The 55646-nt window shown below is 71.0% G+C and carries 52 protein-coding genes and 1 tRNA gene (1 of these 53 cut by a window edge); 29 read left to right on the top strand and 24 right to left on the bottom strand.

The window, feature by feature from the left end:
* On the top strand, nt 1–81 hold the 3' end of the coding sequence (locus ACIRPT_RS09160) for a hypothetical protein (protein WP_403824403.1). 1356 nt of this gene lie to the left of the window's left edge; 81 of the gene's 1437 nt are visible here — the last part of the coding sequence; its start codon lies beyond the left edge, outside the window; the stop codon is at nt 79–81.
* Between the two features lie 401 nt (nt 82–482).
* Here ACIRPT_RS09160 and ACIRPT_RS09155 read toward each other — a convergent pair.
* A tRNA-Val gene (locus tag ACIRPT_RS09155) sits at nt 483–554 on the bottom strand.
* Nucleotides 555–697: 143 nt separating this feature from the next.
* On the opposite strand from ACIRPT_RS09155, the gene ACIRPT_RS09150 reads away from it, so the two are divergent.
* The 7 genes from ACIRPT_RS09150 (at nt 698) to ACIRPT_RS09120 (ending at nt 7173) form a co-directional block, all read left to right on the top strand.
* Nucleotides 698–2077: a hypothetical protein gene (locus ACIRPT_RS09150; protein ID WP_403824400.1), complete on the top strand. Its 1380-nt coding sequence runs from the start codon at nt 698–700 to the stop codon at nt 2075–2077.
* Nucleotides 2078–2214: 137 nt separating this feature from the next.
* A complete protein-coding gene (locus ACIRPT_RS09145; RefSeq protein WP_403824397.1) occupies nt 2215–2937 on the top strand; it encodes a DUF4383 domain-containing protein in 723 nt (240 codons plus the stop codon).
* Between the two features lie 138 nt (nt 2938–3075).
* Nucleotides 3076–3780, top strand: a complete 705-nt coding sequence (locus ACIRPT_RS09140) for a FadR/GntR family transcriptional regulator (protein ID WP_403824394.1) — start codon at nt 3076–3078, stop codon at nt 3778–3780.
* A gap of 201 nt (nt 3781–3981) precedes the next feature.
* A complete protein-coding gene (dgoD, locus tag ACIRPT_RS09135) occupies nt 3982–5127 on the top strand; it encodes a galactonate dehydratase (protein WP_403824392.1) in 1146 nt (381 codons plus the stop codon).
* A 37-nt stretch (nt 5128–5164) separates the two neighbouring features.
* Nucleotides 5165–5785 (top strand): bifunctional 4-hydroxy-2-oxoglutarate aldolase/2-dehydro-3-deoxy-phosphogluconate aldolase, encoded by a 621-nt coding sequence (locus ACIRPT_RS09130; RefSeq protein WP_403824390.1) that lies wholly within the window; start codon nt 5165–5167, stop codon nt 5783–5785.
* Nucleotides 5782–6936 (top strand): sugar kinase, encoded by a 1155-nt coding sequence (locus ACIRPT_RS09125; RefSeq protein ID WP_403824387.1) that lies wholly within the window; start codon nt 5782–5784, stop codon nt 6934–6936. Before ACIRPT_RS09130 ends, ACIRPT_RS09125 begins: the two co-directional genes overlap by 4 nt.
* A gap of 24 nt (nt 6937–6960) precedes the next feature.
* On the top strand, nt 6961–7173 hold the full coding sequence (locus ACIRPT_RS09120) for a zinc ribbon domain-containing protein (RefSeq protein WP_403511908.1): 213 nt from the start codon (nt 6961–6963) through the stop codon (nt 7171–7173).
* Between the two features lie 24 nt (nt 7174–7197).
* On the opposite strand, the gene ACIRPT_RS09115 is transcribed toward ACIRPT_RS09120, so the two are convergent.
* The 3 genes from ACIRPT_RS09115 to ACIRPT_RS09105 all read right to left on the bottom strand — a co-directional run bounded on the left by ACIRPT_RS09115 (nt 7198) and on the right by ACIRPT_RS09105 (nt 9707).
* A complete protein-coding gene (locus ACIRPT_RS09115; RefSeq protein WP_403511911.1) occupies nt 7198–7857 on the bottom strand; it encodes an O-methyltransferase in 660 nt (219 codons plus the stop codon).
* A 69-nt stretch (nt 7858–7926) separates the two neighbouring features.
* Nucleotides 7927–8568 (bottom strand): LuxR C-terminal-related transcriptional regulator, encoded by a 642-nt coding sequence (locus tag ACIRPT_RS09110; RefSeq protein ID WP_403824650.1) that lies wholly within the window; start codon nt 8566–8568, stop codon nt 7927–7929.
* On the bottom strand, nt 8568–9707 hold the full coding sequence (locus tag ACIRPT_RS09105; protein WP_403824383.1) for a sensor histidine kinase: 1140 nt from the start codon (nt 9705–9707) through the stop codon (nt 8568–8570). Before ACIRPT_RS09105 ends, ACIRPT_RS09110 begins: the two co-directional genes overlap by 1 nt.
* Before the next feature lie 108 nt (nt 9708–9815).
* Between ACIRPT_RS09105 and ACIRPT_RS09100 the strand changes: the two genes are divergently transcribed.
* A complete protein-coding gene (locus tag ACIRPT_RS09100) occupies nt 9816–10454 on the top strand; it encodes a DedA family protein (protein ID WP_403824380.1) in 639 nt (212 codons plus the stop codon).
* Here the strand turns inward: ACIRPT_RS09100 and ACIRPT_RS09095 are convergent.
* Genes ACIRPT_RS09095 through ACIRPT_RS09085 form a run of 3 tightly spaced genes read right to left on the bottom strand, consistent with a single transcriptional unit; the run spans nt 10417 to nt 14957 of the window.
* Nucleotides 10417–11238: an HAD family hydrolase gene (locus tag ACIRPT_RS09095; protein ID WP_403824377.1), complete on the bottom strand. Its 822-nt coding sequence runs from the start codon at nt 11236–11238 to the stop codon at nt 10417–10419. The genes ACIRPT_RS09100 and ACIRPT_RS09095 overlap by 38 nt on opposite strands.
* Complete coding sequence (locus tag ACIRPT_RS09090; protein WP_403824375.1) at nt 11238–13769, bottom strand: phosphoribosyltransferase; 2532 nt, start codon at nt 13767–13769, stop codon at nt 11238–11240. The genes ACIRPT_RS09095 and ACIRPT_RS09090 overlap by 1 nt, the downstream gene beginning before the upstream one ends.
* Before the next feature lie 15 nt (nt 13770–13784).
* Nucleotides 13785–14957, bottom strand: a complete 1173-nt coding sequence (locus ACIRPT_RS09085; protein WP_403824372.1) for an HpcH/HpaI aldolase/citrate lyase family protein — start codon at nt 14955–14957, stop codon at nt 13785–13787.
* Nucleotides 14958–15174: 217 nt separating this feature from the next.
* Here ACIRPT_RS09085 and ACIRPT_RS09080 point away from each other — a divergent pair, with 217 nt between their 5' ends.
* Nucleotides 15175–16251, top strand: coding sequence for a TerD family protein (locus ACIRPT_RS09080; RefSeq protein ID WP_403824369.1), 1077 nt, complete (start codon nt 15175–15177; stop codon nt 16249–16251).
* Nucleotides 16252–16292: 41 nt separating this feature from the next.
* Here ACIRPT_RS09080 and ACIRPT_RS09075 read toward each other — a convergent pair whose 3' ends face one another.
* From ACIRPT_RS09075 to ACIRPT_RS09050, 6 genes are all read right to left on the bottom strand, one after another.
* Nucleotides 16293–17036, bottom strand: a complete 744-nt coding sequence (locus ACIRPT_RS09075; RefSeq protein ID WP_403824366.1) for a Tellurium resistance — start codon at nt 17034–17036, stop codon at nt 16293–16295.
* Nucleotides 17037–17135: 99 nt separating this feature from the next.
* Nucleotides 17136–18272 (bottom strand): DUF475 domain-containing protein, encoded by a 1137-nt coding sequence (locus ACIRPT_RS09070; RefSeq protein WP_403824364.1) that lies wholly within the window; start codon nt 18270–18272, stop codon nt 17136–17138.
* Nucleotides 18273–18325: 53 nt separating this feature from the next.
* Nucleotides 18326–18901, bottom strand: coding sequence for a TerD family protein (locus ACIRPT_RS09065; protein ID WP_403824361.1), 576 nt, complete (start codon nt 18899–18901; stop codon nt 18326–18328).
* Nucleotides 18902–19026: 125 nt separating this feature from the next.
* Nucleotides 19027–19602 (bottom strand): TerD family protein, encoded by a 576-nt coding sequence (locus tag ACIRPT_RS09060; protein ID WP_030068391.1) that lies wholly within the window; start codon nt 19600–19602, stop codon nt 19027–19029.
* Between the two features lie 170 nt (nt 19603–19772).
* Nucleotides 19773–20231 carry a peroxiredoxin gene (locus ACIRPT_RS09055; RefSeq protein ID WP_403511936.1) on the bottom strand — a complete coding sequence of 153 codons (459 nt, stop codon included), beginning with the start codon at nt 20229–20231 and terminating at the stop codon, nt 19773–19775.
* Between the two features lie 149 nt (nt 20232–20380).
* Nucleotides 20381–20821 (bottom strand): DUF3052 domain-containing protein, encoded by a 441-nt coding sequence (locus tag ACIRPT_RS09050; RefSeq protein ID WP_403511939.1) that lies wholly within the window; start codon nt 20819–20821, stop codon nt 20381–20383.
* Nucleotides 20822–21336: 515 nt separating this feature from the next.
* Here ACIRPT_RS09050 and aceE point away from each other — a divergent pair.
* A complete protein-coding gene (gene aceE / locus ACIRPT_RS09045) occupies nt 21337–24069 on the top strand; it encodes a pyruvate dehydrogenase (acetyl-transferring), homodimeric type (RefSeq protein WP_403824356.1) in 2733 nt (910 codons plus the stop codon).
* A gap of 77 nt (nt 24070–24146) precedes the next feature.
* Here aceE and ACIRPT_RS09040 read toward each other — a convergent pair whose 3' ends face one another.
* On the bottom strand, nt 24147–24563 hold the full coding sequence (locus ACIRPT_RS09040; RefSeq protein ID WP_403824353.1) for a peptidase inhibitor family I36 protein: 417 nt from the start codon (nt 24561–24563) through the stop codon (nt 24147–24149).
* Nucleotides 24564–25130: 567 nt separating this feature from the next.
* Nucleotides 25131–26732, bottom strand: a complete 1602-nt coding sequence (locus ACIRPT_RS09035; RefSeq protein WP_403824350.1) for an MFS transporter — start codon at nt 26730–26732, stop codon at nt 25131–25133.
* A 115-nt stretch (nt 26733–26847) separates the two neighbouring features.
* On the opposite strand from ACIRPT_RS09035, the gene ACIRPT_RS09030 reads away from it, so the two are divergent.
* The 6 genes from ACIRPT_RS09030 to ACIRPT_RS09005 all read left to right on the top strand — a co-directional run bounded on the left by ACIRPT_RS09030 (nt 26848) and on the right by ACIRPT_RS09005 (nt 33581).
* Nucleotides 26848–27507 (top strand): TetR/AcrR family transcriptional regulator, encoded by a 660-nt coding sequence (locus ACIRPT_RS09030; protein ID WP_403824347.1) that lies wholly within the window; start codon nt 26848–26850, stop codon nt 27505–27507.
* 295 nt (nt 27508–27802) lie between these two features.
* Nucleotides 27803–29017, top strand: a complete 1215-nt coding sequence (locus ACIRPT_RS09025) for an alpha/beta hydrolase (protein WP_403824344.1) — start codon at nt 27803–27805, stop codon at nt 29015–29017.
* 104 nt (nt 29018–29121) lie between these two features.
* Entirely contained in the window at nt 29122–30000 is an 879-nt protein-coding gene (locus tag ACIRPT_RS09020) for a DUF4429 domain-containing protein (RefSeq protein WP_403824342.1), read from the top strand.
* Nucleotides 30001–30151: 151 nt separating this feature from the next.
* Nucleotides 30152–31567 (top strand): sensor histidine kinase, encoded by a 1416-nt coding sequence (locus ACIRPT_RS09015; protein ID WP_403824339.1) that lies wholly within the window; start codon nt 30152–30154, stop codon nt 31565–31567.
* Nucleotides 31564–32244: a response regulator gene (locus ACIRPT_RS09010; protein WP_403511959.1), complete on the top strand. Its 681-nt coding sequence runs from the start codon at nt 31564–31566 to the stop codon at nt 32242–32244. The genes ACIRPT_RS09015 and ACIRPT_RS09010 overlap by 4 nt, the downstream gene beginning before the upstream one ends.
* 170 nt (nt 32245–32414) lie before the next feature.
* Nucleotides 32415–33581, top strand: a complete 1167-nt coding sequence (locus tag ACIRPT_RS09005) for an alpha/beta hydrolase (protein WP_403824336.1) — start codon at nt 32415–32417, stop codon at nt 33579–33581.
* Nucleotides 33582–33602: 21 nt separating this feature from the next.
* On the opposite strand, the gene ACIRPT_RS09000 is transcribed toward ACIRPT_RS09005, so the two are convergent.
* Both ACIRPT_RS09000 and ACIRPT_RS08995 read right to left on the bottom strand, forming a co-directional pair.
* Nucleotides 33603–34619: an aldo/keto reductase gene (locus ACIRPT_RS09000; RefSeq protein ID WP_403824647.1), complete on the bottom strand. Its 1017-nt coding sequence runs from the start codon at nt 34617–34619 to the stop codon at nt 33603–33605.
* A gap of 21 nt (nt 34620–34640) precedes the next feature.
* Nucleotides 34641–35174: a MerR family transcriptional regulator gene (locus tag ACIRPT_RS08995; RefSeq protein WP_403824333.1), complete on the bottom strand. Its 534-nt coding sequence runs from the start codon at nt 35172–35174 to the stop codon at nt 34641–34643.
* A 228-nt stretch (nt 35175–35402) separates the two neighbouring features.
* Here ACIRPT_RS08995 and ACIRPT_RS08990 point away from each other — a divergent pair, with 228 nt between their 5' ends.
* Nucleotides 35403–36215 (top strand): serine hydrolase domain-containing protein, encoded by an 813-nt coding sequence (locus ACIRPT_RS08990; protein ID WP_403511967.1) that lies wholly within the window; start codon nt 35403–35405, stop codon nt 36213–36215.
* Nucleotides 36216–36306: 91 nt separating this feature from the next.
* Nucleotides 36307–36762: a VOC family protein gene (locus ACIRPT_RS08985; protein WP_403824331.1), complete on the top strand. Its 456-nt coding sequence runs from the start codon at nt 36307–36309 to the stop codon at nt 36760–36762.
* Here ACIRPT_RS08985 and ACIRPT_RS08980 read toward each other — a convergent pair.
* The gene (locus tag ACIRPT_RS08980) at nt 36759–37436 is read right to left on the bottom strand and encodes a pirin family protein (RefSeq protein WP_403824328.1); all 678 of its coding nucleotides are present in this window, start codon (nt 37434–37436) and stop codon (nt 36759–36761) included. The two genes, ACIRPT_RS08985 and ACIRPT_RS08980, sit on opposite strands and share 4 nt — an antisense overlap.
* Before the next feature lie 58 nt (nt 37437–37494).
* On the opposite strand from ACIRPT_RS08980, the gene ACIRPT_RS08975 reads away from it, so the two are divergent.
* From ACIRPT_RS08975 to ACIRPT_RS08955, 5 genes are all read left to right on the top strand, one after another.
* Nucleotides 37495–38679, top strand: a complete 1185-nt coding sequence (locus ACIRPT_RS08975; RefSeq protein WP_403511975.1) for a PucR family transcriptional regulator — start codon at nt 37495–37497, stop codon at nt 38677–38679.
* An 89-nt stretch (nt 38680–38768) separates the two neighbouring features.
* Nucleotides 38769–39725 (top strand): ACP S-malonyltransferase, encoded by a 957-nt coding sequence (locus ACIRPT_RS08970; RefSeq protein ID WP_403824326.1) that lies wholly within the window; start codon nt 38769–38771, stop codon nt 39723–39725.
* Complete coding sequence (locus tag ACIRPT_RS08965; RefSeq protein WP_403511980.1) at nt 39722–40768, top strand: ketoacyl-ACP synthase III; 1047 nt, start codon at nt 39722–39724, stop codon at nt 40766–40768. The genes ACIRPT_RS08970 and ACIRPT_RS08965 overlap by 4 nt, the downstream gene beginning before the upstream one ends.
* Before the next feature lie 131 nt (nt 40769–40899).
* Nucleotides 40900–41148 (top strand): acyl carrier protein, encoded by a 249-nt coding sequence (locus ACIRPT_RS08960; protein ID WP_403511983.1) that lies wholly within the window; start codon nt 40900–40902, stop codon nt 41146–41148.
* 77 nt (nt 41149–41225) lie between these two features.
* Entirely contained in the window at nt 41226–42491 is a 1266-nt protein-coding gene (locus tag ACIRPT_RS08955; protein ID WP_403824322.1) for a beta-ketoacyl-[acyl-carrier-protein] synthase family protein, read from the top strand.
* A gap of 139 nt (nt 42492–42630) precedes the next feature.
* Here the strand turns inward: ACIRPT_RS08955 and ACIRPT_RS08950 are convergent, their stop codons facing one another.
* Both ACIRPT_RS08950 and ACIRPT_RS08945 read right to left on the bottom strand, forming a co-directional pair.
* Nucleotides 42631–43506, bottom strand: a complete 876-nt coding sequence (locus ACIRPT_RS08950) for an NAD(P)-dependent oxidoreductase (RefSeq protein WP_403824319.1) — start codon at nt 43504–43506, stop codon at nt 42631–42633.
* Nucleotides 43507–43628: 122 nt separating this feature from the next.
* Nucleotides 43629–44123, bottom strand: a complete 495-nt coding sequence (locus ACIRPT_RS08945) for a DUF3145 domain-containing protein (protein ID WP_403511990.1) — start codon at nt 44121–44123, stop codon at nt 43629–43631.
* Nucleotides 44124–44445: 322 nt separating this feature from the next.
* Between ACIRPT_RS08945 and ACIRPT_RS08940 the strand changes: the two genes are divergently transcribed.
* Nucleotides 44446–45363, top strand: coding sequence for an SGNH/GDSL hydrolase family protein (locus tag ACIRPT_RS08940; RefSeq protein WP_403824317.1), 918 nt, complete (start codon nt 44446–44448; stop codon nt 45361–45363).
* Between the two features lie 191 nt (nt 45364–45554).
* Complete coding sequence (locus ACIRPT_RS08935) at nt 45555–46265, top strand: DUF4097 family beta strand repeat-containing protein (protein ID WP_403824314.1); 711 nt, start codon at nt 45555–45557, stop codon at nt 46263–46265.
* 88 nt (nt 46266–46353) lie between these two features.
* On the opposite strand, the gene ACIRPT_RS08930 is transcribed toward ACIRPT_RS08935, so the two are convergent.
* A complete protein-coding gene (locus ACIRPT_RS08930) occupies nt 46354–48915 on the bottom strand; it encodes a glycoside hydrolase family 3 protein (RefSeq protein ID WP_403824311.1) in 2562 nt (853 codons plus the stop codon).
* A gap of 127 nt (nt 48916–49042) precedes the next feature.
* Here ACIRPT_RS08930 and ACIRPT_RS08925 point away from each other — a divergent pair, with 127 nt between their 5' ends.
* A complete protein-coding gene (locus tag ACIRPT_RS08925) occupies nt 49043–49675 on the top strand; it encodes a TetR/AcrR family transcriptional regulator (protein ID WP_403824308.1) in 633 nt (210 codons plus the stop codon).
* Here ACIRPT_RS08925 and ACIRPT_RS08920 read toward each other — a convergent pair.
* The gene (locus tag ACIRPT_RS08920; protein WP_403824305.1) at nt 49653–50534 is read right to left on the bottom strand and encodes an NAD(P)-dependent oxidoreductase; all 882 of its coding nucleotides are present in this window, start codon (nt 50532–50534) and stop codon (nt 49653–49655) included. The two genes, ACIRPT_RS08925 and ACIRPT_RS08920, sit on opposite strands and share 23 nt — an antisense overlap.
* 139 nt (nt 50535–50673) lie before the next feature.
* Here ACIRPT_RS08920 and ACIRPT_RS08915 point away from each other — a divergent pair, with 139 nt between their 5' ends.
* Nucleotides 50674–51768 (top strand): GlxA family transcriptional regulator, encoded by a 1095-nt coding sequence (locus tag ACIRPT_RS08915; protein ID WP_403824303.1) that lies wholly within the window; start codon nt 50674–50676, stop codon nt 51766–51768.
* Nucleotides 51769–51800: 32 nt separating this feature from the next.
* On the opposite strand, the gene ACIRPT_RS08910 is transcribed toward ACIRPT_RS08915, so the two are convergent.
* Entirely contained in the window at nt 51801–53159 is a 1359-nt protein-coding gene (locus tag ACIRPT_RS08910; protein WP_403824300.1) for a benzoate/H(+) symporter BenE family transporter, read from the bottom strand.
* A gap of 102 nt (nt 53160–53261) precedes the next feature.
* On the opposite strand from ACIRPT_RS08910, the gene ACIRPT_RS08905 reads away from it, so the two are divergent.
* Nucleotides 53262–54632 (top strand): nitrilase-related carbon-nitrogen hydrolase, encoded by a 1371-nt coding sequence (locus ACIRPT_RS08905; protein WP_403824297.1) that lies wholly within the window; start codon nt 53262–53264, stop codon nt 54630–54632.
* A 105-nt stretch (nt 54633–54737) separates the two neighbouring features.
* Here ACIRPT_RS08905 and ACIRPT_RS08900 read toward each other — a convergent pair whose 3' ends face one another.
* A complete protein-coding gene (locus ACIRPT_RS08900) occupies nt 54738–55583 on the bottom strand; it encodes an SDR family oxidoreductase (RefSeq protein WP_403824294.1) in 846 nt (281 codons plus the stop codon).
* Nucleotides 55584–55646: the final 63 nt, after the last annotated feature.

Here is a 55646-nt window from a genome sequence, read left to right as displayed (position 1 = left end):
ATTCCGCTCGGCCCGTTGAACCGCGAGTGGAAGCTCGCCGGCGGGAAGGGCACGGTGCGCACCGCCACGAAGCGGTCCTGAGCACCATCGACAGCCCACCGAAACCGCTCTCGCCGCGCCGGCGGAGCAGGCGGCAGACGACGGTGCGGCCGTAGAAGAACGCTGCCGGTGACCGTCCTGGCCGCAGTGCCGGATTGTCGACGATCCCGACCGGCTTCGGCCCAGCCGAAGCCGGTCCGGGTGGCAGGGTCCGTCGCACGCCCCAGCCTTGCCGGCCCCCTCCGGCGCCGGACGCCGAGGTCAGCCGAAGTCATACGGACCGGCCGCCGACACCCGTCCCCACCGCTTCGCGCCCCACTCCGCGTTCGAGCCCTGCTTCCTCGGGCCGAGTGCGCCCCCTGGCGCCTCCCCCACAACGCAAAAATGTCCTTCCGGATCACGATCAGGAAGGACATTTGATGCATTTGCGCTGGTCAGCGCAGTGGGCACAGACGGATTTGAACCGCCGACATCTGCTTTGTAAGAGCAGCGCTCTACCGCTGAGCTATGCGCCCTGGCCGAGCCGACAGAGTACCTTGCCGACGGGGCTGCACTGCAAACCCATGCTCGAACTGCGAACTTACCGGCCGGTGTGTTCGTTTCCGTGGAGTGGGAGAATGACAGTCGGTTCTGGGGCGAATCCGATCGGGAGAGGGATGTGACGGCGACACACACGCAGCCGCACGAGCAGCGAGCACGCCGTCGTCCGCGTGGGGGTCCCGTCAGGGACATGGTGGCGCTCATGCTCCTGCCGTTGCCGTTGCTGGTGGCGATGGCGCCGCAGTCGTTCGCGGGTGGGGGCACGCGCCGCTGGTTCGGGCGCGGGGAGAGTCAGCGGGCCGACGCGCAGGCCGCGAAGGATGCCGCGGCGGCGGCGTTCTATGAGCTGGACACCGCGCAGCGGGATCTGCGGATCTCGATAGAGACCATCACCGCGGTCGACAGTTCGCCGCCGGCCCGGAGGGCCGCGGAGGAGTACGAGGGGCTCGGCCGCCGGATCGATGAGGTGAGCCAGGGCTATATCACCGCCGTCGATTCCCATGATCTTGATCGTGACGACCTGGACGGTGCGGCGGCGGCGCGGGCGCGGGCTGATCTGACCCGTGCCAAGGACGAGCTCGACCGTGTCAAGGGCGAACTCGACCGCTTCGCGCAGGGGCTCGGGCCGCTGCTGCAGAGCGCCGAGACGCAGCTGGCCCGGCTGGCCCCGGCGGTGGAGCGGGCGCGGCAGACGCTGCTGGCGGCGAGCGGCGCCCTGGACGCGGTCCGGGCGCAGGGGCTGAAGGCCGACGATCTGGCGGCCCGGCTGGCGGCGCTCGCGCCGGAGCTGACCAAGCTCAACCAGGGCGCCGGACAGCACGGCGTACAGGACACGATCCGGCGTGCCGACGACGTACTGCGCAGGGCCGAGGACGTACGGACCGAGGCCGCGCGGCTGCCGGAGAAGGCGGCGGAGCTCGACAAGCGGCTGGTGTCGCTGCGGACGCGCGCGCAGGCGATCACGACGCGTGCCGAAAAGGTCGATCCGATCCTCAGCGAGCTGCGGCGGCGGTACAGCGCGGCGTGCTGGCAGGACCTGCAGCATGTGCCGGAGCAGGCCGCGCAGTCCGTGAAACAGGCCGAGGTCAAGCTGCGGGAGGCGCAGCAGGCCCGCGACGAGCAGCGCTGGGCGGACGCCACGAGCAGGCTGGGGACCGCACGGGCGCTGTTGGACGGCACCGACGAAGCGGTATCGGCGGCCGGTGACCGGCTGCAGCGGCTGGACGCGGTGTCGTTCGACCGGCAGAAGGAGGTCGAGCGGACCCGCTTCGCGATCCGGGACGCGCAGCGGCTGGCGATGTCCGGTCGCAGCACCCCCGATCCGCGGCATGCGGGGCCGCTGGACGACGCGGTGGCGCGGCTGGACCGGGCGGTTGCGGGCCTGGAGGGGCGGCATCCGGACTGGTGGCACTTCCTGACCGAGACCGAGGCCGTACGGCTGACGGCGGCCCGGGTGGTGCAGGAGATCCGGGACGCGCGCGGCACGGCCGGCGGCTGAGGCAGGGGAGGCGACCGGGGGTGGCCCCGGCGCCGGAGGCGATTCCGTGCCGAGGCGCGATGGCGTGAAGCGGCGCCTTGGCGGATGCTTAAGTGAGTACGGCCCAGGGCGGCACATCTGCGCGAAGGAGGCCGGACATGGCTACTGGGGCTACGGACCAGACCCTGCACGGGCCCGCGAACCCATTCCACCGGGTCAAGCGGCACCACACCCGGCTCGATGAGCATCTGCCCGTCGATCACCGGCTCAGCCAGGTCTACCGGATCGGTGCCGGGCTGATGGGCCTGGTGCTGATCGCCTTCGGCGTCCTCGGCCTGACGCACAACATCGGCTTCTTCGACACCGGCGGCGACACCGTCGCCGGGCTGAACACCAACGGTGCGCTGAGCGTGCTCTCGATCATCGTCGGCGCGATACTCGCCGTCGGCGCTGTCATCGGCGGGAACTTCGCCTCGACCCTCAACATCGTCTGGGGCGTCCTCTTCCTCCTCAGCGGATTCGTGAATCTGGCGCTGCTGCAGACCGGTGCGAACTTCCTCGCCTTCCAGATCCAGAACGTCATCTTCAGCTTCATCGTCGGGCTGATGCTGCTGGTCTTCGGGATGTACGGACGGGTGAGCGGCGGGCTGTCGAACGACAACCCGTACTGGCGCGCCCGTCACCCGGAGGAGGCGCAGGAATTCGACCGCGGGCAGTGGCATCCCGTATCCGGCATGACGGCCGGACGGCAGTCGTTCCGCGTTCGGGTGCAGGGCACCTTGCACGCCGGCCGCGGTTCGCTCGGCCCCGGCACCAGTACCAACAGCCGCAGGGCCCCGACCACCGGCAGCGACGCCGGAGCCGGCAGCAAGGGGTCGTGAGCCGGGGCGAGGAGACGTCAGGGCGTGCCGAGGTGGGGTCGTGACTCGGTACGCCCTGACGGCTGGCCTGACGTAGCGGGCGTAGCGGGACATGAGGGGAGGGACGCAGGGGGGCGGAGCAGAACAGGGAGCAGCAGGATGACGCAGCTGGGGAACGCCGCCCCGCAAGCGGGAGGCGGGGTTCACAAGGCGACCGTCGAAGCGCTCGCCAAACGGATCCTCGACGGCACGTATGGCGAGGGCGACGTCCTCTCCCTGGCGGATCTCATGGCGGAGCTGGACGTCACCCAGACCATGGCGCGCGAGGCGATCAAGGTGCTGGCCGCCAAGGGCCTGGTCGACGCCCGTCAGAAGGGCGACAGCCTGGTCCGCCCCCGCGAAGACTGGAATCTGCTGGACGGCGATGTGCTGCGCTGGAAGCTCGCGGCGGGCGCCTCCTCCGATTTCTTCGCCGACCTGCTCGAACTCCGCCGGTCCATCGAGCCCGCCGCTGCCGCGCTCGCCGCGGAGCGCCGTACCGATGACGATCTCGCGGCGCTCGAATCCGCGCTCGGCGCGATGGGCGCCGCCGACCGCGATCCGGCGCTGCTGGTGCACGCCGATGCGTCCTTCCACACGGCGATGCTGCTCGCGTCGAACAACCGCTTCTACGCCCAGCTGCACCGGGTGATCGTGCCCGTCCTCATCCAGCGCGGCCGGTCCGTGCACGACGGTAGCGGCGAATTCGAGCATCCGTATGCCGCACATGCCGCGGTCGTCGAGGCCGTACGCAACCGGGACGTCGACGGCGCCTATATGGCGACGCTCGAATTGCTCGACAAATCGGCCCGAGAACACCCGTAGCCGGCCGGCCTCTCCCCGCCCCTTCCGCGCGACAATCGCCGTGAACAGGGCCGTCGCCGCCACTACGGCTGTGGCGAGCACAGCGGCTGCGGCCCCGGCCATGGCCCCGGCCATGGCTCCGGCTTCGGCTTCGGCTTCGGCGATCACGGCCGTGGGCAGGACGACGCTCAGGAAGCCGACGCCGAAAGGACGGGCCGCTGCATGAAGATCAGCCGCATCGAGACGTTTCTCGCCCCGCCGCGCTGGATGTTCGTACGCGTGGAGACCGATGAGGGCGTGGTCGGCTGGGGCGAACCGGTGGTCGAAGGGCGGGCCGAACCGGTCCGGGCGGCGGTGGAGGTGTTGTCCGAGTACCTCCTGGGGCGGGACGCGTCGCGTATCGAGGACCACTGGCAGGTCATGACCAAGGGCGGTTTCTACCGCGGCGGGCCGGTCCTCTCGTCCGCCGTCGCCGGCCTGGACCAAGCGCTGTGGGACATCAAGGGGAAGCACTACGGCGTCCCCGTCCACCAGCTGCTCGGCGGTCCCGTACGGGAGAAGGTCCGCGCCTACGCCTGGATCGGCGGGGACGAGCCGGGCGCCGTCCGGGACGCGCTCACGGCGCAGATCGAGGGGGGCTTCACCGCCGTCAAGATGAACGGCTGCGGCCGGATGACCCCGGTGGCCACCCGCGCCGAGGTACGGGCGTGTCTGCTGCGCGCCGAGACCGCGCGCGAAGTGCTCGGCGACGAACGGGACTTCGGCCTCGACTTCCACGGGCGGGTCTCCCCCGCCAACGCCCGCAGGCTGCTTCCGCTGCTGGCCGAGTACGCGCCGATGTTCGTCGAGGAGCCCGTGCTCCCCGACCACATGCATGCCGTCCATGATCTCGTGAACACCTCCACCATCCCCATCGCACTCGGTGAACGTCTCTTCACCCGCCGTGAGTTCCTGGATCCGCTGCAAGCCGGCGTGTCGATCCTGCAGCCCGACATCTCGCACGCGGGAGGCATCTCCGAGCTGCGCCGGATCGCCGCGCTCGCCGAGGTGTACGGGGCGCAGCTCGCTCCGCACTGCCCGCTGGGCCCGGTCGCACTGGCCGCCAGCCTCCAAATCGCCTTCACCACACCGAACTTCCTCATCCAGGAGCAGTCCCTGGGCATCCACTACAACCAGGGCGCCGAGCTGCTGGATTACGTCGTGGATCCGCAGCCGTTCCGCTTCCATGACGGGATGCTGCTGCGCACCGACCGCCCGGGACTCGGCGTGGAGGTGGACGAGGCCGCCGTGCGTGCGGCCGATGCGAAGGGCCACGCCTGGCGGAATCCCGTCTGGCGTCATGAGGACGGCGCGTTCGCGGAATGGTGACCGGCCGGGCACGGGAGCGGGAGAGAGGCGGAAACGTATGGACCTGAGCACAGCGCTCCGGGCGGAGCGGCTGGTCGCCATCGTCCACGGCGGGGATGCGGAGGCGTCCTTCCGTACGGTCATGGCTTTGACGGAGGAAGGCATTCCGCTGGTCGAGATCTCGCTCAGCGGTCGCGACGCCCTCACCGTCATCCGGCGGGCGCGGGCCGCGCTCGGCGACGCGGCCTGGATCGGGGCGGGCACGGTTCTTTCCGCCGCCGACGCCCGCCGCGCCGCGGAGGCCGGGGCGAATCTGGTGGTGACGCCCGGCCTCGGAGCCGGCCTGGAGGAATCCGTACGGCAGGGGCTGCCGACACTCGCCGGGGTGCTGACGCCGTCCGCGGTGATCGCGGCCGATGCCCTGGGGGTCTCCGCGCGGCAACTCTTCCCGGCCTCCGTAGGCGGCCCCGACTATCTGGAGGCGCTTCGCGCGGCCTTCCCCGAGCTGCCGTTCGTGCCGGTCGGCGGGGTGGACGCGGCCGTGGCGGGGGCTTATTTCGCCGCCGGAGCGGTGGCGGTGGACGTCGGTCCGCCGCTGATCGGGGACGCGGCGGACGGCGGCGACCTGGACGCCCTGCGTCGCCGCGCGGCGGAGTTCACGGCAGCGTGCGCGCGATGACCGGGGAGGTACGACCGCAGGGACAGGGGCGCCCGAGCTGGGAGGCGCGGCGGGCGGCGCTGCTCAAGGGGCGGCGCCCCGGGCCGGACGTCCTCACCTTCGGCGAGACGATGGTCGCCCTGCGCGGCAGCGGCCCGCTGAAACTCGGCGGCACGATGGCCGTCTCCATCGCCGGGGCGGAGAGCAATGTCGCGATCGGCCTGTCGCGGCTGGGGCACCCGGTGCGCTGGGCGGGCGCGGTCGGCGACGACGAGGCCGGGCAGCTGGTGCTCCGTACGCTCCGGGCCGAGGGCGTCGAGGTGTCCACCGTCTCGACCGACCCGGACGCGCCGACCGGCCTGATCCTCTTCGAGCCCCGCCTCCCCGAAGTCACCCGGGTGCACTACTACCGCGCGGGATCGGCCGGCTCCCGCCTCCGGGAGGACGCGGTCGAGCGGGCCTTTGCCGCCGCCCCGCCCCGCGTCCTGCACCTGACGGGCATCACCCCCGCACTGAGCCAGACAGCCCTCTCCGCGGCTCGCCGTGCACTCCAACTCGCGTGGGAGACCGGCTCATTGGTCTGTCTCGATGTCAATTTCCGGGCTCGTTTGTGGACCGCGGAGGAGGCCTCCCAGGTCCTGCGCGAGTGGGTCCCGTCCGTGGACGTCTTGATCGCCTCCGACGATGAGCTGCCCCTGTGCCTGCCCGCGGGCGCGGCGGGCAGGGCCGCGGGCACGGCGGGTACGGCCGCGGACACAGCGGACACGGCCGCAGGCACGGCGGGTACGGCCGCAGGCACGGCGGACATGGGCTCCGGGCCGGGGTACGACCCGGCCGCCGCCATCGCGGCGCAGGCCAGGCTTCTGCTGGAGCTGGGCGTCGGCGAGGTGGTGGTCAAACTGGGCGCGGACGGGGCGACGGCCTTCACCGGCGACGGTTCACTCCACCGGCCCGCGCAGCCGGTCCGGGCTGTGGACGCCGTGGGCGCGGGCGATGCCTTCGTGGCGGGCTATCTCTCGGCGCTGCTGGACGGCGCTGACCTGGCCGGACGACTGACTCGCGCGGTCACCACCGGCGCCTTCGCGGTCGCCTCGCCCGGGGACTGGGAGGGCGCGCCGACCCGCTCGGAGCTGGGCATGCTGGGCGCACCGCCCGGTACGGTCGTGCGCTGAGCGCACCGCGGCTAACCTGTGGCCATGCCTCGTTACGAATACCGGTGCCGCCCGTGCGACACCACCTTCGAGCTGAACCGGCCGATGGCCGAGTCCTCCGCCCCGGCCGTCTGCCCCGACGGCCACGAGGACACCGTGAAGCTCCTGTCCACGGTCGCCGTCGGCGGCTCCGCGTCCGCCCCCGCCCCCAGTGGCGGCGGGGGCGGCGGCTGCTGTGGAGGCGGCTGCTGCGGCTAGGCCGGATCGCGCCGGGCCGGCCCACTACCGCCTGCGTGCCAACGTCACTCCGTCCGCCACGGTGAGCATCACCGCCTCCACGCGGTCATCGGCCTTCACATGGTCGTTGAACTCCCTGATCGCCAGAGCCGATCCGGTCACCTCCGGATCGGCGACCTGGCCGTGGAACAGGACGTTGTCCGCGACGATCAGGCCCCCAGGCCGCAGCCTGGGCACCACTTCCTCCCAGTAGGGGATGTAGCTGACCTTGTCCGCGTCGATGTAGACCAGGTCGATATGCGGCTCGGCCGGCATCGCCCGCAGGGTGTCCAGCGCGGGCGCGATCCGCAGCTGGATGCGGTCACCGACCCCGGCCGCCGCCCAGGCCTCGCGGCCGTAGGCCGTCCACTCCTCGGAGATGTCGCAGGCGATCAGCGTGCCGTCCGGGGGCAGCGCCTGGGCCATCGCCAGCGCCGAGAACCCGGTGAACGTCCCCACCTCGACGATGTGCCGGGCCCCGATCAGCCGTACCAGAAACGCGAGCAGCGGCCCCTGCTCCTGCGCCGACTGTATGCCCGCCACATCCGGGAACCGGCGGCGCGTCGTCTCCACCAGGCTCCGCTGCACGGGGTCCAACGGCGGATTGTTGGCAAGGACGTAGTCGTACAACTCGGGAGTGATCGGTGTGCTCTTGGACTTGGTCACTGGACTCCTTACGATCTCCGGCAGCGGTTCTATTTCCCGATCGGCCTCTCTCGCAACGTCTCCGGCTCCTCATGTGCCCAAGTAGCGCAGCACCGCCAGCACCCGCCGCGAGTAGCCCGATGTGCCGGTGAGGCCGAGCTTCTCGAAGATCGCATTGATGTGCTTCTCCACGGCGCTCTGCGAAATGTGCAGCCGGACGGCGATCGCCGCATTGGTGTGACCCTCCGCCATCTGCCCGAGCACCTCCCGCTCACGCACGGTGAGCGTGGCCAGCGGGTCCGTCAGGCTGCTGCGCGCCAGCAATTGCCGTACGACCTCCCGGTCGAACGCCGCCTGCCCGGCGGCCACCCGCTCCAAAGCGTCCAGGAACTCGTCGACGCGCACCACCCGGTCCTTCAGGAGGTAGCCCACGCCCTCGCTGTCGTCGGTGAGCAGCTCGGTCGCATAGCGGCGCTCGACGTACTGTGACAGCACCAGTACGCCGACCTCCGGCCAGCGCTCCCGGATGTGTACGGCTGCCCGCAGCCCCTCATCGGTGTGCGTAGGTGGCATGCGCACATCCACGACCACCGCATGCGGCTTCTCCTCCGCTCGCTCCAGAACGGCGATCAGCTGCTCGGCGTCGCCGACCGCGGCCGTTACCTGATGCCCCTCATCGGCGAGGAGGCGCACCAAACCCTCCCGCAGCAGGGTGGAATCGTCGGCAAGCATTACGCGCACGGCAGCTCCGCGGTGATGGTGGTGGGTCCGCCGGCCGGACTGTCCACCCGGAACCGGCCGTCGAGGGCCGCGACCCGGCGGGCCAGCCCGAACAGGCCACTGCCGGCGATATCCGCGCCGCCCAGTCCGTCGTCCTCGATACGTACCAGAACGGCGTCCTCACCAGGGGCGACGCGGACCGTTATCCGCCCGGCGTCCGAATGCTTGACCGCGTTGGTGACAGCTTCACAGATCACGAAGTAGGCGACGGTCGCCACATCGGACTCGGGTTCGACGACAAGGCGATAGTCGAGGCGTACGGGGATGGCCGAGCGCTCGGCGACGGTCTCCAGGGCTGCCCGCAGCCCCGCTTCGTCGAGCACCGTCGGGTAGACCCGCCACGCCACTTCACGCAGCTCGGTGAGAGCCAGGCTGCTCTCTTCGTGGGCCTGGTGCAGGAGTTGGTTCGCGCGCCGCTCGTCCTGGCTGCGCAGCGCACGGCCGAGCAGCATTCCCAGCGCCACCAGCCGCTGTTGCACACCGTCGTGCAGATCACGCTCGATACGACGACGTTCGTCATGCACCGCGGCGATGACGCCGGCGCGGGTGGCGGCCAGCTGCTCGATGCGGCGCTCCAACTCCTCCTGGCGGCTGGGGCCGAGGTGATACCGCGCCAGCTTGGTCTCCAGCCCGACGACGCCGCTTGCGCCCTGCAAGCTGAGGAAAAGAAGGAACAGGCCGCCGACGGTCGAGAGCAGAAGGTTTCCGGGGTAGCGGACTGCGCTGAACGGCAGGATGAAGATCCAGGCGGATCCGTATGCCGCCCCGAGCAGCGCGGTGCACATGACGAGAGCGCTCAGCAGGCCCACCATCCAGCGCAGCGCCAGATATTGCAGTGCGCGGTGGCCTGCGTACACATCCGCGGTGTCGACCAAGACATAGAGGCTGAGGCGTCGTCTGTTGGACTCGGTCAGAGCTCGCGCGCCTGCCGTCACAGGCTTGAGGACCGCGCGACGGCCACGCGGCCAGGCGAGTACGAGCAGGAGCGACAGCGCGGAGAGCACGACGAAGGGGAGCTCGGCCAGAGCCATTCCGGCACCGAGCACCAGTCCTGTCATCAGGCGCAATCCGCGCCGCGCGATTCCGAACATGATCGAAACGCTAGCGGCAGCCCGCACTGTGCACACTGCGGAAAACCGCAGTCTTTTGTGCGGTCTTCCGCAATGTGCCGCCGCTCGCGACTTCATAGCTTTGAAAACATGATCGAGAGCATCGGAAACACCGCACCCGGCTGGATCACGGACCTCATGGACGCGCTCGGCGCGCCCGGCGCGGGCCTGGCGATCGCCGCAGAGAATCTGTTCCCGCCGCTGCCGAGCGAGGTGATCCTGCCGCTGGCGGGCTTCGCCGCGAGCCGCGGCACGATGCAGCTGACATCCGCGCTCGCGTGGACGACCCTCGGCTCGGTGATCGGCGCTCTGGCGCTCTACAGCGCGGGCGCGCTGCTCGGGCGGGCGCGCATGGTCGCGATCGCGGTGAAGCTGCCACTGGTAAAGGTTTCCGATATCGAGAAGACGGAGCGCTGGTTCCGTCGGCACGGAACCAAGGCGGTGTTCTTCGGCCGGATGATTCCCCTCTTCCGCAGCCTGATCTCGATACCGGCCGGCATCGAGCGCATGCCGGTCCCGGTGTTTCTCGTCCTGACCACCCTCGGCAGCCTCATCTGGAACGCGGTCTTCGTCCTCGCGGGCCATGCGCTCGGCGAGAACTGGGAGGAGGTGACCGGTTATGTGGATGTCTACTCGAAGGTGGTGCTCGTGGCAGCGGCGCTGTCGGTGGCGGCCTGGGTCCTTGTTCGCGTCAGCAGGCGCGGCCCGGGGCTGCGGCGCCGCGGATGAAGGCCCGGACGATCTCCTCGCCCGCCGCGACACCGCGCTCTTCGAGCGCCGTGACATGAGGGGCCTGCCAGCCGGAGTCCGCCAGCTCGCCGTGTCCTGGCCGCCATCCGCGGTCCGCCACGAGCAGCAGATCCGCGTCGAGAAGGGAATCGCCGGCCGCGAGGATCTCGGACGCCCCGGTGCGGCGCGCCACCTCGGCGACGGCGGCGCTCTTGGTGAGCGGCTTCGGCACGGCGTAGATTTTGCGGCCTTGCAGCGACACGGTCCAGCCGCATTGCTCGGCCCAGCCGGCGAGGTCCTTCACCCAGGTGTCCGGCAGCAGAGGCCGTTCGACGACGAGGTAGGCGAAGAGATCCTCGGCGACGCGCTCCTTGAGCAGCCAGGCCGGGTCGGCGGTGCGGACGAGATGTGCGCGGACCTCTTCGAGGGGTGCGCACTGCGAGGCGAGACGCTCGGCGACGATGCGCTGCCAGTCGGGGTCCGACTCGCCCCGTACGAGAAGGTGGCCGCCGTTGGCACAGATGGCGAACTCGGGCGCCGGACCTGGCAGATGGATACGTCCGTACTGCTCGCGGGTGCGGGTGGTGGTCGGCACAAAGGTGGTGCCGGCGGCCAGTTCGGCGAGCAGCGTGGCCGCGGTCTCCGTCATATAGGAGAGGGGCTTGCGTTCGTAGGTCTCGACACACAAGAGGCGTGGGGCCTCGGCGTCGGGCATGGCCAGGCCCAGCGCGGCGGCCGAATAGATCAGGGTGCGGTCGAGGTCGCTGGCGACGATCGCGCTCATCAGGAGGCCACCGCCTTGCCGTCAGCACCCGTGGCCCCGCGAGTGAAGCGGGGATGGATCAACCCGACGCAGGTATAGGGCAGTTCGTCGACCTCTTCGACGGGCACGCCCCGTTGTTCCGCCAGGAGGCGCACGTGATCGAGATCGGCCCCGGCACCCCGCTGGGCAAGGATCTTCCAGGGGACGCGGCGCAGCAGGACGCGGGTGGTCTCGCCCACGCCGGGCTTGACGAGGTTGACGTCGTGGATGCCGTACTCCTCACTGATCCGCTCGACGGCCGCCCAGCCCTCCCAGGTGGGGGACCGGTCGGCGGCGGCCAGCTCCTTCACATCCGCGGCGACGGCCTCGGCGACCTCGTCGAACCGCGCGCTGACCGCGTCGAGGAACGCACCCGTCACATCGGTGCCGGCCAGCTCGCGGTAGAACTTCGCGCCGTGGAAGTCGTCGGGCCCGACGAGGTCGTCGCGCAGGACGGTCCGCGATATGAGCCCGGAGACGGTGGAGTTGAGGCAGGCGGACGGAATGAGGAAATCGTCACGGGTGCCGTAGGTTTCGACGCAGCCGCCGGGGTCGGCGAGCACGGCGATCCGGGGGTCGAAGCCGGGGAAGTCCTCCAGTGCCTGGGCGAGTTCGCGGGTGATGGCGCCCTTGCCGGTCCAGCCGTCCACGAAGACCACGTCCGCGGGGTCGTGACGGTCGGCCAGCCAGCGCAGTGCGGTGGTGTCGATCCCCCGGCCGCGCACAATGGAGACGGCGTAGTGCGGCAGGTCCAGGCCGTGGGCATGCAGCGCCCAGCGGCGCATCAGGACACCCACGGGCGTACCGGCCCGCGCCAACGACACCAGCACCGGTCGCGCCTGCGGGTCCTCCGGCCGGTGCTGGTCCCCCTGGTGCTTTCGGCGCTGGGGGAGCTCGGCGAGCACGGTCTCGGTGACGGCACCGACGGCCCGCGCGATACGGCCCGCCGAGGTCTCCAACGCACTGTGGAACAGCGCCTGGTACTGCTCGCTCGGCTGGTACTCGACCGGCAGCGACTCGGCGTAGTGGGCACCGCCGCTCTGGATCGCTTCCTCGCGTTCCTCGGTGGGCGCTTCCAGGGTGACGTCGGAGAGATCCTGCAGCAGCCAGCCGACCTCGTCGGGGGCGTACGAGGAGAAGGCGGGGCCGCGCAGCGGCTCGGGGAGGGGCATGGGGCCGGCCTGTTCTTGCGGGGTGTACGACGGGATGACGGCGAGCAGCAGCTGGTCGGTGTGGGGGGCGAGCCGGTCCAGGAGGCCGTCGGCGGCATGGAGTTCGGGGCCGTCTCCGTGGGAGTCGACGACGGCCACGATGGCGTCGAACCGGCGCGTGAGGTCGGCTCCGGGCGCGACGTTGTATGCGTAGCGTTCCCCCGGTCCGTCGGCCGGGCGGTCGTGGGCCGGGAAGGAGAGCCGGGTCCGTATCGCGTAGCCGGGGTCGTCCACGGCGAGCACGGGGGACCGAGTGGTGGTCGAGAAGTAGACCTCGGGGCCCTCGTCCGGCGCACGATGAGCGGGGGCGTGGGTGTCCAGGGCCTCGGCGAGCCGCAGCGGTGTGTACATCAGTTCCTCGTTGCCGAGGACGAGGATCCGGCGGGCGCCGGCCAGCCGCGTCGCGAGGCCGGCGGCCATGGCGGGCAGCCCGGCCTCCAGCCGCTCGCGGTGCGAGGGGGTGAAGCCGTGCCGGCCGCCGTCGGGCAGCCCGGCGGGCCAGTCGAGATCGACCCGTACGGGGTCGCTTCGACGGCCGCTCGCCGTCGCCGGGGAGCCGGCCGACGCCCCCGCGCTCTCGTGAGCGGCGACGAGTTCCTGGCCGCGCTCCAGCACGTCCGCCGGCAGGCCCACGCCACCCGCGGCCAGGGATATCAGGTCGACGCGGGCGCCCAGCTCAGCGGCGAACTTCTCCAGGTGCCTGCGGTCCGCGTCCGAGCGCATGTCCACCAGGGCGACCACCACGTACCGCTCGCGGGGAAAGCGCGAGTGCAGCGCCTTGATGGTGTTGAGGACGGTCCTGCCGGTGGAGAACTCGTCGTCGACGAGCACCAGCGGCCCGTCCCCGGCGAGGAGTTCGCGGTCCTCGGGGAGCAGCAGATGCGAGGTGGCGTGGCTGTGCTCTTCCTCGAAGCCACCCACCTGGTCGACGCCGCTCACGGGACGGCGGGTGGAGTGCAGATAGGGCGCGAGTGCCAGGCCGTCGGCCACGGAGTGCCCCAGGCCGGTGGCGGTCTCGGCGTAGCCCAGGACGACGGAGCGGGCGGCGGCCTCGTCACCCAGCAGCTCGCGTACCCGGCGGCCCAGCCCGTAGCCGGCGCCGTGGACCACACCGGGTCGCTGCGGTACGTGCTTGCCCAGCACGTTCGACACGAGCAGATGAGCCCGCTTGGGGTTGCGCCGCAGCGCAAGGCCCAACAGCTCCGCCAGCTCGTCCCCGCCGCTCAGCGAGACACCGAGCCGGTTGGCCACCCACTCTCCCGACCAGACCACGCGTTCCGTCTCCTCCATCGTTTCGTCCATGTCGTTCACCGGATTTCAGGTTCCCGGAAGGCTTGCCGTGAGCAGTTCCACGAACCCGATGCCCTCCCGGGCGACGCCGAATGCCTCGGCACGCAGCAAGGTGCGTTCGGCCCAGGCACGGTGCGGCTTCACCTCGTTCATCTTGTTCGTGTAGGCGGAGCGCAGGACCCCGCCGTCGCAGCGTTCGGGCCGCAGGATGTCCGCCGCGTCACTGAACTCCTCGTGGCTGACGACCGAGAGGGCGTGCACCGGTGCGACATGCGAGGGGTGGATGCAGGTCTTTCCCTGCAGCCCGTTCGCCCGGTCCAGTTCGATCTCGCGCAGCAGGCCGTCCATGTCGTGCTCGATCAGTGCCGTCCGCAGTTCCTCGGCCCGGCCGAGGAACGGGCTGCGGCGCAGCTGCGGCTTGAACATCCGCTCGTGCAGCCGGAAGTACTCCCACACCGGGCCGGTGACCGTGAAGCCGGTGCCGTCCGCCCGGCCCAGCACGTTCACCACGTCGGCGATTACGGAGGCGACGATGTGGACGTCATAAGCCGTCATGTCGGGGGCCCTGCGCAGCCCGTAGGCGGAGCAGAAGTCCGTGACGCCGAGCCGCAGGGCGAGCACGCGCTCGCGGTACTTGCCGACGGTCTCGGCAATGCCTTGGAGGGTCTCGGCGCGGCTTTCCAGATGCAGCAGCTGCGGGGATTCGAGCACCGGCATCGCGAACAGCCGCCGCCCGCAGGCCGACTCGGCGGCGGCCAGCGCCTCGAGGAAGCGCACTCCGCGCTCCGCGGTGAACTTCGGCAGGACGAAGCCGGACAGTCTGCGCACCGTCGGCCCTATCCGGCGCACCAGATCCGTTATCTGTCCGGGCTCCCGGACGCGGATGAACAGCAGCGGAAGGTCCGTGCCCGCCTCGGCCGCCTCGTCCAGAAGGCCGAACTGCCGCACGAGGTTCTCCTCGCCGGCCTCCACATCCCCGTCTCCTATGGAGTCCTCGAGGCACAGCACCATGGACATCACGCCCCGGCCGGCCTGTTTGACGATGTCCGCGGCGAGCCGCGGGCGGGTGGCGGGGCTGTAGAGCGTGGCACCCAGGGCGGCCGCGAGCGTACGCGTCGGAGAATCGGCGGTGAAGTCCACCGGCTCTTGGTGGAACAGTGCCTTCCGGATGTCGGGCGGAAGGTGCCCAAAGTGACGCATACAACTCCCCGTCTACAGGCGGGACCCGGCGCCCCCGCTGCGTCTCGCTGTCTGGATCCAGCCGGTAATCGTACGTGTGCGGGGGTGCCGTTAGTTCCCCCGCGCGTGAAAATCTCGTATCCCACGCGCGGCGTCCAGGTGACCGCGGGAGCGGGGCGACCACGCGTGGCAGGCCCCCGCGTTGTCCCGGCGACCTCCGGGAAGGCAGGATTGCGGCATGACGCACGCGATGCTGAAAGGGTCGAACGTACCCCTCGACGCCACGGCTGTCCGGGCCGTCCTGCGCTGGACCCCCGGCGCCGATGTCCCCGATGTCGACGCCTCGGCCCTGCTGGTGGGGCCCACGGGACGCGTGCGCTCCGACGAGGACTTCGTCTTCTACAACCAGCCCCGGCACCCCAGCGGCCTGGTCCGGCATCTGCCCAAGACCCGCCTCGCCGACGGCCTGGCCGACACCATCGAGGCGGACCTGGCCACCCTGGACCCGTCCGTGGACCGGGTGATGCTGACCGCATCGTCGGACGGCGGGCCATTCGGGCTCGTACCGGATCTGCGGGTGATGCTGTACGACGCGGCGGCGAGCGACGGCGACCCGCTCGTGGTCTTCGAAGTGGTGCCCGAGACGGGCGACGAGACGGCGCTGATCTGCGGGGAGCTCTACCGGCGCGGCGAGAGCTGGAAGTTCCGCGCGCTGGGGCAGGGCTACGCCAGCGGACTGGTGGGCCTGGCGACCGAATTCGGGATCTCGGTGGAGCAGAACGACGCCGCGGCCTCCGGTTCCACGGCGGCGCCGGCCTCGGAGGCTTCGGCCTCCGCGGCACCCGCGGCCGAACCCGCGGCAGACTCCGAACCGGCCGCCGAGCCCTCCGCCGAACCCACCCCCCGCACCCCCGGCCCGTCCGCCCCCGGCCCAACTGCCCCGGTGAGCCCGCCGCCCAGCGCCTGGCCCGAGGAGGCGACCGCCGCGGCTTCGGCTCCAGACCCCGATGCCGTCACCCAGCACATGCCGGAGCCCTATTCCGCGGCCCCGCCGCAGCCCACCGGCGGTTACGGCTACCCGCAGCACGTTCCGCCGCCGCCGGCGCAGCCCCCGGCCCAGCCCTCGTACGGCTACCCGGGTCCGCCACCGCAGCAGCCGCCCTACCAGCCCCAGCAGCAGCCGCCGTCCGCCTACGGCTATCCGCAGCCGCCCCAGCAGCCTGCGCCGACCTACGGCTATCCGCCGCAGCAGCCGTTCGTACCCGACCCGTCGTTCGTACTGCCGCCGCAGGGGCCGCAGTTCCAGCGCCGGTAGCACCGCGGCCCCGAGCGGCGGGCACCGTCACCGGCGGAGGGTCAGACCTTCGACTTGTACCCCCGCCCCCACTGGAGGCCCCAGCCGTACAGCCGGTCGAGCTCCGCCTGGAACCCGTAGACGTACTTCACCTCGCGGCGCACCGTCAGCTCGTCCTTGGTGTTCTCGAGCATGAATATGGCGCAGGAGCGGGCCTGTGGTGCCCGCTCGTCCAGGTTGACCTCCAGCCGGGGCCCGCTGCTCGGGTAGAGGGTCACGACCGCATGCGTACGGTCGAAGGCCGGCGTCCCGTCGTAGATGTAGACGAAGATCAGCATCCGCTTGATCTCGTCCCGGTGGTCCAGGTTGATGTACAGCGTCTCGCCGGACCCCGAACCGAACCGGTCGTCGCCGCTGAGCTGGACGAACGGCGGGGTGTTGAGTTCGCCGAGGAAGTTGCCGAGCGGCTGCACCACGCCCTTGGTGCCGTCCTTGAGCTCGTACATGCAGGCCAGGTCCAGATCGACATTGACCACGGCCGGCCCCTGCGCCTGCACGATTTCGGGTTTGAACAGCCGCCCCGGATGCCGCAGCAGGCTGGCCGTGCGCTGTCCTCCGGGCCCGCCGAAGTCCGACGTCCGCATCTGCCAGTGCAGATTGACCCGCAGATGCCCGCTGGCCGCCCCCTGCTTGCTCAGCGAGACGACCGGATTCCGCTTGGTCAGCTCGACGACGTACGACGCTCCGCCGCTGTCGAATTCGTACTTCGGCGCCCCACCGCGCCACCAGTTCCCCAGGAACGACACCTTGCCCACCCCATTGCTCGACCCCAATTGCCGCGGGGCGGCCCCGAGGTCCCTACCTCGTGGCCGCCCCGCAGAGAGCGTTCCTCAATCAGAGCCGCGTCACACTCCGGACGCGACTTCCGACTTGGCCCCCGCTTCGTCCCCCGGCCTGCCCTCACGCTTGTTCCGCAGCACGGACGAGGCGAAGGAGAGACCGATCAGTACGATGCCGATCAGGCCCGTGACGACCTCACTGATCTCGTACTGGATCGTCAGGAGCAGGATGATGGCCAGCGCGCCGATCGCGTAGTGCGCGCCGTGCTCGAGGTAGACGTAGTCGTCCAGAGTCCCCTTGCGGACGAGGAAGACCGTCAGCGAACGGATGTACATCGCGCCGATGCCCAGGCCCAGCGCCATCATGAAGATGTCGTTGGTGATGGCGAACGCACCGATGACGCCGTCGAAGGAGAAGGACGCGTCGATGACCTCGAGGTAGAGGAACATGAAGAACGCGGCCTTGCCGGCCAGGCCCACGGCCGAGCCGGTGCCCTTCGTCGCGGGCGCCGCGGCGGCCTCTTCGGCCTCCTCGTCGTCTTCGTCGTCCTCTTCCAGCTTCTCCTCGAAGTAGCCGGAGATTCCGCCGACGATGAGATAGGTGATGAGGCCCGCAACGCCGGACAGCAGCACCGTGGCGCTCTTGTCACCGGCGCCGTGCGCGGCGGCCGTGGCCACCGTCATCGAGGTCACCAGCAGGACGACCAGCGCGATGATGACGGACAGCATGTCGAGCTTGCCCATCTTGGCCATGGGCTTTTCGATCCATGACAGCCACTTGTAGTCGCGCTCCTCGAAGATGAAGTCGAGGAAGATCATCAACAGGAAGATCCCGCCGAAGGCCGCGATGGCCGGGTGGGCGCTGGTGACCAGTTCCTGGTAATGCGCCTTGTCGTTGATGGCGAGATTGACCGCCTCGATCGGCCCCAGTTTGGCGGTGATCGCGACGATGACGACCGGGAAGACCAGCCGCATGCCGAATACCGCTACCAGGATGCCGAAGGTCAGGAAGATCTTCTGCCAGAAGGCGTTCATCTTGCGCAGGATGCCTGCGTTGATGACGGCGTTGTCGAACGAGAGCGAGATCTCCAGGATGGACAGGATCCCGACGATCGCGAGGCCCTGCCACCCCCAGAGAATGCCCGCCAAGGCCAGGCCGAGCACCGTGATGGCGAACGACCAGCCGAAGGTTTTCAGGAGCACTGCCTACCCAATCCCTCGCTGTGTGGGGTCCCCCGCGCGCAGTGCGCGGCGCTTTACGAAACGTTGACCCCGAAGTCTAGAGCGATGCCTCGCAGGCCTGACGCGTACCCCTGGCCCACAGCCCTGAACTTCCATTCGCCGTTGTGGCGATATACCTCACCGAAGATCATCGCGGTCTCGCCTGCGGCGTCCTCACTGAGGTCATAACGGGCGAGTTCGCTGCCGTCGGCCTGATTGACGACGCGGATAAAGGCATTGCTGACCTGGCCGAAGCTCTGACCGCGCACTTCGGCCTCGTGAATCGAGACCGGAAAGATGATCTTGTCGACCTGTTCGGGCACACCGCCGAGGTCCACGAGGATCGATTCGTCGTCGCCCTCCCCGTCGCCGGTGAGGTTGTCACCGGTGTGCTCGACGGAGCCCTCGGGGCTCTTGAGGTTGTTGTAGAAAACGAAGTACTCGTCTCCCAGGACCCGGCCCGACTGGCACAGCAGAGCGCTGGCGTCGAGGTCGAACGGCGCTCCTGTCGTGGAGCGCGCGTCCCAGCCGAGGCCGACCATGATCTGTGCAAGATTCGGCGCGGCCTTGGACAGGGAGACGTTGCCCCCCTTGGCGAGCGTGACGCCCATATTTTGCTTCCTCCCCGGTGTCGGTGCGGGCCGCGGCGGCGCCCGGCCCGCCTCGCTTTCCAGCACGCGCGGCGCCGCACTCCCCGGACGGGGCGTACGGCGCCGGACGCGGCGGTTGTGTTGGCTCAGACGTTGACGCCGAAGTCCTGCGCGATGCCGCGCAGCCCCGAGGCGTAGCCCTGGCCGATGGCGCGGAACTTCCACTCCGCGCCGTTGCGGTACAGCTCGCCGAAGACCATCGCGGTCTCGGTCGAGGCGTCCTCGCTCAGGTCGTAGCGCGCCAGCTCATTGCCGTCGGCCTGGTTGACGACGCGGATGTAGGCGTTGCGGACCTGGCCGAAGCTCTGCTGGCGGGTCTCGGCGTCGTAGATCGACACCGGGAACACGATCTTGTGAACGTCGGCCGGCACCCCGGCGAGGTTCACCTTGATCGCCTCGTCGTCGCCCTCGCCCTCACCGGTGGTGTTGTCACCGGTGTGTTCGACCGAGCCGTCCGGGCTCTTCAGGTTGTTGAAGAACACGAAATTCTGGTCGTTGCCGACCTTGCCCTGGTCGTTCGTCAGCAGGGCGCTGGCGTCCAGGTCGAAGTCCGTACCGGTGGTGGTACGCGCGTCCCAGCCCAGACCGACGAGGACGGCGGTCAGATTGGGGGCTTCCTTCGTCAGCGAGACGTTGCCGCCCTTGCTGAGGCTGACTCCCACGAGTCCTCCCATAGATTCGAGGGGTACGTAAAGCTTTGCGCCCCCATCGTGCATGGCATCGGATCAACGAATTGATCCTAGTGACCGGTTCCCACCGATTACAGGTATCGCACTCGGATGCACACGGATGCCGGTCCCGCGGGCGCCCCCAGGCACCCCGGAGCCGCGGCTCAGAGGGCGTCGAGAGCCTTGATGTAGTCGTTCAGATCACGGGCGTCGGGCAGGCCGTTGACGACCGTCCAGCGCACCACGCCCTCCTTGTCGATGACGAAGGTGCCGCGCACCGCGCAGCCCTTGTCCTCGTCGAAGACGCCGTACGCCCGCGAGGCCTCGCCGTGCGGCCAGAAGTCCGACAGCAGCGGGTACTCCAGGCCCTCCTGCTCGGCGAAGACGCGCAGCGAGAACGGGGAGTCGTTGGAGACGGCCAGCAGCTGGACGTCGTCGTTGGCGAACTTCGGCAGCTCGTCACGGAGCGCGCACAGCTCTCCGGTGCACACGCCGGTGAAGGCGAAGGGGTAGAAGAGGAGAACGACGGCCTTCTCGCCGCGGAAGTCGGAGAGCTTGACCAGCTCGCCGTGCTGGTTCTTCAGCTCGAAATCCGGAGCCTTCGTGCCGACCTCGATCGCCATGGGGTTGCTTCCCTTCCGCTCACGCACAACTGGACGCGACCAACCCTACGCGCCGCGCGGAACGTCCCGAAAACCGCTCCTGAACAGCGCAGAGCCCCCTCCGGAACAGGCCGGAGAGGGCTCGGCACACAGTGCCCGGGTGCTGTGGATCAGCGCTTGCCGGACTTGGCCGCCTTGGGCGTGACCAGTCGGCTGCCGGTCCAGTCCTTGCCCGCGTTGATGCTCTTGGTCTGGGACAGACCCGCGGTCTGCGCGGCCTCATTGATATCGCTGGGTTCGACGTAGCCGTCCCGGCCGGTCTTGGGGGTCAGCAGCCAGATCTCGCCGCCCTCGTCGATCAGCCCGATGGCGTCCACCAGCGCGTCCGTGAGGTCGCCGTCGTCATCACGGAACCACAGCAGCACGACGTCAGCGACGTCGTCGTAGTCCTCGTCAACGAGTTCCTGGCCAATCACGGACTCAATGCCTTCGCGGAGCTCCTGCTCGACGTCGTCGTCGTAGCCGATCTCCTGGACCACCTGTCCGGGCTCGAACCCCAGCCTGGCGGCAGGGTTGGTCCGCTCCTCCGCGTGGTCCGCGGTCGCGCTCACGGATTGCCTCCTGTCATCTTTCGGAAAGTTTGGGGCCCCGCGCGTGCGCGGAGCTTTGGGCGTAGTCCACACGGGCCGGGCGGATCGCGCAAGTACCCGGCGGCCGAGACCGCCGAAACGGTGACGATTGGACGCGTCTCACCGCAACCACGACCCCATGGGGACAGCCCGAAGTGATTCACGCCACAGCGTTTTCCCGGGTTTATCGGGTAATCGCGCGTGACTGGTCCCTTCGGGGGGCGCCGGATGCGTACCGGATGCGGATTCGGGGACCGTACGGTCGTACGCAAAGGACTTTCGGGATGGGCGTATGGTTGCGATTTGGCCGACCTGCGAGTCGGTCCTTTCAGCGCCCATCTCTGAGCGGGTGGTTACCCGACAGTAGAGATGACGTATCCCAGTGACTCGGTACACGATGGAAGACGGCGCGACACAAGGCAGAGACAGCATTCGTCCGCGTGCGCAGCATCAATAGCGTGCAGAGCACGACACGAACCGAACACCGAAGGAACAGCGTGGCTTCCGGATCCGATCGAAACCCGATCATCATTGGCGGCCTTCCCAGCCAGGTCCCGGACTTCGATCCAGAAGAGACCCAGGAATGGCTCGACTCGCTCGACGCAGCCGTCGATGAGCGAGGCCGGGAACGTGCCCGCTACCTCATGCTCCGGCTGATCGAGCGGGCCCGCGAGAAGCGTGTGGCCGTGCCCGAGATGCGCAGCACGGACTACGTCAACACCATCGCGACCAAGGACGAGCCGTTCTTCCCGGGCAACGAGGAGATCGAGCGCAAGGTCCTGAACGCGACCCGGTGGAACGCGGCCGTCATGGTCTCCCGTGCCCAGCGCCCCGGGATCGGCGTCGGCGGCCACATCGCCACGTTCGCCTCCTCCGCCTCCCTCTACGACGTGGGCTTCAACCACTTCTTCCGGGGCAAGGACGACGGCAAGGGCGGCGACCAGATCTTCTTCCAGGGCCACGCCTCCCCCGGTGTGTATGCCCGCGCCTACCTGCTGGACCGGCTCACCGAGGCGCAGCTCGACGCCTTCCGCCAGGAGAAGTCCAAGGCTCCCTACGGCCTGTCCAGCTACCCGCACCCGCGGCTGATGCCGGACTTCTGGGAGTTCCCGACCGTCTCGATGGGCCTGGGCCCCCTCGGCGCGATCTACCAGGCCCGGATGAACCGCTACATGGAGGCGCGCGGCATCGCCGACACCTCCGACTCGCATGTCTGGGCCTACCTCGGTGACGGCGAGATGGACGAGCCCGAGTCGCTCGGCCAGCTGTCCATCGCCGCCCGCGAGGGCCTGGACAACCTGACCTTCGTCGTCAACTGCAACCTGCAGCGCCTGGACGGCCCGGTCCGCGGCAACGGCAAGATCATGCAGGAGCTGGAGTCGCAGTTCCGCGGCGCCGGCTGGAACGTCATCAAGCTCGTGTGGGACCGCAGCTGGGACCCGCTGCTCGCGCAGGACCGCGACGGCATCCTGGTCAACAAGCTCAACAGCACCCCGGACGGCCAGTTCCAGACGTACGCCACCGAGACCGGCGCTTACATCCGCGAGCACTTCTTCGGCGACGATCACCGCCTGCGCGCGATGGTCGAGAACATGACCGACGACCAGATCCTGCACCTGGGCCGCGGCGGTCACGACCACAAGAAGATCTTCGCGGCGTATGCGGCGGCCAAGGCCCACAAGGGCCAGCCGACGGTGATCCTCGCGCAGACCGTCAAGGGCTGGACGCTCGGCCCGAACTTCGAGGGTCGCAACGCGACCCACCAGATGAAGAAGCTGACGGTCGACGACCTCAAGGGCTTCCGCGACCGGCTGCACCTCCCGATCCCGGACAAGGACCTGGAGGACGGCCTGCCGCCGTACTACCACCCGGGCCCGAAGTCCGAAGAGATCCAGTACATGCACGACCGCCGCAGCGCGCTGGGCGGCTATGTGCCGACCCGCGTCGTGCGCGCCAAGCCGCTGCAGCTGCCGGACGACAAGGCGTACGCGACGGCCAAGAAGGGCTCCGGACAGCAGAAGATCGCCACGACCATGGCGTTCGTGCGGGTGCTGAAGGACCTGATGCGGGACAAGGAGATCGGCAAGCGCTTCGTGCCGATCGCGCCCGACGAGTACCGCACCTTCGGCATGGACGCGTTCTTCCCGTCGGCCAAGATCTACAACCCGCTGGGCCAGCAGTACGAGTCCGTGGACCGCGAACTGCTCCTTGCCTACAAGGAGTCGCCGACCGGCCAGATGCTGCACGACGGCATCACGGAGGCGGGCTGCACGGCCTCGCTGATCGCGGCGGGCTCGGCCTATGCCACGCACGGTGAGCCGCTGATCCCGGTCTACGTCTTCTACTCGATGTTCGGCTTCCAGCGGACCGGCGACCAGTTCTGGCAGATGGCCGACCAGCTCGCCCGCGGCTTCGTGCTCGGCGCGACCGCCGGCCGGACGACGCTGACCGGTGAGGGCCTCCAGCACGCCGACGGCCATTCCCAGCTGCTGGCGTCGACCAACCCGGCCTGTGTCGCCTACGACCCGGCCTACGGCTACGAGATCGCGCACATCGTCAAGGACGGTCTGCGGAGGATGTACGGGGAGAACTCCGAGGACATCTTCTACTACCTGACCGTCTACAACGAGCCGATCCAGCACCCGGCGGAGCCGGCCGACGTCGACGTCGACGGCATCCTGAAGGGTCTGCACCGCGTCGCGGCGGGCGCGAAGGGCGAGCACGCGGCCCAGATCCTCGCCTCGGGTGTCGCCGTGCCGTGGGCGGTCGAGGCCCAGCAGATCCTCGCGGACGAGTGGAACGTCAAGGCGGACGTCTGGTCGGCGACCTCCTGGAACGAGCTGCGCCGTGAGGCCGTCGAGGTCGAGGAGCACAACCTGCTGCACCCGGAGGAGGAGCAGCGCGTCCCGTACGTGACGCAGAAGCTCCAGGGTGCCGAGGGCCCGAAGGTCGCGGTCTCGGACTGGATGCGGTCCGTCCCGGACCAGATCGCGCGCTGGGTGCCCGGCACGTACCAGTCGCTGGGTGCCGACGGCTTCGGCTTCGCGGACACCCGTGGCGCGGCCCGTCGCTTCTTCCACATCGACACGCAGTCGATCGTCCTCGGCGTGCTCACCGAGCTCGCCAAGGAGGGCAAGATCGACCGGTCCCTGCTGAAGCAGGCGATCGACCGCTACCAGCTCCTGGACGTCACGGCCGCCGAGGCGGGCGAGGCGGGCGGCGACGCCTGACGCCCGGCTCACGGCGCGCAGCGCCCGTGCGACGCCCCCGACAGCGCCCCGCTGTCGGGGGCGTCGCGCTTCGTGCCTCACCGCTCCCAGATCTTGAACGCCCGCACCTGGTACGGGGACCGGGGCACCCAGCTGCCGCCGCCCGGGTAGGTGTCGAACTCGGCGGTCTCGGCGCATTCCGCGCTCTGGTACGTGGTGACCGGCCGGCCGGTGCGGTTGGCGAACGAGGCGGCGCCGCTTCCCCCGGGCAGCGGGACGCAGCTTTCGATGTCGGTGTCGGAGAGCTCGTAGGTCCGCCGCTTGCCACCGAAGTCGGCGCTCGGCCAGACGCACAGCCGGCCCGCGGCGCAGTCGCCCGAGGCGGGGGTGGTGCGGCCACCGGCGGCCGCATGCGCGGCCGGGGTCGCCAGGGCGGCGGACACGGCGAGCGCGGCGGTGAGTGCGGCGAGGCCGGTGACGATCGCGGTGGTGTGGGGCGTACGCGGACGCAGCATGGGTTTCTCCCCCGTGGAGTAGGGCCTAGGCGATGGCCTCCCGACGTGGGCGGGATTGCCCGCGGCGGCTTCTGGATCGAGCTTCGCGAGGGCGCCGCGCGGTTGCCAAGGCCGTGGCGGTGAGTCCATCCGGATCGGGGATGTGGATAACCGGACGGCGCGCAAAGCCGTTCCGTGGCTGCGGTGTTGACGACGGCCCGGTGGCGACAGGGGCGGCAAAACCGTTCCTCCCCGGGCCGGAGAGACGAGGGCGGGGCGCGATGCGGCGGGCGCCTATCCGGGGCGAGGGTGGGTTCCCCGGGCGGCCTCATCCGGATGAGTGATGCGGGGGTGGGGACGGGGCTCAAGCGTCCCTTGGAATGTGGCGGCCCGGTCCCGGCGGCGGTCCGCGGGGCCGGGTTGACGCGCGCGGCCGCCCGTACGCACGACGGCGCGCGGTCGGCCGAGGGAGTGCCTCGGCCGGCCGCGCGCCGGGTTCCGCCCGCTGGTCAGCGAGTCCGGAGGTCAACGAATCCGCAGATCAGCGGGTCCGTAGGTCAACGATCCGCAGGTCAGCGGCCCGCGGGGTCAGATGTGGCCGACGCCCGCGCCCGCCTCGGCGTTCGCGCCGCGCTTGGTGAGGGTGGCGACGGCGGCCGCGACGATCGCCACGCCGCAGGCGACCGTGAAGGCCAGCCCCATGCCGGAGACGAAGGTGTCATGCGCGACGGACGTGATCTTCTGCGCGATCTCCGGCGGGGTGCCCTTCTTTACCGGTGCGATGCCCGCGGAGACGGCGTCGTACAGCTGGGAGGACTGTGCGGGCGGGACCGGCGGGAGGCCGGCGGACTGCCAGTTGCCGGGGAGTTCGCTGTCGACGCGGGAGGCCATCACGGCGCCGAGCACGGCCGTGCCGAGGCTGCCGCCGACCTGCATCGCCGCCTGCTGAAGACCGCCGGCGACGCCGGAGAGCTCCAGCGGGGCGTTGCCGACGATGACCTCGGTGGCGCCGACCATGACGGGCGCGAGGCCGAGGCCGAGCAGCGCGAACCAGACGGACATCGGGCCGGTGCCGGTGGTGGTGTCCAGGCCGGACATGCCGTACATGGCCACGGCGGTGAGGACCATCCCGCCGACCAGCGGGATCCGCGGGCCGAACTTGGTGATCAGGGCGCCGGCCAGCGGCGAGCCGACGATCATCATGCCGGTGAGCGGCAGAAGGTGCAGACCGCTGTCGACGGGGGTCATGCCGTGCACGTTCTGGAGGTAGAACGTCACGAAGAAGAGGCCGCCCATGAAGGCGAAGGCCATCAGCACCATCAGGATCGTGCCGGCGGTCAGCGGCACCGAGCGGAACATCCGCAGCGGGATGAGCGGCTCGCGGACGCGCGTCTCCAGGACGGCGAAGAGGACGAAGAGGAGGATCGCGCCGGCCAGGAAGCCCAGCGTCTTCACATCGCCCCAGCCCCACTCGGCGGCCTTGATCAGCGGCCAGATGAGGCAGAACATCGCGCTGGAGAGCAGCACGATGCCCGGGATGTCGAAGGAGCGCGGGGCGTTCTGTGCGCGGTGGTCCTTGAGGACCACCAGGCCGAGGGCCAGGGCCAGGACGCCGACCGGGACGTTGATGAAGAAGACCGACTGCCAGTTGACGTGCTCGACCAGCAGGCCGCCGACGATCGGGCCGCCGGCCGTGGAAGCACCGATGACCATGCCCCAGATGCCGATGGCCATATTGAGCTTCTCGGCGGGGAAGGTCGCGCGCAGCAGCCCGAGCGCGGCGGGCATCAGCAGCGCGCCGAAGAGGCCTTGCAGCACGCGGAAGGTGATGACCAGCACCACCTCGTCGGCGAAGCCGATGGCGCCGGAGGCGGCGGCGAAGCCGAGGGTGCCGATGAGGAAGGTCTGCCGGTGGCCGAAGCGGTCACCGAGCTTGCCCGCCGTGATCAGCGAGACGGCCAGGGCGAGCATGTAGCCGTTGGTTATCCACTGCACGTCGGCGAACGACGCGCCCAGGTCACGCTTGATGGCGGGGTTGGCGATGGCGACGATGGTGCCGTCCAGGGCGACCATCATGACGCCGATGGCCACGGAGAAGAGGGTCAGCCACGGACGGCCTCGCAGCCCCTTCGGGGGCTCCGGTACGGGAAGTTCCGGCGCGGCGTCGGCAACCGGGGTCTGAGAACTCATACGACGAGGCTAATGTCAGCCGCTGACAGTTGACAAAGTAATTCATCAGTCGGTAACTGTCATCTAGCTCACAGATATCCTGATCAGCGAGAACACCGTGGAAAGGCGGCGCAGGATGGCGACCCAGACGCCGCAGGCGGCAACCCCGGGTGGCGGGCTGCGCGAACGCAAGAAGCAGCGCACCCGCGACGCGCTGATCCGTGCGGCACTGGAGCTGTTCACGGAGCAGGGGTACGAGGCGACGACGATCGATGAGATCGCGGAGACGGTGGACGTCTCCCAGCGCACCTACTTCCGGTACTTCGCCAACAAGGAAGAGGTCGTCTTCGCCGTCCAGGAGATGGTGGAGGCCCGTTTCCTCGCCGAGCTGCGCGAACGGCCCGCCACCGAGGCCCCGTTGACGGCGCTGCGCAGCGCCGTCATGGTCGCCTGGGACGAGATCGGCAGCGCGATCGCGTCGGTGGTGCCCGTGGAGCTGCACATGCGCTCGTACCGGATGATCGAGTCGACGCCCGCGCTGGTCGCCGCGCATCTGCGGCGCTCCTCCGACCTGGAGGAGCAGATAGCGCGGCTCATCGCCGCGCGCGAGGGGCTGGACGTGGACGCGGACCCCCGGCCCAGGGTGGTTGTCGCGGCGTTCTCCGGCGTGATGCGGGTGGCCGGGAAGGTCTGGGGCGAGGGGCAGGACTGCAGCGTGGAATCCATCCGCGAGTTGACGAAGTCCTACCTCGATCACATCGGGCCGGCCATCGACGACGACTGGCGGACCCGGTGACCCGCGACGACCGCCGGCGTCGCTGACGAACCCGTGGACGGCGCGCCGCGGCCGCAGAGCAACCGGCAAGAAATCTGGCGAGAATCCGCCGCAACAGCCCGGTGAGCTTCCTCACGCCCTGACGGCGACCAGGCGCCCCGCGAGACCGCTTCGCGACCCCATATGCCCAGGTCTGGACAGCCGAGCGCCGGATTGCACCATCCGTTGTCCACTTTGGTCGAAATACCCGCCGCGAAACGTGATATGGCTCACGGCCGCAGCGGGCACGCTCTCCCGTCTCCTAGGGTGGCTCGCGGTGAATTCCTTCTCGGGCTTCGGCCCCTCCTACGGTTTCCTGCAGTCCACCGCCTGGCGCGCCGCACTCGCCCTGGTGGTGGTGTTCGTGATGCTTGCCCTGACCGGCTGGACGGCCATCAGAGGCACCAAGGAGGACGCCAACCCGCTGGCCACCGCCAGATCCGCCTGGCAGCACGCCACCTTCCACGGGCGGCCGCTGCCGGACCCCACGGCCGCCCCGGCCACCGTCCGGGCCTTCTTCGCCAAGCTCGACCGCCCCGACCAGCGGCGGCTCGCGTCCCGGTACCCGCTCGTCGTCGGCAATATGGGCGGCGCGCCGGTGCAGCTGCGCTACCGCGCCAACCGGACGGCGATCGACCAGGCCCGCCGCATCGAGAAAAAGCGCATGGTCGACCGCCGGCTCACGCCCGTCGGCCGCCAGACGGCGGGCAGGCTGATGCACCGCCTCGAGTCGATGATGAGCCCCGCCCGGCAGATCCTGGCGTTCGATCCGGCCGGCGACGGGCGGGCGGCGGAGGTCTTCGGCAATCTCGCGACGGCCCGCCGGGTCTCCGTCGTGGTGCCCGGCGTGGACACCAACCTCTCGACGTTCGAGCGCACCGCGAAGGCGCTCACGGCGCCCGTCGGCATGGCGCAGTCCCTGTACAAGGCCGAGCGCACGGCCCGCCCGAGCGCCCGTACGGCGGTGATCGCCTGGGCCGACTACACCTCCCCCGGCGGACTGGGCGTGGAGGCCGCCACCGGGCAGCTCGCCGAGGCCGGCGCCGTCCGGCTGCGCGCGCTCACCGAATCGCTGCCCTCCACCGACTCCGTCTCGCTGTTCTGCCACAGCTACGGGTCCGTGGTGTGCGGCGTCGCCGCCCGGCAGCTGCCGTCCAACGTCGAGAACATCGCGGTGGCGGGCAGCCCCGGCATGCGGGCCGACAACCGCTCCGCGCTGGGCACCCGCGCCCGGGTCTGGGCGATGCGGGACGCCGACGACTGGATCCAGGACGTGCCGTACATGGAGGTCGGCGGGCTCGGCCACGGCGCCGACCCGGTCGAGCCGTCCTTCGGTTCGCGGGTCCTGTCCGCGCAGGGCGCCCAGGGGCACACGGGCTATTTCGCGCCCGGCACCCAGAGCCTGCGCAACTTCGCGCTCGTCGGCGTCGGCGCGCTCGACTCGGTGGACTGCGCGTCCAGCGACCCGGGCTGCCGCGCCGACCTGGCCTGAGGCACCGGACGCCGCAGTTCCGGTGGCCGGGAGGTCTTGACGCGCGTAGCGCAAGGTGTCCGGAAGGGGGACGAGCGGGCAACCGCCCGCATACGATGAGCCGCATGGGTGATGTGCTGGCCGGTTTTCACGCCGTCTGGGAGTTCGACACGGACTCCGTACTCATCCGCTTCGAACGGGGGATCCGCAGGCCGAAGCTGTTCCAGGCGCTCGGCGAGCGACGCATTCCGTACGAGGCGTTGAGGTCCGTCGAGCTGACCGCGGGCAGACGCGGCACGGTGGTGCTGCATGCCGTGCCACGGCACGGCGCCGACCCCCTGATGGAGGCGGCGGACGGACAACTCAAGGAGGACGCCGACCCGTACCGGCTGGTGCTGCCGGCCGAGCGCGAGACGCTCGCCGAGTACTACGCCGACGAGCTGCGCGCCGCGCTGCGGCCGGAGTCCAAGGAGCCCGCCGAGCGCCATATCGTGGCCGCGCCGGAGCCTCCCCTGCACTTCAAGGCCTATGACGGCAAGGCGTCCTTCGACGGCAGCGCGGTCGCCTTCCGCTGGTTCTGGACGGGCGCGTCGTCGGCCAAGTGGAAGCGCGGTGACCAGAGCTTCACGGTCGGCGAACTGACCGGGGTCGAATGGCGTTCGCCGGAGATCTTCAACGGCCATCTGCGGCTGCTGGAGCGCGGGGCGCGCGAGAAGGGGGCCGATGCCGCCGACCAGGATCCGGCGGCGGTCGTCTTCGGGCTGGGCTACGGTCCGGTCCATGAGTCGCTGCCGTTCGCGGCCGCGGTGCTGCAGGCGGTCCGGGCCGCGGATCCGGCCCCGGACACCCGGGAGCGCGAGCCGGTGCGCCGGGCCGGTGACGCCCGCCGGGACCCGGCCGATATCGCGGAGCGGATACGGCATCTCGGCGCGCTGCACGACTCGGGGCTGCTGACGGACGACGAGTTCAGCGCGAAGAAGGCCGAGCTGCTGGCGGAGCTCTAGCGGCCCCGGGAACGGGCCTGCGGCGGCGGACGCAACCCGCGCTGCGGGCCGGTGCCCGGGGCGCGTCATACCGTGGTACGGCTCGCAAGCCCCAACCATGGACCGTGGTATGACGCCCCGGCCGGAGCCGTCCGCTTACATTGACGGTGCGATGTTCAAGCGATCTTCCACCCCCGAACGCGAACCGGCCCCAGGCGCACGGCACGAGCCGCCCCACCACCGGGCCCTGCGCGCCGCCCGGCAGGCGCTGCATCTGCTCGCCGTCGCGCTCTTCACCCCGACCGACCCCGGCACCCCCCTGTTCGGCGCGGTCCAGCGCCCCTGGCTGCGCCGCGTTCCGTACGTCATCGCCTCCGGCTTCGCCGTCGCCCTTCTGACGTCGGGCATCAACGTCCTGGGCAACGACTACGGCCTGAGCGGCGGGCTGGCGGGCGGGCTGGCCACCGCGCAGGCCGTGCCGCTGCTGCTCGCGGTGACGCGGCCGCTCCAGGCCTGGTGGGTGATCTTCGCGGCGGACGTCATCTGCGCCCTGGCCCTCATCGGCGCCCACGACGTGGCGGCCCGCGCCTGGCCCTGGCCGCCCACGGCGATCGTCGGCTATCTCGTGCTGATGCTCGCGCTGTCGCTACGGGAGGGCCGGCGCACCCTCATCGCCGTATGGCTGACGACCGGAGCGGCCGGAATCCTCCTCGAGCTGATCACCCCGCGGCACAAGGTCGACACCTGGGTGCTGCTCTTCCTGCTCTCCGGCGTGATACTGCTGATCGGCGCCGCATTGCGGGAACGGGGCGACGCCCAGCGGAAGTTGCTGGAGCAGGAGACCATCAGCGAGGCCGAGCGCGCCCGCCGTACGCTGCTGGAGGAGCGCACCCGAATCGCCCGCGAGCTGCATGACGTCGTCGCCCATCACATGTCCGTGATCACGGTCCAGGCCGACAGTGCCCCCTACCGCATCAGCGGGATACCCACCCAGGCCCGGGAGGAGTTCGAGACGATCGCCGCGACCGCGCGGGAGTCGCTGGCGGAGATGCGCCGGCTGCTGGGTGTGCTGCGCAGCGAGGAGACCGAGCGCCACGGCGGGCCGGAGAAGGCCCCGCAGCCCGGAATCGGCCAGCTGCCGAAGCTGGTCGAGGCGACCGTACGGGCCGGTGTGCCGGTCGAACTGGTGCTGCCCGAGGAGCCGCTGGCGCCGGAGCCGGCGGTGGACCTGTCGGCGTACCGCATCGTGCAGGAGGCGCTGGCCAATGTGGTGCGGCATGCCCCGGGGGCGGGGACCCGGGTGTCGGTGACGGCCACGGCGGACGGCTCACGGCTGACCGTGCTGGTCGTCAACTCCGCGCCGCCGGCGCCGTCCGCCCCCCTGGAGTCCCACGGCACCGGGCATGGTCTGATCGGTATGCGGGAGCGGGTACGGCTGGTGGACGGCTCACTGGACACCGGGCCGCTGCCCGACGGCGGGTTCCGCGTCGCCGCACAGCTTCCGCTGGCGGGGGCCGCGCCGCCGCCCGCCGCCGCGTCCCCTCTCCCCGCCGCTCCCCTCTCCACGAAGGACTCCGACTCCGCATGACCACACGGGTGATCATCGTCGATGACCAGGCCATGGTGCGTGCGGGCTTCGCCGCACTGCTCTCGGCGCAGAGCGATATCGATGTGGTCGGCGATGCGCCGGACGGTGCGCAGGGGGTGGAGCTGAGCCGTCGGGTGCATCCCGACGTGGTGCTGATGGATGTGCGGATGCCCGAGATGGACGGTCTGGAGGCGGCGCGCCGGCTGCTCGATCCCCCGGTCGGCGTCACCCACCGTCCCAAGGTGCTGATGCTGACCACGTTCGATGTCGACGACTACGTCTACGAGGCGCTGCGCGCGGGTGCGTCCGGGTTTCTGCTCAAGGATGCGCCGCCGGCCGATCTGATCTCCGCGGTGCATGTCGTGGCGGCGGGTGAGGCGCTGCTCGCGCCCTCGGTGACGCGGCGGCTGATCGCCGACTTCGCGCTCCGCCGGCCGGCACCGCGCAAGGACCGTGCGTCGCTGCGGCTGAACGGCCTGACCCCGCGTGAGACGGAGGTCCTGGAGCTGATCGCCCGCGGCCTGTCCAACCAGGAGATCGCCGATGCCCTCGTTCTCGCCGAGCAGACCGTGAAAACCCATATCGGCCGGGTCCTGGCCAAGATGGAGCTGCGGGACCGTGCGCAGGCCGTGATCTTCGCCTATGAGTCGGGGCTGGTGACGCCAGGGGAACGGTGAGGGTGCGGCGGGTCCGCCCTCGTCCGTGCGTCGCGCCGCGTCGCGCCTGAGAACGCCGGTACCCCCTACTGCGGTATCACCCGGCAGTTGGCTCCGGGGTGTGACGTCGCGTCAGTCACCCTCTTCCTAGATTTCCCTCTGCCACACCACCGGAAGAGGGAGACGCCACCATGTCCGTGCTGCGAACCGCCGCGCTCCGCAGCAAGCGCACGCTCATCGCCGCCGGGCTCGCGCTGGCTGTCGCCGCCGGGACGGGCGGCTGGGCGGCCGGTTCCGCACAGACCGCCGTCACCGGCCCCGCGCCGGGCGCCGCCGCCTGGCGCGCGGATCACGCCCTGGGCCGGCCGCTGCCGGACCCGGCGACCGCCTCCCCCGCCGCCGTCGCCCGCTTCTTCGCCTCGCTGACCGGCCCCCAGCGGCATGCGCTCGCGGCCCGGCATCCGCTCACCGTCGGCAATCTCGACGGCGCGCCGATCGCCCTGCGCTACGAGGCCAACTCCCTTGCCCTGAAAGCGGAACGGGCCGAACAGCTCGCTCGTGCCACCGATCCGGACGGCACCCTCCAGGACCACCGGCAGGCCAGGAAGGCGGCCGCCCGCTGCGCCGAACTCCTCGCGCCCGGCCGCCATATCCTCGCCTTCGACCCCCGCGGCCGCGGCCAAGTGGCCGAGGTCCACGGGGAGCTGACCACCGCCGAGCGTGTCGCCGTCGTCGTGCCCGGCTCGGACATCGACCTGGGCTCCTTCGACCGTACGCGGGACCCGTACGGCACCCCGACCGGCATGGCGACGTCGCTGCGCAGGCAGATGGCCATCGAGGCGCCCGGGACCCGTACCGCCGTCATCGCCTGGGCCGGATACACCACCCCGGTCGGACTCGGTCCGGACGCCGCCACCGGGCGGCTGGCCGAGGCCGGGGCGCCGCGGCTGGCCCGTTTCCTGACCGGTGTCGCCGCCACCGGGATGCCGGCCCCCGCCGTGCTGTGCCACAGCTACGGCTCGGTGGTGTGCGGCCTCGCCGCACCGGAGGTGGGCCGCGGCGAGATCGCGGACCTGATCGTCTTCGCGTCGCCCGGGATGCGCCGGGACAGCGTGGCGGAGCTGGGCACTTCGGCCCGGGTGTGGGCGGCCCGGGACGCCTCCGACTGGATCGGCGACGTCCCGAACGTGGAGTTCCTGGGCCTGGGGCACGGCGAGGACCCCACCGACCCCGACTTCGGCGCCCGCCGGGTCCCCACCGGGCGGGCCGAGGGCCACACCGGCTACCTCGCCCCCGGTACCGGCTCGCTCCGCAACTTCGCCGCCATTGCGCTGGGCCGCTACGACGCGGTGCGCTGAGGCGGCGGCCCGGGCCTTGCCCTAGTCCCGCCCGGCCGAGGTGAACGTCATGTCCGCGTAGCGCTCGCCCGCCACCCGTCCCGCGATGGGCTCCAGCAGGGCGAGGTCCTGGTCGGTGAGCCGGATCCGGGTGGCGCCGGCGTTCTCCTCGATCCGGGTGCGCTTGCGGGTGCCGGGGATCGGCACGACTGCCAGGCCGCGCACGGAGGCCTGGTGCTGGAGCCAGGCCAGGGCGATCTGGCCGAGGGTGGCGTCGTGGGCCGCGGCAATCTCGCGGACCGGCTCCAGCAGCGCGGCGTTGGCGGCCGCGTTGTCGCCGGTGAAGCGGGGCTGCTGGCGGCGGAAGTCGCCGGCGGTCAGCTCCTTGTCGGCGTTGACGAAGGAGCCGGTCAGGAAGCCGCGGCCGAGCGGCGAGTACGGGACGAGGCCGACGCCGAGCTCGGCCGCCGCCTGGACGACGCCCTCCTCGATGTCGCGGCTGAACAGGGACCACTCGGACTGGACGGCGGCGATCGGGTGGACGGCCTGGGCGGCGCGCAGTTCGGAGGCGGTCACCTCGCTCAGGCCCAGGTGCTTGACCTTGCCCTCGGCCACCAGCTCGGCCATCGCGCCGACCGTCTCCTCGATGGGGACGTTCACATCGCGGCGGTGCATGTAATAAAGGTCGATCTCGTCGACGCCGAGGCGGCTCAGGCTGCCCTCCACGGACTGGCGGATGTACGGCCGGTCGTTGCGGATGGAGCGCTTGGTGGGGTCGGCCGGGTCGAGGGCTATGGCGAACTTGGTGGCCAGGACGATCTCGTCGCGGTGTGCCTGGACGAAGGGGGCGATGAACTTTTCGTTCTCCCCCATGCCGTACATATCGGCGGTGTCATAGAACGTGATGCCCAGATCCAGGGCGCGGTCCAGGGTGACGCGTGCCTCGTCGGCGTCCGTCGGGCCGTAGGCGGCGCTCATGCCCATGCAGCCGAGGCCCTGGACGCTGACCCGCGGGCCTCCGGTGCCCAGCTCCACAGTGTCGATCTTCGTGCCGGTCATGAAATCCCCAGTCATGAAAGCTCAGAACCTTTCGGACGCCCGGCGGGCGTCGGCATAAATGTCGATCTTGTAGTCGAGGACGGTCAGCGTGCTCTGGAGCTCGGCTATCCGCTGTCGTACGTCCTCGCGGTGCGCGGTCAGCAGCTCTTCGCGTTCGGGGAAGGTGCCGTCGCCTTCCCGTACCAGCTCGGCGTAGCGGACCATGTCGGCGACCGGCATACCGGTCAGCCGCAGCTTGGTCACCAGGTTCAGCCAGTCCAGGTCGCGGTTGGTGAAGCGGCGCTGCCCGGTGTGGGTGCGGTCGACGTGCGGCATCAGGCCTATCCGCTCGTACCAGCGCAGCGTGTGGGCGCTGAGGCCGGTGTGCTCGGCCACCTCGCTGATCGTGTACTGGTCGCGGCCGGCCGGCCGCGGGTGGGTGATCGTCGGCCCGCAGCCGCGCGACGTGGCCGGTCGCACGCCCGGGTGGCGCGCCTCCGTCCGGTCCCGGGCCTGCTCCCACAGATCGGTAGTGGCCGTTTCGTCCGTTATCGGTCCGCTCTGCGTGACCGTCATTGCCCCGTATCCCCATTTCCCCGGTCCGGTGTGGTGGCCCGACCGGCGTTGCGTCGGACGCCGCTGTCGCCGGACTGCCACCGATGACGCATTTCCGCGCCCCGGTCGCCGCCCGCGTCCTTCACCATCCCTAACGCTAGAGACCTTGAGTGCACTCCAGGCAAGTGCCGATCGCGATCAGACTTGACCGGGATTTGGGGGCGCGGGCGCACACCGTAGGCTCGGGGCATGCAGAGCCTGCGGATGACAGAGAACTGGCCGGTGCCCACCGCTGCGGCCGCCGTCGTACGAGCCGACGGCTCGGTGGCCGATTCCTGCGGGCCGCTGGAGCACCGGTTCCCGCTGGCGTCCGTCACCAAGCCGATCGCCGCGTACGCCGCGCTGCTGGCCGTCGAGGAGGGCGCCGTCGAGCTGGACGAGCCGGCCGGGCCCGCGGGGTCGACGGTGCGTCATCTGCTGGCGCACACCTCGGGCCTGGCCTTTGACGAGCAGCGGACGATGGCCGAGCCGGGGAACCGCCGACTGTACTCCAACACCGGGTTCGAGGTGCTGGGCGATCACATCGCCAAGGCCACCGACATCCCCTTCGCCGAGTACGTCCGCGAGGCGGTGCTCGAACCGCTCGGCATGACCGCGTCCGAGCTGGCCGGATCGCCCGCCAAGGACGGCATCTCGACGGTCGGGGATCTGATCCGTTTCGCGGCCGAGCTGCAGCGGCCGCGGCTGCTGGCACCGCAGACGCTGGCCGAGGCGACGTCGGTGGCCTTCCCTGGTCTGAGCGGTGTGCTGCCGGGCTACGGGCACCAGAAGCCCAACGACTGGGGGCTCGGGTTCGAGATCCGGGACGGGAAGTCGCCGCACTGGACCGGCACTTCGTCCTCGCCCCGCACTTTCGGCCACTTCGGGCAGTCCGGGACGTTCTTGTGGGTGGATCCGGACGCGGGCGCCGCCTGCATCGCGCTGAGCGACCGGGCCTTCGGGCCGTGGGCCGTCGAGGCCTGGCCGCTGCTGACCGATGCGGTGCTGGCCGAGCTCCGCTGACGGTACGTGCCCGCGATCGCGTCGATCACCTGCCGACCGATCGCGATACGCCACTATGTGCGGAAACGTCCCATTTAGCCGAGGGCCGCACATGAGCCGTGATGATTTTCCCTACCCAGAGACCGGGCTGCTCCTCACCCACTTCCTGACGGTGGCCGACGTAGCCCGGTCCCGCGCCTTCTACACCGACGTTCTGGGCGGTGAAGTGGTCCTCGCCGAGAACCCCTGCATCGTCAAGCTCGCCAATGGATGGATCATCATGAACCCCGGCGGCGGGCCGACGCCCGACAAGCCGGACGTCACCCTGCATCCGCCCACCGACCCGCACACGGTCAGCAGCTTCCTCAACATCCGCGTCGCCGACATCGCGGAATGCCACCGGCAGTGGAGCGCCAAGGGGGCCGAATTCCTCACCCCTCCCCTCGACCGCAAAGCCGAACTGCGCTGCTATCTGCGAGACCCCGACGGCTACCTCATCGAAGTAGGACAAGCCACCGGCATGCAGCAGGGCGTCTTCGCCGACCCACCCGCCGGCGACAACTCCTAGCCGTACACCGGCGCCGGCTCCGGCCGCATCTCCCAGATCAGGCACTCGGCGGCCGCAAGGCACCTCAGCTCCAGGCCCTCGCCGTCGGTGATCCGCGCCGCGTCCCCGGCCTCCAGCCGGTCGTCGCCGAGCTGCACGCGGCCGCGTACGACATGGACGTACGCCCGCGCGGCATCCGGGACGGCGGTGCGTTCGCCGTCGGCCAGGCGGCGCAGATGCAGCATGGCACCGGCCCGGGGAAGGGCGTAGGGGGTGCCGTCGGCGATGCCGCGGACCACCTCGTACCCGACGTCGCCGCCGAAGGAGAAGGGGGCCAGCCACATCTGGACGAAGCGCAGCGGGGCCGTGCCGTCGTTGCGCTCGATGTGCCGGACCCCGCTCGCGGAGCTGAGCCTCTGAAGGTCGCCGGGCCGTACGGTGGTCTCATGGCCGGCCGAGTCGCGGTGGGTCAGCTCGCCCTCGACGACCCAGGTCACGATCTCCGTGTCGCGGTGCGGATGCTCGTCGAAGCCGGCGCCGGGCGCCAGACGCTCCTCGTTGCAGGCGATCAGCGCGCCGAAACGGAGGTTGTCGGGGTCGAAATGCGGCCCGAAGGAGAACGCGTGGAACGTCTCGATACCGGCACCGGGGTCGCCGCCCCGATACCGTTCGCCGCCTGTACGCACCTCAATCATGGCGCCACCGTAGCCCCGCCGCGTCGGCTCCTCATCCCGATAGGGCAGGCTTGTCCCCGTGTCTGAACCCGCATCGCGCGACGCGCACCCGCACTCCGCGACCCTCCGCCGCCTGGAGAAGTCGTCCGGCAAACTGGCGGCGGCGGCCATCGCCCGTATGGATGCCACGCTGCCGTGGTACCGCGCGATGCCACCGGAAAACCGTTCCTGGATCGGCTTGGTGGCACAGGCCGGTATCGCCGCTTTCACCGAATGGTTCCGGCACCCGGAGACCCCTCAGGCGATCAGCACCGATGTCTTCGGGACGGCGCCGCGCGAGCTGACCCGGGCGATCACGCTGCGGCAGACCGTGGAGATGGTCCGCACGACGATCGAGGTCATGGAGTCCGCGATCGACGAGGTCGCGGCGCCGGGCGACGAGTCCATCCTGCGGGAGGCGCTGCTCGTCTATGCGCGGGAGATCGCCTTCGCCACGGCGCAGGTCTATGCGCAGGCCGCCGAGGCGCGGGGCGCGTGGGATGCCCGGCTGGAGTCGCTGGTCGTGAACGCGGTGCTCTCCGGGGAGGCGGACGAGGGGGCCGTCTCTCGGGCCGCGGCCCTTGGCTGGAATTCGCCGGAGCATGTGTGTGTGGTGCTCGGTACGGCGCCCGACGGGGACAGCGAGCTGACCGTCGAGGCGATCCGGCGGGCCGCGCGGCACGCCAAGCTCCAGGTGCTGACCGGGGTGCTGGGGTCGCGTCTGGTGGTGATCGCGGGCGGTTCGGACAATCCGCTCAAGGCGGCGAAGGCGCTGATCGGGCCGTATGCGGCGGGCCCCGTGGTGGCCGGTCCGGTGGTCTCCGACCTGCTGGCCGCGACCCGTTCCGCGCAGGCCGCGGCCGCCGGGCTACGGGCGTGCGCCGCCTGGCCGGACGCCCCGCGGCCGGTGCTCGCGGATGATCTGCTGCCGGAGCGCGCGATGGCCTCCGACCCGGTCGCGCGGCAGCAGCTGGTGGAGGAGATCTACAGACCGCTGGAAGAGGCGGGGTCGGCGCTGCTGGAGACGCTGAGCGTCTACCTGGAACAGGCGAGCAGCCTGGAGGGCGCGGCGCGGATGTTGTTCGTACACCCCAACACCGTGCGCTATCGGCTGCGACGTGTGACGGACGTCACCGGATGGTCGCCGTCCGATGTGCGCTCGGCGTTCACCCTGCGTATCGCGTTGATTCTGGGGCGCCTGGCTGACGGTGAGACGCAGCTCTAGACTTTTGTCCGACACCAACAATTCCCCCGATGGTTCTTCGTCCCTGTCCCCACGGGCGGGCGGGACCTCCCACAAGAGAGAGTGTGAGGGTGCTCGTACTCGTCGCTCCCGGCCAAGGCGCTCAGACGCCCGGCTTCCTGACCCCCTGGCTCGACCTCCCCGGTGTCGAAGACCGGCTCCGTGAGTGGTCGGCCGCCATCGACCTGGACCTGGTCCACTACGGCACAAAGGCAGACGCGGACGAGATCCGCGACACCGCGGTGGCGCAGCCGCTGCTGGTGGCCTCCGCTCTGGTCTCCGCCCGGCAGCTGTTCGCGACCGGCGAGGACGTCTCCCGCCAGGTCGGCGCCGCGGCCGGACACAGCGTCGGCGAGCTGGCCGCCGCCGCGCTGACCGGTGCCCTCTCCGACGCGACGGCGATGTCGCTGGTGCGCCGGCGCGGGCTGGCGATGGCCGATGCCGCCGCCACGACCGAGACCGGTATGGCGGCCCTCCTGGGCGGCGAAGAGGCCGTCGTCCTGCCGCATCTGGAGCAGCTGGGGCTGACCGCGGCGAACGTGAACGGCGCCGGCCAGATCGTCGCCGCGGGCACCGCCGAGCAGATCGCCGCGCTGGTCGAGAACAAGCCGGAGGGCACCCGTCGGGTCGTGCCGCTGAAGGTGGCCGGTGCGTTCCATACTCACCACATGTCGCCCGCCGTGTCGGCCCTGGAGGCCGCGGTCACCGAGCTTCCGGTCGCCGATCCGCACACCGTCTACGTCTCCAACAAGGACGGGAAGACGGTCGGTTCCGGCCAGGAGCTGGTGCAGCGTCTGGTGGGCCAGGTGGCCAACCCGGTGCGCTGGGACAAGTGCATGGAGACGTTCAAGGAGCTCGGTGTGACCGCGCTCATCGAGGCTGCCCCCGGCGGCACGCTGGTCGGGCTGGCCAAGCGCGCGCTGCCCGGTGTGGCGACCCTCGCGCTCAAGACCCCGGACGACCTCGACGCGGCCCGCACGCTGATCGCCGAGCACGCTTCTCCCGAACAAGGAGCCCCCGAAGCATGACCTCGAAGATCAAGCCCGCCAAGGGTGCCCCGTACGCGCGGATCATGGGCGTCGGCGGTTACCGCCCGACCCGTGTCGTGCCGAACGACGAGATCCTCAAGCACATCGACTCGTCGGACGAGTGGATCCGTTCGCGCTCGGGCATCGCCACCCGCCACTGGGCGGGCCCGGACGAGACCGTCGCGATGATGTCGGTGGAGGCCGCCGGCAAGGCGATCGCCGACGCGGGTGTGACCCCGGAGCAGATCGGTGCCGTGGTCGTCTCGACCGTCTCGCACTTCAAGCAGACCCCGGCGATCGCGACCGAGATCGCGCACCGCATCGGCGCGGGCAAGCCGGCCGCCTTCGACATCTCGGCGGGCTGTGCGGGCTTCGGCTACGGACTGACCCTGGCCAAGGGCATGGTGACCGACGGCTCCGCGGAGTACGTGCTGGTCATCGGCGTCGAGCGGCTCTCGGACCTGACCGATCTGGAGGACCGTGCGACGGCCTTCCTCTTCGGTGACGGCGCGGGCGCGGTGATCGTCGGCCCCGCCAAGGAGCCCGCGATCGGCCCGACCGTGTGGGGTTCGGAGGGCGACAAGTCCGAGACCATCAAGCAGACCCTCGCCTGGGACGCGTACCGGACCACTCCGGTGCCGGGCGGCGACGGGCCCGAGGAGCGCACCGCTCCCGAGGCAATCCGGTACCCCGCCATCACGCAGGAGGGCCAAGCGGTCTTCCGGTGGGCGGTGTTCGAGATGGCGAAGGTCGCCCAGCAGGCGCTGGACGCGGCCGGTGTCAGCCCGGACGACCTGGACGTCTTCATTCCGCACCAGGCCAATATGCGGATCATCGACTCGATGGTGAAGACTCTGAAGCTGCCGGAGAGCGTGACGGTCGCCCGCGATGTGGAGACCACCGGCAACACCTCGGCCGCCTCGATTCCGCTCGCCATGGAGCGGCTGCTGGCGACCGGTCAGGCCAAGAGCGGGGACACCGCGCTGGTCATCGGCTTCGGGGCGGGTCTCGTCTACGCCGCGACGGTCGTTACTCTCCCCTAGGCAAGATCTGCGCAGCACCCCACGAGTCCGTCGGTATCGGTCGCGTACGGGGCGTTGCACGGAGCTTCACCGCTTCACCGTAAATACCGCAGTAAAACCGCACATTCCCCTATGACCGAAGGAGCGCCATCATGGCTGCCACTCAGGAAGAGATCGTCGCCGGTCTCGCCGAGATCGTGAACGAGATCGCCGGGATCCCCGTCGAGGACGTCAAGGTGGACAAGTCCTTCACCGACGACCTGGACGTTGACTCGCTGTCCATGGTCGAGGTCGTCGTCGCCGCCGAAGAGCGCTTCGACGTGAAGATCCCGGACGACGACGTCAAGAACCTCAAGACCGTCGGCGACGCGACCGACTACATCCTCAAGCACCAGAGCTGATCCAGCTCCCGCGCATGTCGCCACCTGGCGGTGGCGCCGTTGATTCAGACCCCCCTACCCGTGGAGTAAGAATTCCCGTGAACGCGACCAATCGCACTGTGGTCGTCACCGGTATCGGCGCAACCACACCGCTGGGTGGCGACAGCGCTTCGACCTGGGAGGCCATGCTCGCCGGCCGCTCCGGTGTGCGCGTCCTCGAACAGGACTGGGCCGCCGACCTGCCGGTCCGTATCGCCGCGTCGGCCGCCGTCGACCCGGGCGAGGTCATCCCCAAGCCGCTGGCCCGCAAGCTGGACCGCTCGGCGCAGTTCGCGCTGATCGCGGCCCGCGAGGCCTGGGCGGACGCCGGTTTCACCGCGCGGGCCGGCGAGGACACCTCCGTCGACCCCGACCGGCTCGGCACCGTCATCGCCTCCGGCATCGGCGGCGTGACGACCCTGCTCGGCCAGTACGACGTGCTCAAGGAGAAGGGCGTCCGCCGCGTCTCCCCGCACACCGTGCCGATGCTGATGCCCAACAGCCCGTCCGCCAACGTCGGCCTGGACGTGAACGCCCGCGCGGGTGTGCACACCCCGGTCAGCGCCTGTGCGTCCGGTTCCGAGGCGATCGGCTACGCCATCGAGATGATCCGTACGGGCCGTGCCGACATCGTCGTCGCGGGCGGTACGGAAGCGGCGATCCACCCGCTGCCGATCGTCGCGTTCGGCAACATGATGGCGATGTCGAAGTCCAACGACGACCCGCAGGGCGCCTCCCGCCCCTATGACGCCGAGCGCAACGGCTTCGTCATGGGTGAGGGTGCCGGCGTGATCGTCCTGGAGTCGGCCGAGCACGCCGCCAAGCGCGGCGCCAAGGTCTACGCCGAGGCCGTCGGCCAGGGCATCTCCGCCGACAGCCACGACATCGTGCAGCCCGAGCCGTCCGGCAACGGCATCGCGCACGCGCTGCAGAACCTCATCGACTCCAATGACCTCGACCCGGCCGAGATCGTGCACATCAACGCGCACGCCACCTCGACCCCGCAGGGCGACCTGGCCGAGCTGAAGGCGCTGCGCAAGGTCTTCGGTGACGACTTCGACCACATGGCGATCTCCGCCACCAAGTCGATGACCGGTCACCTCCTGGGCGGCGCGGGCGGCGTCGAGACGGTGGCCTCGATCCTGGCGCTGTACCACCGGGTGGCCCCGCCGACGATCAACGTCGAGAACCTCGACCCGGACGCGGACGGCGACATCGTCCAGAACGAGGCCCGCAAGCTGCCGGCCGAGGGCCGGATCGCCGCGCTCAACGACTCGTTCGGCTTCGGCGGCCACAACGTGGTGCTCGCCTTCCGCACGGTCTGAGGCACCTGCTTCCGTACGGTTCGCAGCACGCGCTGAGGGCCCGCCCGGTGTATGTACCGGGCGGGCCCTTTCGTATGCCCTCTTCGTGCGCGCGTCCTCGGCAGGCTGCACGCTGCCGCTTCGTGCGCCGCCGCTCGGCTCAGTCGTCGAAGCTCGCGAAGTACGCGGCCGCGCCGTCCTTTTCGCCGTGGCCCAGCTCCTGGGCCCGGCGCAGCCGCTCGGCGACCGCCGCGGCCATGTCCATCCGTACGCCCGCCTCCTCGGCCGCCTCCGCGATCAGCCGGGCGTCCTTGCGCGCCGCGGAGACCGTGAAGCTCGCCGGGTAGTCGTCGGCCAGGATCAGCTGCGCCTTCATCCCCAGATACGGCGGGTCCAGCGGCCCCCCGGCGACCGCGGCCAGGAAGTCGCGCGGGTCCACGTCGAGCCCCTTGGCGAGCGCGAGCGCCTCACCCGCGCCGCCGATCAGGGTCAGCACCCAGCTGTTGACCACGATCTTGAGGCGGCTGGCGGCGCCGCCAGTGGCGTCGTCGCCGACCCACTGGGTGCCGCGCCCGACGATGCCGAAGATTTCCTCGGCCCGCTCCTGTACGTCGCGCGGTCCGGCCGCCAGGATCGTCAACTCGCCCTTCTCGGCGGGCGCTTTGGTGCCCAGGACCGGGGCGTCCACCAGGAGCAGACGGTGCTGTCGGGCGAAGTCCGCCAGTGGCGCGAACGCTTCGGTGCCCACGGTGCTCATCTGGAGCCAGAGGGCCCCGGCCGTCAGCTTCGGGGCGGCCTGGCGCAGCGCGTCGAGGACGGCGGGGCCGTCGAGGAGCATCGTGAGGATCACCTCGGCGCCGTCGACGGCCTGCGCCGGGGTGTCGGTGACGTGGACGCCGTCGGCGGCCAGGGGCTCGGCCCTGGCGCGGGTGCGGTTCCAGGCGCGGACGTCCAGCCCGGCGCGGGCGAGGTTGCGGGCCATCGCGGTGCCCATGATTCCGGTGCCGAGCACCGCTACTGAGGTCTTGTCAGCCATGCCGGGAACGCTACGGCTTGGAGTGCGCTCCAGAGCAAGATCGACGGCAACACGGCGGCCCGGCGGCCGTGCGCGCGCTCCTCAGACGACCTGGTGGAGGCAGCGCACGGGCGCCTTGCTCCTCAGACGACCTGGTGGAGCCAGCGCACCGGGGCGCCCTCGCCCGCGTACCGGAACGGCTCCAGTTCGTCGTCCCAGGGCTTGCCGAGCAGCTTGGAGACCTCGGCGGCGAGCTCGGTCTCGCCGCGCGCGGAGCGGGCGACCGCGGCGCGCAGCCGGTCCTCGGGGATGAGGATGTCGCCGTGCATTCCCGTGACGGCGTGGAAGATACCCAGGTCGGGGGTGGAGCTGTAGCGCTCGCCCTCGGCGGTGGCGCAGGGTTCGGCGGTCACCTCGAAGCGCAGCAGATGCCAGCCGCGCAGCGCGGAGGCCAGCTTGGAGGCCGTGCCGACTTCGCCCTGCCAGGAGAACTCGGCTCTCCATGTGCCCGGGGACGCCGGCTGACGGATCCAGTCGAGATTGACGCGCACGCCGAGGACGCCCGCCACGGCCCATTCGACGTGCGGGCACAGCGCGCGAGGAGCGGAGTGGACGTACAGAACTCCACGTGTCGTCACCGGGACCTCCAGTGCGGTTCGAGGTTCGCCTTCCCCAGCGGCCTCGTGCCCGTTCCGGTTGCGGCCGGGACAGCTGACATTCTGCCCCAGTGATCACTTCGGCACCAGCATGCGAGGTGACCTACAGTAAACACCATTAGCCGTAATTTGCCGCAAATGGGACAGGAAATGACGTGATGTAATTTATCTGTGCCGACTGCACATGCCACTTTGCGTCACCGCCCGGCAGGCACGGGGCAAAGCTATCGCGCGGTACCGGTAGAGGAGTGACGTACCGTCGGTACCCGAAGAGATATCACTCGCACGCCGGAGGGGACAGGGGATGACGCAGATCGATCGGCCCTTTCGCTCTCGGCGTCGCCGGTCCCCGGGCCCCGCTTCCCGCGCCGCGGCCGTCGCCGCCGCCCTGGTGATCGGGCTCGCCGGATGCAGCGAGGGTTCCGGCACACCGCACCACAGCCCCGGCACCAAGCGCCCGGCCGCCAAGGCGGGACCCGTATGGCGCACCGCCCCGGGGTCCATCGCGGCGCTCGGCGACTCCATCACCGTCGGCTTCGACGCCTGTACGGTCCTCTCCGACTGCCCGGAAGTCTCCTGGGCGACCGGCACCAACCCCAAAGTTGACAGCCTCGCCCGGCGGCTGGTGAAGAACCCCGCCACGCACAGCTGGAACTACGCCAGGACCGGCGCCCTGATGAGCGAGCTGCCCGACCAGATCGCCGCGGCCGCCGTCCACAAACCCGAGCTGGTCACGGTCCTGATCGGCGCCAACGACGCCTGCCGCAGCGACGTACGGGCGATGACCCGGGTCAAGGCCTTCCGCGCCGGCTTCGAGCGGTCGATGAAGACCCTGCGGCGCACCCTGCCGCACACCCAGGTGTATGTCGCCGCGGTGCCGGACCTGCTACGGCTGTGGTCGGAGGGGCGCAAGAACCAGCTCGGCAAGCAGGTGTGGAAGCTGGGGATCTGCGGGTCGATGCTGCGCGATCCGGACGATCTGACATGGCGGGCGGAGCGGCGGCGCGAGAAGGTGCGGCACCGCGTGATGGCCTACAACCGGGCGCTGGCGCAGGTGTGCCGCAAGGACGCGCTGTGCCGGTTCGACGGGGCGGTATTCGACTACCGCTTCACGGGGCGTCAGCTGAGCACCTGGGACTGGTTCCACCCGGGCCTGCGCGGGCAGCAGGAGCTGGCGGAACTGGCGTTCCGGACCATCACGCGGGAGAACTCCCGTACGTGAGCGGACGTCGGCATGCCTCGCCCCGGCCGCACCCGTAGGGGTTGCGGACCTCGTGCGGACGATATGACGACCGGAATCCCCTAGGGGGCGCGGCGATGTCGAGTCATCCCGGATGGTGACGCAGGCGGGTGGGCGGGACGGGACCATGAGTCGTGAAAGGTTCCGTTGACCGCTTTGGGGGAATTCTCGTCATGGCCCAGCTCCGCGCTTATCGTCTGGTCCTGTTCGGTGCCGTGGTGGCCGTGGGCGGATCGCTGACCAGCTGCTCGCTGGCCTTCGGCCCCACGGAGAAGGCGCAGCGTACGTACGCGGTGGACGGCAAGGTCACGGCGCTGTCGGCGACCACCCACGGCGGGGACATCGAGATCGTGCCGATAGCGGCCGGCGGGACGGTCAAGGTGACCGAGAAGTACGAGTACAACGACGAGAAGCCGAGCCCCTCGCATGCGGTCAAGGACGGCCGGCTCACGCTGAAGGCCGAGGAGTGCACGGGCTCCGGGCGGCAGTGCGTGGTGTCCTACCGGGTGCTCCTGCCGCGTAACGCCTCGGTCGATCTGCACACCAGCGGCGGGAACGTCACGGTACGCGGCACCTCCGGCACCATTTCCGCGCACACCAGCGGCGGGGACATCACCGTCGCCGACTCCACCGCGCGCAAGGCCACCGTGGAGACCAGCGGGGGGACCGTGGAGGTCACCCTGGCCACCGTGCCTGACGAGGTGTCGGCGAAGACCAGCGGTGGGGACGTCACCGTCCGCGTGCCGAAGGGTTCGTACGCGGTGGACGCCTCGACCAGCGGCGGTACGCGCACGGTCTCGGTCCCCACGGACGGCGGCTCCGCGCACAAAATATCGGCGAAGACCAGCGGCGGGGATGTGTCGGTGGAACGCGCGTCCTCCTGAGGCGCCACCGCCTGGGGCACGCCATCCGGTGGTGGCGTGCCCCGGCGGGCGCGGGCGGGCCGGGTCGCCGGCGGCGGTGGGTTCCCTGTCAGACAGCGGTGACCTCCGCGGTCAGCCGGCGGTCGGTGAGGCTGTGCGCGGCCTCGACGGTGTAATCGCCGCGGACGCGGTGCCAGCCTCCGGCCTCCTCGCTCCAGATCTCGAACGCACGGCCGGGCAGGGGGATCTCGACCTCCGCGCTTTCGCCGGGCCCGGCCTTGACGGTGGCGAATCCGGCGAGCCAGCGGGCCGGACGCTCGACGGAATCGGGAGCGGCAGCCGAATCGGGAGGGGTGGCGGCGTCGGGGGCGGGGTGATGGTCTGCGGTGTTCTTGGGTGCCAGATAGATCTGGACGACCTCGCGGCCGGTGCGCTGCCCCGTATTGCGGAGCCGGACGCGTACCGAGTCCGGGGTGGTGTCCAGCGACTCGTACTCCCAGTCGGTGTAGCCGAGGCCGTGCCCGAAGGCGTACGCGGGGGACGGGGCGGCGCGCCGCTGCCAGGCCCGGTGCCCGATGAACACGCCCTCGGAGTAGGAGAGCCGTCCGTCGTCCGGGGTGACGTCGGTGACGGGTGCGTCCTCGAGGCGGGCCGGCCAGGTGGTGGGGAGGCGGCCGCCGGGTTCGTGTGTGCCGAGGAGGACGTCGGCGAGTGCGGCGCCGGCCTCCTGGCCGGGGAACCACGTCAGGAGTACGGCCGGGACCTGCTCGCGCCAGGGGAGTTCCACCGGGGAGCCGGAGTTGACGACCACGACGGTGTACGGGTTGGCGGCGGCGACCCGGGCGACCAGCTCGTCCTGGCGGCCGGGGAGCCTGAGGTCCGTACGGTCGAAGCCCTCGGATTCGACCTCGTCCGTCGTCGCGACGACAACGACGGCGACATCGGCGGCGGCCGCCGCGCGGACCGCCTCCTCCAGCGCGGCATCCGGGTCGGGCTGTGGTGGCCGGTGCCCGAGGGTGAAGTTCAGGGCGGCCAGGTCCTCGCCGAGGCCGGCGCTGCGGGGGACGTGCCACAGGGTCACCGTGGCCCGCTCGCCCGCCGTCAGCGGTACGGCGATCCGCCGCTCCTGGGGGTTCAGGAAGTCCTCGAAGGGGTCGCCGCCGGCGGGCGCACAGTGCTCGTCGAAGACGACCGCGTCGTCGACCGTCAGGCGCAGGTCGCCGGTGCCGGAGACGGCGAGGGTGTGGCTGCCGGTCGTCTGCGGGGTGAAGCTGCCGGTCAGCTCGACGGCGTGGAGGTTGTGCGGGGTGACGCCGTCGGGGAAGCTGCCGATCGCATGCACCATACCGTCGAACTGCGGCGTATCGGCGAGGAGTTGACCGTCCGCGGCGAGATAGCGGGCGCGCAGCGTGAAGCCCTCGCGGGCCGACGGGATCCGGGTGTGGGGTTCGGCGCCGGGCGCGAAGGTGATCTCGACACCGTCGGGCAGCGCGGCGCGCAGGCCCGCCAGCGGGGAGACGATCTCCTCGGGGAAGACGGTGGCGGAGCCGCCGCCGAGGACGCGGGCGTCGCGGGCGGCCGCCCCGATGACGGCGACCGTGCGGAGCGCGGCGGCATCGAGGGGCAGCGCGGGCCGCACCCGGGCGGCCGCTCCGTCCGGCTGCGGCCCGTCCGCGGTTCCGCCCACCGGCTCGTTGCGCAGCAGCACGAAGGCGCGGCGGGCGATCTCGTGAGCCAGCGCCCGGCCGTCGATCCGCTCCGGGATCGCGTCCGGGCCGACGGCGGCCGGTACTCCCGCCAGGCATCCGGTACGGGCGGCCAGCCGCAGCACCCGGCGTACGGCGTCGTCCACCTCCGCCTCGGTCACCTCGCCCGCGCGGACGGCGTCGGCGAGGCGTGCGCCGTAGACCGTACGGGGCCCCGGCATCGCCACGTCCAGGCCGCCGCGCAGGGCGCGCACCGTGTGGCGGGCCGCGGTCCAGTCGGAGACGTTGAAGCCGTCGAAGCCCCATTCGCCGCGCAGGACGCCTTGTACGAGGGCGCGGTGTTCGGTCATGGTCGAGCCGTTGACCTGGTTGTAGGCCGTCATGATGCCCCAGGGGTGGGCGTTTTTGACGATGTGCTCGAAGGGCGCGAGGTAGAGCTCGCGCAGCGGGCGGGCGGCGATGCGGTTGTCGACCGTGTAGCGCGCGGTCTCGGCGTCGTTGCCGACGAAGTGCTTGACGGTCGTGCCGACGCCGCCCTCCTGGACGCCCCGCACATATCCGGCGCCGATCGCGCCGGTGAGCAGCGGGTCTTCCGAGTAGCACTCGAAGTGGCGGCCCCCCAGGGGCGAGCGGTGCAGATTGACGGTCGGCGCGAGGAGGACGTGGACGCCTTTGCGGCGGGCCTCCTGGGCGAGGAGGCGGCCGGCCCGGCGGGCCAGTTGGGGGTCCCAGGTGGCGGCCAGCGCGGTGGGGCTGGGCAGGGCGACGGAGGGGTCCTCGGCGCTCCAGTGGCGGCCCCGTACGCCGATCGGCCCGTCCGACATCACCAGCGACTTCAGGCCGATCCCCGGCACGGCGGGCAGCGTCCACATGTCCTGGCCTGACAGCAGCCGGGCCTTGGTGTCGAGGTCGAGCGCGGCCAGCGCCTCCTCCACTGCCGCGGTGTGGTCGAACGGGTCGGTCATGCGGCGCTCCCTGGGTGGACGTAAGGACCCTTGGCCGAATCCTTACCCCTTCGCCGTGCGGACGGTAGGTGAAGTCATCGTTCCGTTACTTTTCTGTGGGGGTGATCTCGGGGGATACCCTCTGCCGGTGACTGCACGAGACCAGGGCGCGCGGCGGAGCGGCGGGCGACAGGCGCAGCGCGCGGAGCGGCGCGAGGCGATCCTGGAGGCCGCCATGGAGCTCATCTCCGAGCGCGGCTACCGCCGCACCTCGCTCGCGGCCGTGGCCGAGCGCGCCGGGCTCACCCAGCAGGGGCTGCTGCATCACTTCCCCACCAAGGAACTCCTGCTGGTAGCCGTCCTGGAGGCGCGCGACCGCTGGGACCTGACCTCCTCGGCCGCGGCGGCCGCCGGCAACTGGCGCACCGGCGCCCTCGCCCAGCTCGTCGACTACAACGCCACCCGCCCCGGCATCGTCCAGACCTACACGGTCCTCTCCGCCGACAGCGTCACCGAGGAGCACCCGGCGCGCGCCTTCTTCGAGTCCCGGTTCCGCACCGTACGGGAGTCGATGGCGGCCGCGCTGCGCGCCGAGTTCGGGGAGACGCTGCCCGGCGGTCTGACGCCGGAGCGGGCGGCGCCGTTGCTGGTCGCCGTGATGGACGGGCTGCAGCTGCAGTGGCTGCTGGACCCGGACGAGGTGGACATGCCGGCGGCGTTCCGGGATTTTGTGGCGTTGCTCCAGGCGCCGGCACCCCCTACCGGGCCTGTGGACTCCTGAGGACCTCGATCACGCTCGCATAACTGTCGCGGCCGTGGCCCGCCTTCGCGGCGCGTTCCATGACGGACTTGAGGAGGTCCGGCAGGGCGTTGTCGATGCCGCGGGCCGCGGCGGCGTGGCGGAGGTGGTCGATCGCGGCGATCTGCACATCGACCGTGGCGTCGTCGCCCGGGTAGCGGCCGGCGTCCACCTGGGGTGCGTAGGTGGTGAAGAATCCGGCCACGGCGGTGAGCCAGCGGACCGCGATCCGGGTGAAGTCCGTGGCGGTGGCGTCTTCGGCGGTCACCAGGGCGGTGCCGTGCAGCCAGCCGGTCAGCGCGGACCACATCAGGCCGAGCAGGCCCGCGTCGTACAGGGAGGCCAGTCCCGGGTCGGCACCCATGTGCAGGGGGTCACCGAGGGCGGTCAGCGCCGGGCGGTGGTCGGCAACGACGTCCGGCGAGCCGCTGTAGAGGAACATCATCTCGGCGCTGCCGACGCCCGGCGGGGTGGTCATGATCGCGCCGTCCAGGTAGCGGGCGCCGTGCGCGGCCGCCCACTCGGCGGCCCGCCGGGCCTGCTCCGGGCTACCGGAGGTGAGGTTGACCAGTGTTCTGCCCGTGAGTTCGGCGGCCGCCGGGTCCAGGATCGTGTGCACGGCCTCGTAGTCGAGTACGCAGACGATGACGAGCGAGCCGGCCGCCAGCGCTTCGGCGGGGGTGGCGGCGAGCCGTGCGCCGCGCGCGGTGAGCGGGGCGGCCTTCTCGGGCGAGCGGTTCCACACCGTCGTCGGATGACCCCGGTCGAGCAGCGCGGCGGCCAGCGCCGAGCCCATCGAGCCCAGCCCGATGACGGTCACGGCCTCGCGTTCGGAATGCATGCATAACTCCTTTGACGTCCCGCCGAATTGCGGTTGATCGCGTAGGGATCACGTTCGCAGCGCCCGCCGCGGCGGGACAGTGACAGCGGTGCCGGGTGCCGCCAAATTCGTGCCACGGGGTCTGGCTTACGCTCGGCGTATGAATGCCGGATCCGTTGCCGTGGTCGTGCCCGAGGACATCGGGGTGCCGTCCTGGGACCTGTACGAACTGAGCATCCCGTGCACGGTGTTCGGCAAGCCGCAGCCCGACCTTGCCGACCCCTGGTACGAGCTGCGGCTGTGCCGGAGCGGGGCGCCGGACGGCCAACAGGACGCGGAGCGGGACGGCTTCGGGCTCGCGGTGCGCACGCCCTACGGCCTCGATGACCTCGCCGACGCGGACACGGTCATCGTCACGTCGGTGCCGGACGCCTGTGTCGAGGACGGCGTGCCGGTGCCGCCGGAGCTGGCGAAGGCGCTGCGCCGCGCCCATGAGGCGGGCGCCCGGATGGTGTCGCTGTGCACGGGCGCGTTCGCGCTGGCCGAGGCCGGGGTGCTGGACGGCCGCCGGGCCACCGCGCACTGGATGCACACCGCCCAGCTCGCCGAGCGCTACCCGAAGGTGCGGGTGGACGACTCGGTGCTCTACGTGGACGACGGCGATGTGCTCACCAGCGCCGGGCTGACCGCCGGGCTGGACCTGTGTCTGCATCTGGTGCGCCGCGACCTCGGCGCGCAGGTGGCCAATCAGCTGGCCCGCCGGATGGTGGTGCCCGCGCACCGGCCGGGCGGCCAGGCCCAGTTCATCGATTTCGCGGTGCCGTCCTCGGACGACGGCGGTCTGGGCCCCGTACTGGCCTGGGCGCTGGACCGGCTCGACCGGCCGCTGACGGTCCGGGATCTGGCCCGGCGGGCGGGGATGAGCCCGCGGACCTTCTACCGGCGGCTCCAGGCAGCCACCGGCACCACCCCGGTGCAGTGGCTGCTCCACCAGCGCATCGGCCGGGCGCAGGCCCTGCTGGAGTCCACCGGTCTGCCCCTCGAGCGGATCGGCGAACTGTGCGGGCTGGGCACGGGGAACAATTTCCGCCACCACTTCCGCAAGCGGGTCGGGGTGTCGCCGGCCGCGTACCGACGGGCGTTTCCCGGGACGCGGGCGGGGGCCATCGACGGGAGCCCGCGGACGACGGCGACGGCAGCGACGACGGCGGACGGAAACCCGCGGACGGAACGGGGCCGGAGCCCGGCCGGGTGAGCGGCCGGGGCGGGCGCCGCCGGAAGCCGGTGTCAGGCGGCGTCGGCCCTGCCCTTGCGCCACCCCCGCAGGGCGAGATGCGCGGCGACGCCGAAGACCAGTCCCCAGAAGGCCGAGCCGATGCCGAAGAGGCTGACGCCGGAGGCGGTGGCCAGGAAGGTGATCAGGGCGGCCTCGCGGTCCTTCTCCTCCTTCACGGCGCCGGTCAGGCCGCCGGCCAGGGCACCGAACAGCGCGACGCCGGCCAGCGCGGCCACCAACTCCTTGGGCAGGCCCGCGAAGAGGGCGACCAGGGTCGATCCGAAGGCGCCGATGAGGAGGTAGAACGCTCCGGAGGCGACGCCCGCCACATAGCGGCGTCCGGGGTCGCGGTGGGCTTCGGGGCCGGTGCAGATGGCGGCGGTGATGGCCGCGAGGTTGATCGCGTGGGAGCCGAACGGGGCGAGCGCGGTGGAGACCAGGCCGGTCGAGCCGATCAGCAGGCGGTCTTCGGGGCGGTAGCCGGAGGCGGTGAGTACGGCGATGCCGGGGGCGTTCTGGGAGGCGAGGGTCGCCAGGGTGAGCGGGACCGCGATGCCGATGAGGGAGGCGACGGAGAAGGCCGGGGTGGTGAAGTGCGGGCGGGCCAGCTCGATGTGGTCCAGGTGGACATGGAGGCGTGCGGTGGCGGCGGCGCAGGCCACGCCCGCGACCAGGGCCAGGAGCACGGCGTAGCGGGGCAGCCACCGCTTGCCCAGGAGGTAGGCCAGCAGCACGGCCCCGGCGATCAGCGGTGCGGTCCGGAGCGAGGCGAACACGCCCGTACCGAAGGAGAACAGGATGCCCGCGAGCATGGCGGAGACCACCGCCGGGGGTATCTGCCGCATCAGCCACCCGAAGACCCCGGTCAGCCCGACCAGCGTGATGACCACGCCGGTGACGAGGAACGCCCCGACGGCCTCCGGGTAGGAGTAGGCCCCCAGGCTGGTGACCAGCAGGGCGGCGCCCGGTGTCGACCAGGCGGTGATGACCGGCATCCGGGTCCGCAGGCTGAGGAGCAGGCAGGTCAGGCCGCTGCCGAGGGAGATCGCCCAGATCCATGAGGTGGTCCGGGCCGCGTCCAGGTGTCCGGCCGACGCGGCGGCGAGCACGATGACGAGGGGGCCGGAGTAGGAGACGACGACGGCGACGAATCCGGCCAGCACGGCGGAGAGGGAGAGGTCGCGCCAGAGGCGGGGACGGGAGGTGGCGGGGGCGGCGGTCGCCGTATTCTGCGCGCCGGTGGGGTTGTTGTCGGCGCGGGCCGGTGTGCCGGTGGCGGTGCCGGTCCCCGTCCCGCCGCCTGTGTCGGTGCCGGTGTCTGAGGCAGTCCCGGCGCCTGTGCCGGAGCCGGTGCCTGTGTCGGAGCTCAACGGAATTCCCCCGTACGGGTGATCGACTTGTGGTCGGCTCCAGTATCTGGATCCCCGCCGCTTCGGGGCACAGATCCCGTAAATCCGGGGCATCATGGCCGAATGATCATTGCCGCCGCACAGTTCGCGTCCGTACCGGGTGACATAGGTGCCAATGCCGCGCAGATGGCCGCGCTCATCACCGAGGCCGCCGGGCGCGGCGCCGGGCTGGTGGTCTTCGCCGAACTGGCGCTGACGCACTACGACCTGGCGGCGATAGCCGGCGATCCCGAGGCGATGGCGGTCACGCACGACGACGCCCGGCTGGCGCCCGTGCGGGAGGCCTGCCGGGCGTCGGGGGTGGCGGCCGTGGTGAACGCGCCGGGACGGGGTGCCGACGGATCCCCGCCCACCATCGCCTCGTTCGTCTACGGGCCCGACGGTGCGCTGCTCACCCGCTATGACAAGCGGCATCTGTTCGGGGCGGAGAAGGAGGTCTTCTCCCCGGGCACGGAGGACGGCCGCTTCTGGCTGGGCGGGGTGCGCTTCGCGCTGGCCACCTGTAACGACAACAATTTTCCCGAGGTTGCGGCGCGGGCCGTGGCGGACAACTGCCGGGTGTATCTGGCCAGTTCGTTCCACGGTACGGCGGAGCGGGTGGACCGGTACGCGGATCTGGCGCGGGAGACCGGGCTGCTGGTGCTGCTCGCCAACGGCGTGGGGGTCGGCAGCCCCGGTCCGGCCTGCGGGCGCAGCGGCACGTGGCTGCCCAGCGGTGAGCGGGTGGCGACGGCCGCGCCCGATGGCCCGTCGGAGCTGGTGCTGACCGATGCCCGCGAGGGGATCGTGCTGATGGCCGATCCGGCGATCGCCGCGGTCCCGGTGCGGGAGTGCGGCGAGGCCCTGGTGGACGTGCGGACCGCGGCGCCCGCGCTCCTGGTGGCCGACGGACGGTACGACGAGCGGGGCGCCTTCGCCCGTCTGCGCGAGGGCGTGGTGCGGCGGCTGCTGGCGGCGCAGGAGGCCCTGCCGGACGGGCTGCGGCTGGAGATCGTCGAGGGCTACCGGCCGCCGGGGCTCCAGCGCCGCTATTTCGAGGAGTACGCGGACGAACTGCGCGCCGTCCACCCCGGCTGGGACGCGGCGCGCACTCATCGGGCGGCCAGCCGGTATGTGTCCCCGCCGGAGATCGCGCCGCACAGCGCGGGCGGCGCGGTGGACCTGACCCTCGTCACGGCGGACGGCGGATATGTCGACATGGGGACACCGATCAATGCCTCCCCGGAGGAGAGCGGCGATGCCTGCTACACCGGCGCCCCGGACCTGACGCCCGCCGCCCGCGTCAACCGGCGGGTGCTGGGCGCCGCGCTGTCCGGTGCGGGCCTGGTCAACTATCCGACCGAGTGGTGGCACTGGTCCTACGGCGACCGCTACTGGGCGCTGACGACCGGTGCGGAGCACGCCCTGTACGGCCCCAGGGAGCCGGGCCGGTGAGGGAACCGGCGGCGGCCACCGGGCGAGCCGGGCGGCCTCCCTTGCTGCCGGTGCCCCTTGCGGCGGGCCGACAGGGTCGCACGGGGGCGACGGGCGCGGCGCCGACTACCGGAAGGCGCCGACGTGCCGCTCGATCCAGTCGGCGAAGGTGCGCGGCGCGCGGCCGAGGACCCGCTCGACGTCGGGGCTGACGGCCCGTTCGGCGGCGGTGGGCTCGCCGAGGATGTCGAGGGTGGTCTCGACCACGGGCGCGGGCATGAACTCCCGCATCTGCGCGCGGGCCTCGTCGCGGGTCTGCTCGATGAACCGGACGCTCTCGCCGAGCGCGTCGCCGATCGCCGCCGCCCGCTGCCGCGGTGTGCTGAGGGCGGGGCCGGTCAGCATGTAGGCCTGCCCGGCGTGACCGTCCTCGCGCAGGGCCGCGGCGGCGACATCGGCGATGTCGGCGGGGTCGATGCCGGGCAGGCCGATGTCACCGAACGGCGCGGCGACTGCCCGCCGTTCACGGACCGGCGCCGCCCAGGCGTATGCGTTGGAGTGGAAGCCGGCGGGACGCAGGATCGTCCAGTCCAGGCCCGACTGCCGCACGGCGTCCTCCAGGGACCGTCCCACCTCCCCGTGGGAGGACGACTGCGGCCGGGTGACGACGCCCTGGGAGGACAGCAGCACGATCCGCGTCACTCCGCCGGCCTTCGCGACGTCGAGGATGCCCCGGGCGCTGAACGGGTGCGCGCTGCCGCCGCCGTCGTGCAGGAACAGCGCGTCGGCGCCGTAGAGAACGGACCGAAGGCTCTCCGGTGCGGTCAGGTCCGCCCGCCGGTGCATGACGCCCTCCGGCACGTCCGCGTCCGAGATCCCCCGGGACACCGCCGTCACCCGCTCACCGGCTGCCGCGAGCGCCTGGACCAGCGGCCGGCCGACGTTTCCGGTCGGTCCCGTCACTACGATCATGAACAACTCCCGTGTCAGGTCATCGTGTTGCTCCTGCCCGAGCGGGCAGAACATCGCGGGGCG

Source organism: Streptomyces sp. NPDC101227, assembly GCF_044767545.1.
In the GTDB taxonomy this organism is placed as follows: Bacteria; Actinomycetota; Actinomycetes; order Streptomycetales; family Streptomycetaceae; genus Streptomyces.
This window is presented reverse-complemented; position numbering and strand designations above follow the sequence as displayed.

What these genes read in the sequence shown, in the direction of transcription:
- ACIRPT_RS09145 (WP_403824397.1), top strand. Translation starts at nt 2,215, where the DNA reads ATGGCTACTGGGGCTACGGACCAGACCCTGCACGGGCCCGCGAACCCA.
- ACIRPT_RS09140 (WP_403824394.1), top strand. Translation starts at nt 3,076, where the DNA reads ATGACGCAGCTGGGGAACGCCGCCCCGCAAGCGGGAGGCGGGGTTCAC.
- dgoD (WP_403824392.1), top strand. Translation starts at nt 3,982, where the DNA reads ATGAAGATCAGCCGCATCGAGACGTTTCTCGCCCCGCCGCGCTGGATG.
- ACIRPT_RS09130 (WP_403824390.1), top strand. Translation starts at nt 5,165, where the DNA reads ATGGACCTGAGCACAGCGCTCCGGGCGGAGCGGCTGGTCGCCATCGTC.
- ACIRPT_RS09125 (WP_403824387.1), top strand. Translation starts at nt 5,782, where the DNA reads ATGACCGGGGAGGTACGACCGCAGGGACAGGGGCGCCCGAGCTGGGAG.
- ACIRPT_RS09120 (WP_403511908.1), top strand. Translation starts at nt 6,961, where the DNA reads ATGCCTCGTTACGAATACCGGTGCCGCCCGTGCGACACCACCTTCGAG.
- ACIRPT_RS09110 (WP_403824650.1), bottom strand. Translation starts at nt 8,568, where the DNA reads ATGCTTGCCGACGATTCCACCCTGCTGCGGGAGGGTTTGGTGCGCCTC.
- ACIRPT_RS09105 (WP_403824383.1), bottom strand. Translation starts at nt 9,707, where the DNA reads ATGTTCGGAATCGCGCGGCGCGGATTGCGCCTGATGACAGGACTGGTG.
- ACIRPT_RS09100 (WP_403824380.1), top strand. Translation starts at nt 9,816, where the DNA reads ATGATCGAGAGCATCGGAAACACCGCACCCGGCTGGATCACGGACCTC.
- ACIRPT_RS09095 (WP_403824377.1), bottom strand. Translation starts at nt 11,238, where the DNA reads ATGAGCGCGATCGTCGCCAGCGACCTCGACCGCACCCTGATCTATTCG.
- ACIRPT_RS09090 (WP_403824375.1), bottom strand. Translation starts at nt 13,769, where the DNA reads ATGGACGAAACGATGGAGGAGACGGAACGCGTGGTCTGGTCGGGAGAG.
- ACIRPT_RS09085 (WP_403824372.1), bottom strand. Translation starts at nt 14,957, where the DNA reads ATGCGTCACTTTGGGCACCTTCCGCCCGACATCCGGAAGGCACTGTTC.
- ACIRPT_RS09080 (WP_403824369.1), top strand. Translation starts at nt 15,175, where the DNA reads ATGACGCACGCGATGCTGAAAGGGTCGAACGTACCCCTCGACGCCACG.
- ACIRPT_RS09065 (WP_403824361.1), bottom strand. Translation starts at nt 18,901, where the DNA reads ATGGGCGTCACGCTCGCCAAGGGGGGCAACGTCTCCCTGTCCAAGGCC.
- ACIRPT_RS09055 (WP_403511936.1), bottom strand. Translation starts at nt 20,231, where the DNA reads ATGGCGATCGAGGTCGGCACGAAGGCTCCGGATTTCGAGCTGAAGAAC.
- ACIRPT_RS09040 (WP_403824353.1), bottom strand. Translation starts at nt 24,563, where the DNA reads ATGCTGCGTCCGCGTACGCCCCACACCACCGCGATCGTCACCGGCCTC.
- ACIRPT_RS09035 (WP_403824350.1), bottom strand. Translation starts at nt 26,732, where the DNA reads ATGAGTTCTCAGACCCCGGTTGCCGACGCCGCGCCGGAACTTCCCGTA.
- ACIRPT_RS09030 (WP_403824347.1), top strand. Translation starts at nt 26,848, where the DNA reads ATGGCGACCCAGACGCCGCAGGCGGCAACCCCGGGTGGCGGGCTGCGC.
- ACIRPT_RS09020 (WP_403824342.1), top strand. Translation starts at nt 29,122, where the DNA reads ATGGGTGATGTGCTGGCCGGTTTTCACGCCGTCTGGGAGTTCGACACG.
- ACIRPT_RS09015 (WP_403824339.1), top strand. Translation starts at nt 30,152, where the DNA reads ATGTTCAAGCGATCTTCCACCCCCGAACGCGAACCGGCCCCAGGCGCA.
- ACIRPT_RS09010 (WP_403511959.1), top strand. Translation starts at nt 31,564, where the DNA reads ATGACCACACGGGTGATCATCGTCGATGACCAGGCCATGGTGCGTGCG.
- ACIRPT_RS09005 (WP_403824336.1), top strand. Translation starts at nt 32,415, where the DNA reads ATGTCCGTGCTGCGAACCGCCGCGCTCCGCAGCAAGCGCACGCTCATC.
- ACIRPT_RS09000 (WP_403824647.1), bottom strand. Translation starts at nt 34,619, where the DNA reads ATGACCGGCACGAAGATCGACACTGTGGAGCTGGGCACCGGAGGCCCG.
- ACIRPT_RS08995 (WP_403824333.1), bottom strand. Translation starts at nt 35,174, where the DNA reads ATGACGGTCACGCAGAGCGGACCGATAACGGACGAAACGGCCACTACC.
- ACIRPT_RS08990 (WP_403511967.1), top strand. Translation starts at nt 35,403, where the DNA reads ATGCAGAGCCTGCGGATGACAGAGAACTGGCCGGTGCCCACCGCTGCG.
- ACIRPT_RS08985 (WP_403824331.1), top strand. Translation starts at nt 36,307, where the DNA reads ATGAGCCGTGATGATTTTCCCTACCCAGAGACCGGGCTGCTCCTCACC.
- ACIRPT_RS08980 (WP_403824328.1), bottom strand. Translation starts at nt 37,436, where the DNA reads ATGATTGAGGTGCGTACAGGCGGCGAACGGTATCGGGGCGGCGACCCC.
- ACIRPT_RS08965 (WP_403511980.1), top strand. Translation starts at nt 39,722, where the DNA reads ATGACCTCGAAGATCAAGCCCGCCAAGGGTGCCCCGTACGCGCGGATC.
- ACIRPT_RS08960 (WP_403511983.1), top strand. Translation starts at nt 40,900, where the DNA reads ATGGCTGCCACTCAGGAAGAGATCGTCGCCGGTCTCGCCGAGATCGTG.
- ACIRPT_RS08950 (WP_403824319.1), bottom strand. Translation starts at nt 43,506, where the DNA reads ATGGCTGACAAGACCTCAGTAGCGGTGCTCGGCACCGGAATCATGGGC.
- ACIRPT_RS08940 (WP_403824317.1), top strand. Translation starts at nt 44,446, where the DNA reads ATGACGCAGATCGATCGGCCCTTTCGCTCTCGGCGTCGCCGGTCCCCG.
- ACIRPT_RS08935 (WP_403824314.1), top strand. Translation starts at nt 45,555, where the DNA reads ATGGCCCAGCTCCGCGCTTATCGTCTGGTCCTGTTCGGTGCCGTGGTG.
- ACIRPT_RS08930 (WP_403824311.1), bottom strand. Translation starts at nt 48,915, where the DNA reads ATGACCGACCCGTTCGACCACACCGCGGCAGTGGAGGAGGCGCTGGCC.
- ACIRPT_RS08920 (WP_403824305.1), bottom strand. Translation starts at nt 50,534, where the DNA reads ATGCATTCCGAACGCGAGGCCGTGACCGTCATCGGGCTGGGCTCGATG.
- ACIRPT_RS08915 (WP_403824303.1), top strand. Translation starts at nt 50,674, where the DNA reads ATGAATGCCGGATCCGTTGCCGTGGTCGTGCCCGAGGACATCGGGGTG.
- ACIRPT_RS08905 (WP_403824297.1), top strand. Translation starts at nt 53,262, where the DNA reads ATGATCATTGCCGCCGCACAGTTCGCGTCCGTACCGGGTGACATAGGT.
- ACIRPT_RS08900 (WP_403824294.1), bottom strand. Translation starts at nt 55,583, where the DNA reads ATGATCGTAGTGACGGGACCGACCGGAAACGTCGGCCGGCCGCTGGTC.